Annotated in this window: 52 protein-coding genes, 17 tRNA genes, 1 rRNA gene and 2 pseudogenes; 59 read left to right on the forward strand and 13 right to left on the reverse strand. The window is 41.6% G+C overall.

The genetic code is table 11. The annotated features are described in order from the left end of the window. The first annotated feature begins 187 nt into the window (after positions 1-187). The 19 genes and pseudogenes from rrf to C6W21_RS00095 all read left to right on the forward strand — a co-directional run bounded on the left by rrf (position 188) and on the right by C6W21_RS00095 (position 2,804). Positions 188-303, forward strand: a 5S ribosomal RNA gene (gene rrf / locus C6W21_RS00010). A gap of 9 nt (positions 304-312) precedes the next feature. Beyond that, positions 313-387 (forward strand) — tRNA-Asn (locus C6W21_RS00015). 4 nt (positions 388-391) lie between these two features. Beyond that, positions 392-482 (forward strand) — tRNA-Ser (locus C6W21_RS00020). Positions 483-499: 17 nt separating this feature from the next. Next, positions 500-574: transfer RNA gene (locus tag C6W21_RS00025), tRNA-Glu, on the forward strand. Positions 575-606: 32 nt separating this feature from the next. After that, positions 607-682, forward strand: a tRNA-Val gene (locus tag C6W21_RS00030). A 17-nt stretch (positions 683-699) separates the two neighbouring features. Beyond that, positions 700-776, forward strand: a tRNA-Met gene (locus C6W21_RS00035). A gap of 4 nt (positions 777-780) precedes the next feature. Then, positions 781-857, forward strand: a tRNA-Asp gene (locus tag C6W21_RS00040). 18 nt (positions 858-875) lie between these two features. Then, positions 876-951 (forward strand) — tRNA-Phe (locus C6W21_RS00045). Between the two features lie 6 nt (positions 952-957). Continuing rightward, positions 958-1,030: transfer RNA gene (locus C6W21_RS00050), tRNA-Thr, on the forward strand. 15 nt (positions 1,031-1,045) lie between these two features. Further along, a tRNA-Tyr gene (locus C6W21_RS00055) sits at positions 1,046-1,130 on the forward strand. Positions 1,131-1,143: 13 nt separating this feature from the next. Continuing rightward, a tRNA-Trp gene (locus C6W21_RS00060) sits at positions 1,144-1,217 on the forward strand. A 30-nt stretch (positions 1,218-1,247) separates the two neighbouring features. Then, positions 1,248-1,323, forward strand: a tRNA-His gene (locus C6W21_RS00065). Positions 1,324-1,332: 9 nt separating this feature from the next. After that, positions 1,333-1,404 (forward strand) — tRNA-Gln (locus C6W21_RS00070). 7 nt (positions 1,405-1,411) lie between these two features. Further along, positions 1,412-1,486, forward strand: a tRNA-Gly gene (locus tag C6W21_RS00075). Positions 1,487-1,491: 5 nt separating this feature from the next. Further along, positions 1,492-1,562: transfer RNA gene (locus tag C6W21_RS00080), tRNA-Cys, on the forward strand. 14 nt (positions 1,563-1,576) lie between these two features. Continuing rightward, positions 1,577-1,665: transfer RNA gene (locus C6W21_RS00085), tRNA-Leu, on the forward strand. A 36-nt stretch (positions 1,666-1,701) separates the two neighbouring features. After that, positions 1,702-1,783: transfer RNA gene (locus C6W21_RS00090), tRNA-Leu, on the forward strand. 204 nt (positions 1,784-1,987) lie between these two features. Then, positions 1,988-2,065: pseudogene (locus tag C6W21_RS19550) on the forward strand (DUF7832 domain-containing protein); the annotation flags it as partial. A 33-nt stretch (positions 2,066-2,098) separates the two neighbouring features. Further along, positions 2,099-2,804 (forward strand): annotated as a pseudogene (locus C6W21_RS00095) (hypothetical protein). Between the two features lie 39 nt (positions 2,805-2,843). Here C6W21_RS00095 and C6W21_RS00100 read toward each other — a convergent pair. The 5 genes from C6W21_RS00100 to C6W21_RS00120 form a co-directional block, all read right to left on the reverse strand. Next, positions 2,844-3,389, reverse strand: coding sequence for a histidine phosphatase family protein (locus tag C6W21_RS00100; RefSeq protein WP_106048833.1), 546 nt, complete (start codon positions 3,387-3,389; stop codon positions 2,844-2,846). A gap of 68 nt (positions 3,390-3,457) precedes the next feature. Beyond that, a complete protein-coding gene (locus C6W21_RS00105; protein ID WP_106048834.1) occupies positions 3,458-3,649 on the reverse strand; it encodes a hypothetical protein in 192 nt (63 codons plus the stop codon). A gap of 128 nt (positions 3,650-3,777) precedes the next feature. Next, positions 3,778-4,047: a hypothetical protein gene (locus C6W21_RS00110; RefSeq protein ID WP_106048835.1), complete on the reverse strand. Its 270-nt coding sequence runs from the start codon at positions 4,045-4,047 to the stop codon at positions 3,778-3,780. Positions 4,048-4,112: 65 nt separating this feature from the next. Further along, entirely contained in the window at positions 4,113-4,316 is a 204-nt protein-coding gene (locus C6W21_RS00115; RefSeq protein WP_106048836.1) for a hypothetical protein, read from the reverse strand. A gap of 18 nt (positions 4,317-4,334) precedes the next feature. After that, positions 4,335-5,138 (reverse strand): DUF2262 domain-containing protein, encoded by an 804-nt coding sequence (locus tag C6W21_RS00120; RefSeq protein WP_106048837.1) that lies wholly within the window; start codon positions 5,136-5,138, stop codon positions 4,335-4,337. 532 nt (positions 5,139-5,670) lie between these two features. On the opposite strand from C6W21_RS00120, the gene ltaS reads away from it, so the two are divergent. Together ltaS and lepB are read left to right on the forward strand one after the other, a co-directional pair. Next, on the forward strand, positions 5,671-7,611 hold the full coding sequence (gene ltaS, locus C6W21_RS00125) for a lipoteichoic acid synthase (protein WP_106048838.1): 1,941 nt from the start codon (positions 5,671-5,673) through the stop codon (positions 7,609-7,611). A 155-nt stretch (positions 7,612-7,766) separates the two neighbouring features. After that, positions 7,767-8,333, forward strand: coding sequence for a signal peptidase I (gene lepB / locus C6W21_RS00130; protein WP_106048839.1), 567 nt, complete (start codon positions 7,767-7,769; stop codon positions 8,331-8,333). Positions 8,334-8,380: 47 nt separating this feature from the next. Here lepB and C6W21_RS00135 read toward each other — a convergent pair whose 3' ends face one another. Further along, entirely contained in the window at positions 8,381-9,676 is a 1,296-nt protein-coding gene (locus tag C6W21_RS00135; protein WP_106048840.1) for a homocysteine synthase, read from the reverse strand. A gap of 668 nt (positions 9,677-10,344) precedes the next feature. Here C6W21_RS00135 and C6W21_RS00140 point away from each other — a divergent pair. From C6W21_RS00140 to C6W21_RS00170, 7 genes are all read left to right on the forward strand, one after another. Beyond that, positions 10,345-10,557 (forward strand): hypothetical protein, encoded by a 213-nt coding sequence (locus C6W21_RS00140; RefSeq protein ID WP_003211695.1) that lies wholly within the window; start codon positions 10,345-10,347, stop codon positions 10,555-10,557. Positions 10,558-10,672: 115 nt separating this feature from the next. Then, positions 10,673-11,419: an ABC transporter ATP-binding protein gene (locus C6W21_RS00145; RefSeq protein ID WP_106048841.1), complete on the forward strand. Its 747-nt coding sequence runs from the start codon at positions 10,673-10,675 to the stop codon at positions 11,417-11,419. Beyond that, positions 11,397-12,863 carry a hypothetical protein gene (locus C6W21_RS00150; protein WP_106048842.1) on the forward strand — a complete coding sequence of 489 codons (1,467 nt, stop codon included), beginning with the start codon at positions 11,397-11,399 and terminating at the stop codon, positions 12,861-12,863. Before C6W21_RS00145 ends, C6W21_RS00150 begins: the two co-directional genes overlap by 23 nt. Continuing rightward, a complete protein-coding gene (locus C6W21_RS00155) occupies positions 12,847-13,752 on the forward strand; it encodes a PqqD family protein (RefSeq protein WP_106048843.1) in 906 nt (301 codons plus the stop codon). The genes C6W21_RS00150 and C6W21_RS00155 overlap by 17 nt, the downstream gene beginning before the upstream one ends. After that, complete coding sequence (locus C6W21_RS00160) at positions 13,749-14,030, forward strand: hypothetical protein (RefSeq protein ID WP_106048844.1); 282 nt, start codon at positions 13,749-13,751, stop codon at positions 14,028-14,030. Before C6W21_RS00155 ends, C6W21_RS00160 begins: the two co-directional genes overlap by 4 nt. 80 nt (positions 14,031-14,110) lie before the next feature. Continuing rightward, positions 14,111-14,767, forward strand: a complete 657-nt coding sequence (locus C6W21_RS00165) for a hypothetical protein (RefSeq protein WP_106048845.1) — start codon at positions 14,111-14,113, stop codon at positions 14,765-14,767. A 127-nt stretch (positions 14,768-14,894) separates the two neighbouring features. Beyond that, positions 14,895-14,968, forward strand: a tRNA-Gly gene (locus tag C6W21_RS00170). A 98-nt stretch (positions 14,969-15,066) separates the two neighbouring features. Here C6W21_RS00170 and C6W21_RS00175 read toward each other — a convergent pair. After that, positions 15,067-15,663 carry a hypothetical protein gene (locus tag C6W21_RS00175; RefSeq protein WP_223249499.1) on the reverse strand — a complete coding sequence of 199 codons (597 nt, stop codon included), beginning with the start codon at positions 15,661-15,663 and terminating at the stop codon, positions 15,067-15,069. An 83-nt stretch (positions 15,664-15,746) separates the two neighbouring features. On the opposite strand from C6W21_RS00175, the gene queG reads away from it, so the two are divergent. The 9 genes from queG (at position 15,747) to C6W21_RS00220 (ending at position 25,660) form a co-directional block, all read left to right on the forward strand. Further along, positions 15,747-16,895, forward strand: a complete 1,149-nt coding sequence (queG, locus tag C6W21_RS00180) for a tRNA epoxyqueuosine(34) reductase QueG (RefSeq protein ID WP_106050177.1) — start codon at positions 15,747-15,749, stop codon at positions 16,893-16,895. A 61-nt stretch (positions 16,896-16,956) separates the two neighbouring features. Then, positions 16,957-17,859: an amidase domain-containing protein gene (locus tag C6W21_RS00185; protein WP_106048846.1), complete on the forward strand. Its 903-nt coding sequence runs from the start codon at positions 16,957-16,959 to the stop codon at positions 17,857-17,859. 43 nt (positions 17,860-17,902) lie between these two features. Beyond that, positions 17,903-18,376, forward strand: a complete 474-nt coding sequence (gene trmL, locus C6W21_RS00190) for a tRNA (uridine(34)/cytosine(34)/5-carboxymethylaminomethyluridine(34)-2'-O)-methyltransferase TrmL (RefSeq protein ID WP_106048847.1) — start codon at positions 17,903-17,905, stop codon at positions 18,374-18,376. A 516-nt stretch (positions 18,377-18,892) separates the two neighbouring features. After that, positions 18,893-20,788, forward strand: a complete 1,896-nt coding sequence (locus C6W21_RS00195; RefSeq protein WP_106048848.1) for a PrkA family serine protein kinase — start codon at positions 18,893-18,895, stop codon at positions 20,786-20,788. Positions 20,789-20,927: 139 nt separating this feature from the next. Further along, positions 20,928-22,091, forward strand: a complete 1,164-nt coding sequence (gene yhbH / locus C6W21_RS00200) for a sporulation protein YhbH (RefSeq protein WP_024426618.1) — start codon at positions 20,928-20,930, stop codon at positions 22,089-22,091. A 362-nt stretch (positions 22,092-22,453) separates the two neighbouring features. Beyond that, the gene (locus C6W21_RS00205; RefSeq protein ID WP_034663794.1) at positions 22,454-23,086 is read left to right on the forward strand and encodes a biotin/lipoyl-containing protein; all 633 of its coding nucleotides are present in this window, start codon (positions 22,454-22,456) and stop codon (positions 23,084-23,086) included. A 39-nt stretch (positions 23,087-23,125) separates the two neighbouring features. Beyond that, the gene (locus C6W21_RS00210; RefSeq protein ID WP_106048849.1) at positions 23,126-24,745 is read left to right on the forward strand and encodes a DHA2 family efflux MFS transporter permease subunit; all 1,620 of its coding nucleotides are present in this window, start codon (positions 23,126-23,128) and stop codon (positions 24,743-24,745) included. Positions 24,746-24,762: 17 nt separating this feature from the next. Continuing rightward, positions 24,763-25,287 (forward strand): flavodoxin family protein, encoded by a 525-nt coding sequence (locus C6W21_RS00215; RefSeq protein ID WP_044141622.1) that lies wholly within the window; start codon positions 24,763-24,765, stop codon positions 25,285-25,287. Between the two features lie 13 nt (positions 25,288-25,300). Next, entirely contained in the window at positions 25,301-25,660 is a 360-nt protein-coding gene (locus C6W21_RS00220) for a hypothetical protein (RefSeq protein ID WP_106048850.1), read from the forward strand. A 110-nt stretch (positions 25,661-25,770) separates the two neighbouring features. Here C6W21_RS00220 and cspB read toward each other — a convergent pair whose 3' ends face one another. Then, complete coding sequence (cspB, locus tag C6W21_RS00225) at positions 25,771-25,971, reverse strand: cold shock-like protein CspB (RefSeq protein ID WP_003212277.1); 201 nt, start codon at positions 25,969-25,971, stop codon at positions 25,771-25,773. Positions 25,972-26,188: 217 nt separating this feature from the next. Beyond that, positions 26,189-27,274, reverse strand: a complete 1,086-nt coding sequence (locus C6W21_RS00235) for a diguanylate cyclase (RefSeq protein WP_106048851.1) — start codon at positions 27,272-27,274, stop codon at positions 26,189-26,191. A gap of 97 nt (positions 27,275-27,371) precedes the next feature. On the opposite strand from C6W21_RS00235, the gene C6W21_RS00240 reads away from it, so the two are divergent. Further along, positions 27,372-27,752 (forward strand): hypothetical protein, encoded by a 381-nt coding sequence (locus tag C6W21_RS00240; protein ID WP_106048852.1) that lies wholly within the window; start codon positions 27,372-27,374, stop codon positions 27,750-27,752. 34 nt (positions 27,753-27,786) lie between these two features. Here the strand turns inward: C6W21_RS00240 and C6W21_RS00245 are convergent, their stop codons facing one another. Then, positions 27,787-28,185, reverse strand: a complete 399-nt coding sequence (locus tag C6W21_RS00245; protein ID WP_106048853.1) for a spore coat protein — start codon at positions 28,183-28,185, stop codon at positions 27,787-27,789. A 152-nt stretch (positions 28,186-28,337) separates the two neighbouring features. Between C6W21_RS00245 and C6W21_RS00250 the strand changes: the two genes are divergently transcribed. Together C6W21_RS00250 and C6W21_RS00255 are read left to right on the forward strand one after the other, a co-directional pair. Beyond that, complete coding sequence (locus C6W21_RS00250) at positions 28,338-28,844, forward strand: YhcN/YlaJ family sporulation lipoprotein (RefSeq protein ID WP_106048854.1); 507 nt, start codon at positions 28,338-28,340, stop codon at positions 28,842-28,844. Between the two features lie 156 nt (positions 28,845-29,000). Next, entirely contained in the window at positions 29,001-29,876 is an 876-nt protein-coding gene (locus tag C6W21_RS00255; protein WP_106050178.1) for a hypothetical protein, read from the forward strand. A gap of 25 nt (positions 29,877-29,901) precedes the next feature. Here the strand turns inward: C6W21_RS00255 and C6W21_RS00260 are convergent, their stop codons facing one another. Continuing rightward, positions 29,902-30,546: a spore coat protein gene (locus tag C6W21_RS00260; RefSeq protein WP_106048855.1), complete on the reverse strand. Its 645-nt coding sequence runs from the start codon at positions 30,544-30,546 to the stop codon at positions 29,902-29,904. 144 nt (positions 30,547-30,690) lie between these two features. On the opposite strand from C6W21_RS00260, the gene C6W21_RS00265 reads away from it, so the two are divergent. The 3 genes from C6W21_RS00265 to C6W21_RS00275 all read left to right on the forward strand — a co-directional run bounded on the left by C6W21_RS00265 (position 30,691) and on the right by C6W21_RS00275 (position 37,673). After that, positions 30,691-34,071, forward strand: coding sequence for a CheR family methyltransferase (locus tag C6W21_RS00265; RefSeq protein WP_106048856.1), 3,381 nt, complete (start codon positions 30,691-30,693; stop codon positions 34,069-34,071). Positions 34,072-34,156: 85 nt separating this feature from the next. Next, complete coding sequence (locus C6W21_RS00270; protein WP_106048857.1) at positions 34,157-37,060, forward strand: 5'-nucleotidase C-terminal domain-containing protein; 2,904 nt, start codon at positions 34,157-34,159, stop codon at positions 37,058-37,060. A gap of 46 nt (positions 37,061-37,106) precedes the next feature. Further along, entirely contained in the window at positions 37,107-37,673 is a 567-nt protein-coding gene (locus tag C6W21_RS00275; protein ID WP_106048858.1) for a class D sortase, read from the forward strand. 38 nt (positions 37,674-37,711) lie between these two features. Here C6W21_RS00275 and C6W21_RS00280 read toward each other — a convergent pair whose 3' ends face one another. Beyond that, entirely contained in the window at positions 37,712-38,620 is a 909-nt protein-coding gene (locus tag C6W21_RS00280) for an RluA family pseudouridine synthase (protein WP_106048859.1), read from the reverse strand. A gap of 109 nt (positions 38,621-38,729) precedes the next feature. On the opposite strand from C6W21_RS00280, the gene C6W21_RS00285 reads away from it, so the two are divergent. The 15 genes from C6W21_RS00285 (at position 38,730) to C6W21_RS00360 (ending at position 56,482) form a co-directional block, all read left to right on the forward strand. Continuing rightward, positions 38,730-39,080 carry a DUF5365 family protein gene (locus tag C6W21_RS00285; protein WP_106048860.1) on the forward strand — a complete coding sequence of 117 codons (351 nt, stop codon included), beginning with the start codon at positions 38,730-38,732 and terminating at the stop codon, positions 39,078-39,080. A 307-nt stretch (positions 39,081-39,387) separates the two neighbouring features. Further along, complete coding sequence (locus tag C6W21_RS00290) at positions 39,388-40,053, forward strand: HAD family hydrolase (protein WP_106036598.1); 666 nt, start codon at positions 39,388-39,390, stop codon at positions 40,051-40,053. A 15-nt stretch (positions 40,054-40,068) separates the two neighbouring features. Beyond that, positions 40,069-41,607 (forward strand): bifunctional GNAT family N-acetyltransferase/carbon-nitrogen hydrolase family protein, encoded by a 1,539-nt coding sequence (locus tag C6W21_RS00295; RefSeq protein ID WP_106048861.1) that lies wholly within the window; start codon positions 40,069-40,071, stop codon positions 41,605-41,607. A gap of 185 nt (positions 41,608-41,792) precedes the next feature. Continuing rightward, entirely contained in the window at positions 41,793-42,209 is a 417-nt protein-coding gene (locus C6W21_RS00300; protein ID WP_106048862.1) for a VOC family protein, read from the forward strand. Positions 42,210-42,297: 88 nt separating this feature from the next. Next, positions 42,298-43,215: an AEC family transporter gene (locus tag C6W21_RS00305; RefSeq protein WP_106050179.1), complete on the forward strand. Its 918-nt coding sequence runs from the start codon at positions 42,298-42,300 to the stop codon at positions 43,213-43,215. Positions 43,216-43,247: 32 nt separating this feature from the next. Next, the gene (locus C6W21_RS00310; RefSeq protein WP_106048863.1) at positions 43,248-44,840 is read left to right on the forward strand and encodes a PucR family transcriptional regulator; all 1,593 of its coding nucleotides are present in this window, start codon (positions 43,248-43,250) and stop codon (positions 44,838-44,840) included. 255 nt (positions 44,841-45,095) lie between these two features. Then, positions 45,096-46,436 carry an aspartate aminotransferase family protein gene (locus C6W21_RS00315; RefSeq protein WP_106048864.1) on the forward strand — a complete coding sequence of 447 codons (1,341 nt, stop codon included), beginning with the start codon at positions 45,096-45,098 and terminating at the stop codon, positions 46,434-46,436. Between the two features lie 183 nt (positions 46,437-46,619). Further along, on the forward strand, positions 46,620-47,177 hold the full coding sequence (locus C6W21_RS00320; protein ID WP_034663739.1) for a glycerol-3-phosphate responsive antiterminator: 558 nt from the start codon (positions 46,620-46,622) through the stop codon (positions 47,175-47,177). Positions 47,178-47,391: 214 nt separating this feature from the next. Then, positions 47,392-48,207 (forward strand): MIP/aquaporin family protein, encoded by an 816-nt coding sequence (locus tag C6W21_RS00325; RefSeq protein ID WP_106048865.1) that lies wholly within the window; start codon positions 47,392-47,394, stop codon positions 48,205-48,207. A gap of 15 nt (positions 48,208-48,222) precedes the next feature. Further along, positions 48,223-49,719, forward strand: coding sequence for a glycerol kinase GlpK (glpK, locus tag C6W21_RS00330; protein ID WP_106048866.1), 1,497 nt, complete (start codon positions 48,223-48,225; stop codon positions 49,717-49,719). 139 nt (positions 49,720-49,858) lie between these two features. Beyond that, positions 49,859-51,520 (forward strand): glycerol-3-phosphate dehydrogenase, encoded by a 1,662-nt coding sequence (gene glpD / locus C6W21_RS00335; protein ID WP_106048867.1) that lies wholly within the window; start codon positions 49,859-49,861, stop codon positions 51,518-51,520. Between the two features lie 142 nt (positions 51,521-51,662). Continuing rightward, complete coding sequence (locus C6W21_RS00340; RefSeq protein ID WP_106048868.1) at positions 51,663-53,408, forward strand: phospho-sugar mutase; 1,746 nt, start codon at positions 51,663-51,665, stop codon at positions 53,406-53,408. Between the two features lie 151 nt (positions 53,409-53,559). Then, a complete protein-coding gene (locus C6W21_RS00345) occupies positions 53,560-54,705 on the forward strand; it encodes a GAF domain-containing sensor histidine kinase (RefSeq protein WP_106048869.1) in 1,146 nt (381 codons plus the stop codon). Further along, entirely contained in the window at positions 54,702-55,352 is a 651-nt protein-coding gene (locus C6W21_RS00350; protein WP_106048870.1) for a response regulator, read from the forward strand. Before C6W21_RS00345 ends, C6W21_RS00350 begins: the two co-directional genes overlap by 4 nt. Before the next feature lie 245 nt (positions 55,353-55,597). Then, positions 55,598-56,482, forward strand: a complete 885-nt coding sequence (locus tag C6W21_RS00360; RefSeq protein ID WP_106048871.1) for a GNAT family N-acetyltransferase — start codon at positions 55,598-55,600, stop codon at positions 56,480-56,482. A gap of 179 nt (positions 56,483-56,661) precedes the next feature. Here C6W21_RS00360 and C6W21_RS00365 read toward each other — a convergent pair whose 3' ends face one another. Continuing rightward, positions 56,662-56,910, reverse strand: coding sequence for a YhdB family protein (locus C6W21_RS00365; protein WP_024426598.1), 249 nt, complete (start codon positions 56,908-56,910; stop codon positions 56,662-56,664). Between the two features lie 128 nt (positions 56,911-57,038). Between C6W21_RS00365 and C6W21_RS00370 the strand changes: the two genes are divergently transcribed. Next, positions 57,039-57,422: a YqzG/YhdC family protein gene (locus C6W21_RS00370; RefSeq protein WP_106048872.1), complete on the forward strand. Its 384-nt coding sequence runs from the start codon at positions 57,039-57,041 to the stop codon at positions 57,420-57,422. Positions 57,423-57,437: the final 15 nt, after the last annotated feature.

Here is a 57,437-nt window from a genome sequence, read left to right on the forward strand (position 1 = left end):
ATCAGGTTGATAGGTCTGAGGTGGAAGCGTGGTGACACGTGGAGCTGACAGATACTAATAGATCGAGGACTTAACCTATATTCTAATGTGAAGCTTGAACATTGTTATCTAGTTTTGAGAGAACATTTTTTAAATATCTCTTGATTTATTTTCAATACATAGTATAATATCTTTTGTCACTAAATTGTCTGGTGATGATGGCGAAGAGGTCACACCCGTTCCCATACCGAACACGGAAGTTAAGCTCTTCAGCGCCGATGGTAGTTGGGGGTCTCCCCCTGTGAGAGTAGGACATCGCCAGGCTTTCTTCATTCCGCAGTAGCTCAGTGGTAGAGCTATCGGCTGTTAACCGATCGGTCGTAGGTTCGAATCCTACCTGCGGAGCCAATTTGGAGAGCTGTCCGAGTGGCCGAAGGAGCACGATTGGAAATCGTGTAGGCGGTAACCCCGTCTCAAGGGTTCGAATCCCTTGCTCTCCGCCACAATTTACATAATAAAGGGCCCGTTGGTCAAGCGGTTAAGACACCGCCCTTTCACGGCGGTAACACGGGTTCGAATCCCGTACGGGTCACCATTTTATAGAATATACACCAGTATTTTTTATTCGGAGGATTAGCTCAGCTGGGAGAGCATCTGCCTTACAAGCAGAGGGTCGGCGGTTCGAGCCCGTCATCCTCCACCATATCTTTTATATATCGTCGCGGGGTGGAGCAGTTCGGTAGCTCGTCGGGCTCATAACCCGAAGGTCGCAGGTTCAAATCCTGCCCCCGCAACCAAAATGGTCCGGTAGTTCAGTTGGTTAGAATGCCTGCCTGTCACGCAGGAGGTCGCGGGTTCGAGTCCCGTCCGGACCGCCATTTTTAAAAAGAATACTTGGCTCGGTAGCTCAGTTGGTAGAGCAACGGACTGAAAATCCGTGTGTCGGCGGTTCGATTCCGTCCCGAGCCACCACTATTTGCCGGTGTAGCTCAATTGGTAGAGCAACTGACTTGTAATCAGTAGGTTGGGGGTTCAAGTCCTCTTGCCGGCACTGTTTTTCAAATGTGGAGGGGTAGCGAAGTGGCTAAACGCGGCGGACTGTAAATCCGCTCCCTCCGGGTTCGGCGGTTCGAATCCGCCCCCCTCCACCATTTTTGTTTTCATAGGGGCATAGTTTAAAGGTAGAACAGAGGTCTCCAAAACCTCCGGTGTGGGTTCGATTCCTACTGCCCCTGCCAATTTTCTTAATATGATTCATAACATCTATGGCGGTTGTGGCGAAGTGGTTAACGCACCAGATTGTGGCTCTGGCACTCGTGGGTTCGATTCCCATCAATCGCCCCATTTTATTATTGGGCTATAGCCAAGCGGTAAGGCAACGGACTTTGACTCCGTCATGCGTTGGTTCGAATCCAGCTAGCCCAGTTGATTTGCGGAAGTAGTTCAGTGGTAGAACACCACCTTGCCAAGGTGGGGGTCGCGGGTTCGAATCCCGTCTTCCGCTCCAATAATGGCGGCATAGCCAAGTGGTAAGGCAGAGGTCTGCAAAACCTTTATCCCCGGTTCAAATCCGGGTGTCGCCTTTTTTGAAAAGACTGCCGGGGTGGTGGAATTGGCAGACACACAGGACTTAAAATCCTGCGGTAGGTGACTACCGTGCCGGTTCAAGTCCGGCCCTCGGCACCATGCTTTTTATCATAAGTTGCGCTCTTTAATGATCATGCCGGTGTGGCGGAATTGGCAGACGCGCACGACTCAAAATCGTGTTCCTCACGGAGTGCCGGTTCGACCCCGGCCACCGGTATCTATTAAAAGTTTCATGATCGGTTTTTACCGTCAACCTAACGTTTCACCATTGTGGTGAAACGTTTTTTTGTGGTTAAAACGAGTTATTTAGATGAAAATATAAACTTATTAGAAAATTTTGCAACAGCAGTTAGGCGTTATACCACTCTTATCAAGCAGATCGTGTAGCTGCCTCCCGTGAAATAAGAAGGACCAATAGAATATGCTAAATGCTGAAGGAAATGAATTCGCCCAGGATTATTTCGATTTTGAACATGGCTTGTATTTAGATGACTACGAGAAGACATTCCCAGAAGCTAAAGGCGTTGTTATCTTGCATACGAAGACGATAATTACAGACCATCATTGAAGACGAGGGATCACGAGATTATCCGCTTTTTAGACAGTACTGTGAGAGAAAAGAGCAGGGTCTGCGTAAAGATGCGCTTAAAGTTCTTCAGTCCTTTATTGCGGAGATGAAGGAGAACGAGGTTGAAGCAAAGCGTGTATTTGTTGCTTGGCTGTTTGAGTGGATTGAACGGTTTGAGGATGGTCATCATTTGCTTGTGTATCGATTGGTAAATGGGGTGATCCAGCCTGTTCTTAAAGAGTGGGAGAAGGTTGATCCAATGGATGAGAGACCGTTTCGCTGGCAGGGATTGTTTGTGCATCAGGGAGAAGGGCTGCCCTACTTATTGAAGGCACTAGAGCTTGGAGGCAGCAAGGAGGAGCGTGTGGTTGTTCAAATTTGCGAAACCTATTTATCGGCTCTATGGTATTCGTTTCATCATATACATGAAGATCTTTATTTAAGCACCTATGAGAAGGATCAAGAGCGAATTCATGGCATTGAAGATGTCATGATGCTGATTGAAGATATAAGGATTCGTACCAATGTCGAAAAACAAGTAGTCTACTATAACCAGCTTTTATCGGATTGGAAGGAATTTCAGCAGACGGAGACAAGAGGCTTTATGAAATGGTGTGCGGAGCGTAAGAAGCCCTATGAGTGGGTAGAGGCATTTTATTATCACCAATAGTTGTTTGTATAAGAAAAGGCAGAAATCAATTCTGCCTTTTTATTTAGGCCATATTCGCTCTATTTCTACATGATCTGGTCTAAAATATTTCAGAACAAAGACATCTGGATTGCTTAGCTTCTCCCACTCTTTGAATCCAATCGTGGGATCGGCGTGTTTAAGAAGCAGGCTCATAATATTACCATGTGTGACGAATAGAGTGTGATCTTTTCCTAATTTTATTTGTTCATAGAGTGCCTCTACAATACGATTCATCGCTTCTTGGCTCGATTCTCCGCCTTCACAGGTCATATGCAAGTTCGAAAAACTGAGCTTTAGTTTCTCATACCAGTCGTCCATTGGTTTGCTGCTTAGCACTCGTTCAGAGAGACGCTGATCAATTTGTACCTCGAGCTGTTTTGCATGAGCAAGAGGCTCAGTGGTTTGGATCGCTCGTCTATAAGGACTTGAGATGATCTGTTTGAGGTGAATGCCAGAAAAGAACTGTGCTAGTGCGTGAGATTGTGCGATGCCTTTTGGTGTTAAAGACGCATCCTTGGATTGTCCATTTGCTTGGCAGTGTCTGACGATATAATATGTTTTCATGGGCCACCTCTTTCATCGAGTATAAAAAAATCATCCAGGATTGGATGAGGATTCATGAAGGTCTAGGTTCATTTGTTTGGATCTGTTTCTTTATAGGGATCTGTTAGCTTCGAGGTTAGGTCTAAGTTGAATAAAAAATCGTCTACGGTGTCTGTGCCAAAGGGAAGTGTGGAGAAGTTGATTGAGATGCTGTCTTCTTGCTTTTCTGAGGTAATCTGCTGTTTAGGCTGCTTTTTTCTCCAGTATTTAAACAAGCGCATGTAAAGCCCCCTTTTCTATGAAAAAGATGGATTTATACATAATATACGGGGAGAGTTGTCCAGGCGTCAAATGTTTTCTTAGAGAACGATGAAAAGAGCCACAGGAAAGTGCGGCTCTTTTTGTCCATTTACTTATCACGACGTAATGCTTTCAGCACTTTACGTTCGTATTTTAAGTTGTATCGCTTCTTATGTAGTTTATCTGTGTTACATCTGCCAATGACTTGGCGGACATTTGGATGATAAATGATGAGATGCCTGTAAGCTCGATCATTTAATAACTCTTGAAACCAGCTATATTTTTTGAGATGGGCTGCGTTTCTAGAGATATCCTCTTCATCTACCTGTAGAAAAGGGAGATATACAGCAAGTGAAAAGATATCGAAAATGAATCCCATGTTGGTTCCTCCTTCCATATTATTTCCTACGCTTAGAAGGAGGCAAGGTTTCATTCAATAAAACTTTAAAAACAATCCCAGTGCATAAACCATTCTTTTGTGTCTTTCATGACACCATCTTGATCTGCTGGCCAGCCTTGATCGGGGTGGATAAAGAAATGACCAGCAAACCAGCTGTGTGCTGCTGGATCAGGACGAAAGCCGCCAATCTTAGCCACGACAGGTGTTTTTCCTAGTTGCTTTAATTCGTAAAAAGCCATTATCTCCATTACATATCCCTCCAATCTTTAGCCTGCAATGTGGGCATCTTGAAACGTGCCATTGATATTGCCTGAGACAATGATGACATGTCCCCAAAATAAATCACCGTCATGACAGTAGATTTCAAACTCTCCATCTGGGTAAGCATGCAGACTTTCGAGTGAGATGCGGCTCATAAATTGATCCAGTGTGAGCTTTTCTTGTTTTTCAGCGGAGTTATCTTGTGCCTGCCAGTCTTTAGCTAGTTCAATCAGTTGATTTGCTGCAAATGATTTAATAGAAGAGTCCCATGCAGTCTGCTCTTCCATGAGTTGTCTAGCGGTTCGAAGAGAGTCGTTTATTTTTTCATCTTCTTCGAGGTTGAAGTAGAGCAGGCACTCTTGATTGCTCCATTGGATCGTTGTTTCAAATAAGTCTAGTCCTTTCACTAATACAAAGGTGCCCAGCATGTCATCATGGTAAAAGACAGGTTTTTGAGCTTCTTCTAGTATCTCTTGAAGCTCTTGATCCTGTGTATCTGTATCGATGAGTGATACAAGCATGAATTCACCTTCACCTTTTCGGACCTGAAGTGTCACGATTGATTCTTTATGTAATTGTGCCTGCTTTTCCCGCAAGCCCTCTTCATCTGTTAACCAGCAGAGCCTTATGTTTTCGGTTGTGATGAGGTCTTTTTCCTTCCATGCAATCAGTGGAATAGAAGCGGTCCAAAGAGCTTCCTTTCCAGTTTTTCCTGCACCTACTCCTGAAGGTCCTATGACAGCAATGATGTGATCTATTTCTTCTGTAAATCTTTCTTCAAATGCGTTTATTTGCTTGTTATCCTTCATGTGATGTCCTCCAGCCTGCTTTTTTGAAAATCTATATCTTTATCACACCGCACATCAGGAAGAGAAATCAAGCTTTTTTTGCTTAAAACTTTATTAGATTGACAGAGGGATTGAAAATACATGGATTGCTGGAGGTTGAGTCACATTAAAAAACAAATAGGGGATGTATCGAATTTTGTATAAGTTTAGGTGAAAGAGTCGAAAGACCTAGGTGATTCTTCCTTTTCTTTATAATTACTTTGACACGAATAGATGAAAAAAGTAAAGTAATACTAAGTGATTTACAAAACCTTCTTCATCCACTAAAACATGAAGTGTGTGTAAATGAAGTGTAAATGGATATTTTTCCTTTTATTTACTCGTATTTTTTTGAAACCTATGATGCTTCTCATACGTTATATTAAAGGAGCACATATATCCGGCGCAATAGAGCATCGGAATGTTTGGTGAAGAAGATTTACATTTGCAAAATCAATGTAAATTTTTTATGATTTCATGTATATCAGAACGATAATAAGAAAGAAGAGGTTTTATGAAAAAAATATTTGCGAACAAATACAGCTTTTTTGTTTTGGCTGTCCTTTTATTTTGGGCGAAATCTTACGCAGCCTACAAAATGGACTTTAATTTAGGAGTGAAAGGTTCTTTTCAAGAGGGTCTTCTCTTATTAAATCCATTTAGTTCAGCCATTGTGTTTTTGGGACTGGCTCTCTTTTTGAAGGGTCGTAAATCTGCCATTGTTTTAATTGTTATTGACTTTATTATGACCGCACTTTTATATGCGAATGTAGCGTACTACCGTTTCTTTGATGACTTTTTGACTTTCTCCACAATGAAGCAAGCAGGCAATCTTGGAGGAGGCATGACTGGCGGTGTGTTATCTAGTATTAAGCCGCATGACCTTTTGTATTTCCTTGATATCATTATCTTGATTGCGATTGTGATTTGGAGACCAGAAGTGAAGAAATTCCAAATGAAAAAGACATTTGCACTGCTGATTGTGGCTGCAGGTGTAGGACTGTTCTTTGTAAACCTTCAGTTAGCTGAAAAAGACCGTCCAGAATTATTAACAAGAACATTTGATCACAAGTATGTTGTCAAATACTTAGGTGTTTATAATTATACGATTTATGACGGGGTACAATCAGCACAAAATGCAACACAGGTAGCAAATGCGAGCAGTGAAGATTTAACGGATGTTGTGAACTATACGGCTTCTCACTATGCGAAGCCAAACGCAGAGTATTTTGGTAAAGCTAAAGGGAAAAACATCATTAAAATCCATTTAGAAAGCTTCCAGTCTTTCTTAATTGACTACAAACTAAATGGAGAAGAAGTGACGCCGTTTTTAAACAAACTGGCTCACGGTAAAGAGGACTTTACGTATTTCGATAACTTCTTCCATCAGACAGGTCAAGGAAAGACAGCTGATGCTGAGCTGATGATGGATAATAGTATGTTCGGCTTGCCAGAGGGAGCAGCGTTTGTGACAAAAGGTGAAAATACTTACCAATCACTCCCTGCCATCCTAGATCAAAAAGCAGGCTATACGAGCGCAGTGCTTCACGGGGACTATAAATCTTTCTGGAACCGTGACACGATTTATAAGCATATGGGATATGATCAATTCTTTGATGCTTCATATTACAACATGGATGAAGAAAATCTTGTGAATATGGGTCTGAAGGATAAACCATTCTTCAAAGAATCAATCCCGATGCTAGAATCAATGAAAAAGCCATTTTATGCACATTTAATGACACTGACTAATCACTATCCATTTAACTTAGATGAAAAAGATGCGACGATTGCTAAGGCAACAACTGGTGACAAAACAGTAGATAACTACTTCCAAACAGCAAGATATCTAGATGAATCATTAGAGCAATTCTTTAAAGACTTGAAAAAATCAGGTATGTATAAAGACTCTGTTATTTTATTATATGGTGATCACAACGGTATTTCTGAAAACCATAACCGTGCAATGAGTGAAATTCAAGGGAAAGAAATTACACCTTATCAAAATGCACAAAACCAGCGTGTACCGCTCATGATTCGTATTCCTGGCAAACAGGGCGGTGTGAACCATACGTATGGTGGTGAAATAGACGTAATGCCTACGCTTCTTCACTTACAAGGTATTGATTCAAATGAGTACGTGAATTTTGGAACAGATCTATTCTCTAAGAAGCATGATCAAACTGTTGCATTCCGTAACGGAAACTATGTGACACCAAAATATACACTTGTAGATAACACTGTCTACGACACAAAAACAGGTAAAGTTGTGAAACAAAATAAAAAGACAGAGGCGATTAAAGCCCGTGTCGATAATCAGTTAAGCCTTTCAGATAAAGTGCTTTACAGGGATCTTCTTCGATTCCATAAGCTGTCTGATTTTAAACCAGTGAATCCATCTGATTATTTCTATGGTAAATCAAAAGAAAAAGAAGCGGATTCTTCTGCTAAGTAACTGAGTTTTGGGCAAGCACAGAAGGGTGCTTGCCTTTTTCTCTCTCATCGCTTGATTTGTTGGCAAAATATGTTTATATTTAGGATGATACAAGCGTGATGCTGGCGTGCAGCTGGCGGAACTCATTTCGTCCTAGGGGATTTCAGGAGGAGCTTATGACAACAAATACAAAAACACAAAAAAAGAAATCAGAATTATGGGGCTGGATCAAAGCCATCTTAATCGCATTCATTGCTGTTTTTATCATTCGTAACTTTTTATTCGCGCCGTATATTGTAAAAGGGACCTCTATGGATCCAACACTGCATAATACAGAGCGGGTTTTTGTGAATAAAACGGTTGATTACTTCGGTGATTACAAACGGGGACAGATTATTGTTCTTGATGGGGAAGATCGCAGCACTCATTATGTAAAACGATTAATTGGTTTACCCGGTGATAAAATTGAAATGAAAAATGACCAGCTATATGTCAATGGTCAAAAAGTGGCGGAGCCTTACTTAGCGTCAAACAAAAAGAAAGCAGCCGCAGATGGGACCTTGCTGACACCTGATTTTGGTCCTCTTACCGTTCCAAAAGGAAAGTATTTTGTCATGGGTGACAATCGTCAAAACTCAATGGACAGCCGCAATGGCTTAGGTCTTTTTACAAAGAGTGATATTCAAGGAACCACTTCATTTGTGTTTTTTCCGATCCAAGATATTCGAATGCTCAATCAATAATTAATAATAAAAAAGCAAGCATACAGTTGTGTGCTTGCTTTTTTATTTCATTCAGACTGACTGTTTGCAATCGCCTGTTCAAGATCTGCAAGGATGTCTTCAATCGCTTCTGTTCCAACAGATAAACGAATGAGTTCTGGTGTGACGCCTGTCGCTTTTTGTTCTGCTTCACTTAATTGCTGATGCGTTGTGCTGGCAGGATGAATGATCAGTGATTTAGAATCGCCCACATTTGCGAGGTGTGAGAAAAGTTTAACGGAATCAATGAGCTTTTTACCAGCAGCTCGTCCACCTTTAATACCGAATGTGAGAATGGCGCCTTGTCCTTTTGGCAAATAGGTTTGAGCAAGCTCATAAGATTCATGGCTTTCAAGACCTGGGTAGCTTACCCAATCTACAAGAGGGTGATCTTGTAAGAATTGCGCTGTTTTTAACGCATTTTCACTATGACGCTCGAGACGCAGATGCAAAGTTTCTAGGCCTTGCAGAAGTAAGAATGAGTTGAAAGGTGATAGGGCTGCTCCTAAATCCCTTAAGAGCTGTACACGTGCTTTTGTGATATAAGCTGCTTCTCCAATTGCTTCTGTATATGTCAGGCCGTGATAACTTGGATCTGGTTCAGTCAGCCCTTTGAACTTATCACTGTCAGCCCAAGGAAACTGGCCGCTATCGACAATGACACCGCCAATTGATGTACCATGACCACCAATGAATTTCGTAGCGGAATGGACGACAATGTCTGCACCAAACTCGATTGGTCTTAATAAATAGGGGCTTGCGAGCGTATTGTCCACAATAAGCGGAATATGGTGCTTGTGTGCAATGGCTGAGACGGCTTCAATATGTAGAATGTCGCCTTTTGGATTCCCTATACTCTCTGCATACACTGCCTTCGTTTTATCTGTAATCGCTGCTTCGAGTTCTTCCAGGTTGGATGAATCAACAAATTTCACTGTAATGCCGAGCTTTTTGAGTGTATGGGCAAATAAATTGTATGTGCCTCCATAAAGGCTGCTGGAGGATACAATTTCGTCACCAGCTCCTGCAATGTTTAAAATAGAATAAGTTGTCGCTGCTTGTCCAGAAGAGACGGCAAGTGCACCAATGCCACCCTCAAGCTCAGCGATCCGTTTTTCAAAGACGTCATTTGTAGGGTTCATAATGCGAGAATAAATATTTCCGGGCTCCTGCAGTCCGAATAAATTCGCCGCATGCTCACTATCTCTAAAACCAAAAGAGCTTGTTTGATATATAGGCACGGCTCTTGAATAGGTTGCTGAATCAAGCTCCTGACCTGCGTGAATGGCTTTTGTTTCTAAATGGAATGGACGTTCTTCTGACATGTGTGTATCCTCCTTTTGTTAGTTAAAACCGACTACTTTGATAAGAAATATTTAATAAGACTATAAATCTTGTTTCATGCTTGGTCAATCATTTTTTAGATAAATCTGAAAAAATAATAAATAAAGTTCACAGCTCTTAATAATGTGTATTGACTTCAGCATACTGAAAATAGAAAAGAATGACTGCTATAAAGCTCTATCACTCAAGCATGGGTGAAGGGGCTTTTTTCCCAATCGGTATGCTTGTATATACATATTTTGAGTGACAAGAGAAGAAGGAAAATATACTCACTCTTTTATCGGAATTATCAGTAAATATTTCATAAATGGAGTGATACCGACATATAATTAGGACTTTTATATCTGGTATATCGGGGGAATTCTTTCTATTTCACAAAAAAGAAAGAAGATATAAAGGAGTTGATAAATATGGCCTATTTCAAAAAAAGAATGAAAAAGATGGTTTTAATTCCATTATATGGGTTTAGTGGTTCTTATGGAGTGGGAAAACCTAGTTAATAAGAGAGGGGTACTGCACTTAAAAGTGAATAATTGAATAAAAAGCCACATTTTACCCAAAAGTATGTTCGGTCAAAAATGGGATCTTCTGTTGATGTTTGGAGAGTGAAGCCTATGATACGATCATCATAAGCTGGGAGGTGAAAAGTATGACTTATGCAGCGCCGCAAGTTGACTATTCCACTATGGAACCTGCTATTATGGACCAAGCTTGGTTCTTAGTATTTGTTGCTGTCCTTCTTGGATTGGGAGCAACAGTTGTTCTAGGAGCAGCAGTTTGGTGTTTAGCAAACGGCAAGGGTAGCTTTACAGGAGCCGTTCAGTGGGAAAGTGGCTTAAAAGTCCAAATTGAATGTAAGTAGCTATACTTAGGATTCATCTTTTTACTTCTATGAAATGACACCAGGGCTAAACCGTCTGTGGCGGGCGGTTTAGCCTGATCTGTTTTTAAAGAATATGCAGACACTTGGAGGTTATATGTTTACGATCGAGAATTTAACCAAGACGTATAAAAATAACGTGACTGCTGTCAATGATTTTCATTTACAGATCGCCCCTCATCAAATCGTTGCTGTTGCTGGACCGAATGGTTCGGGTAAAACAACGATGATTAACTGTATACTTGGCATCATTAAGCATACGGAAGGAACGATTCTCTTGCGGGACGTCACAAATGACGAACCATCCTTTAAAAAACAAGTAGCCTATGTTCCAGATGATCTGCTGCTCCCTGAAGCATTGACTGGTGCTGAATATTTAGATTTTGTTTCTTCTATGTATGAATGTAAAACAATTCATAGAAGAAATCAACTAATTGAACTGTTTGATATGGACTCGGCTTTAACAAGACCGATCGAAACCTATTCACATGGTATGAAAAAAAAGACACAGCTGATTGCCGCCTTTATGCTTGATAGTCAATTGGTGATCATGGATGAGCCCTTTAGAGGACTTGATATTGAAGCGGTTATAAACACAAAGAAACTGATGAAGCGTTATGCCGAGCACCATGGTGCGATCTTGCTTTCAACGCATGATATGCTTTCAGCGGAAGAGCTGTGCCACAAAATCGCCATTATTTCTAAGGGAAATAAAATGGATGAAGGAACGGTCTCAGCCTTAAAGGAGAAGTATCAATCAAGCACATTGGAACAGGTGTTTCTGAAAGCTTCAATGTTAAGTGATAGGGGTGCACATTTTGATGAAATCATTAATCATTTCTAGAATGATGCTTAAAATGTGGCAGCAGGAGATGTATAAGCTCTTTGATACTCAGATGAAGCGGATCATTGTGATCTTATTCTTTTTATTTGCCGTCACAATGGGGGCCATCATTGGATACAGTTTTACGGGTGTCTTTATGAAGGCTTTCTTAAATGGAGACGAACGTTCACTTGGATTACTCGTTGTGTCAATGGCGATCAACGCATCCATATTTACAAGCCTGTTATTCATTTTGATCAAGGTCAGAACGCCTGAACAAGACCGGTTTTCTATGCAGCTCAGCTGGTTTCCGCTTTCTACCTTTCAGAAAAGCCTTGGATACTTTATTCCGATGGTGACAGTGGTGGCAGGACTTGTTTTATTTTTTATCGGTATCCTGCTTTTACCTAACTTTATTGCCCAGGGAATAGGTATTTTCTTTATCTTTACTTTCTTTTTGATGGTGCTTTTGCAATCGCTTTTTGTCTTAATGCTGCTCCAGCTCATTTATAACATTACCTATTTGATCGTTCTGAAATTAAAATTACCGTTGCAAAAATTTGCAGCGATCTTTGTTTTATTGGCACTGGTTGTGGCGTATGGAATGACGCATTTTGATATCAGTCAAATTCAGCAATCATATTTACAGTTTGATTATCATTTGATGTATTTTACAGCACCGTTTTTCTTAGCGGCTCAAGGAATGTCTCCTGAAGGGGTAAACTATGCAATCTTGATCCTGTTCATCCTTTTATCGGCAGGCGGCGCATTTCTTTCTCTTGCGATGATGCCAATTATGGCAGAGAAAAAAGCGTTAACCTTTTTAAACAAACTGCCATTCTCTTCTTCAAAAAAATGGTCACTTATTGTAAAGGAAATGAAATCACAGGTGCGAAATGAAGAAAACATTTTAAACTTTCTTATTCTACTCATTGTGATCTTATTCGTCCGTTATCAGTTTGGATTCCGCTTTGAAGAAGAAGCGTTTTTTGTTCTCTGCGCTCTTGCTGGATTAACCGCCTTCAATTCATTTGGCAATGATAAACGAATGCTGGGGATGTACAAAACATTTGGCCTAAGATCGTGGGAAGTGGCTCTGTATAAGTTTATCGGGCTTTTGCTTGTTGGTATACTGCAAATTGCATTATTCATGCTGACAACGCTGACGCTTCCTGATCAGATTTGGAACGTATTGATTGGAGCCGCTGTATTATGCAATGCCACTGCACTCTTTTATGTGGTAGGTATTTTACTTCCGCTTGATCGGAACAATCCATACACAGGCATTTTTTCATTTGGAGCACTTATTTTACTCATGATTCCGATTGTTTTTATTGGAAACTATGTTGTAGGGGAGTCGAGTCAAACGCTTCAATGGCTGCTTGTGGCTGCATTTGAAGGTCTGCTCATCTTTGCCATATACAAAGGTTTTTCATGGAGGTATTCACATGATTCAACTTCTTAACAATAAGCTAAAGATTGAGCGGGTACCGGCACTCGCGCCGTATGTGACTTTACAAAAGAGGCATCTCACTGATACGCAGTATGGAAGCACACTCCCGATTAATGAAAGTGCCTATCAATTGTTAACGAAAGTAGATGGCAAAAGAACAGAAGCGAGTATTACCGCAGAGCTCGCCGATTTGTTTCAGGTCGATGAGTCTGTGATTTCTCGTGACTTTTATCAACTGATGGTGGGGTTAAATCAGCATCACTTGCTGTCTATTCATTATCAATCGCCATATCGGATTGTGACAGCCTGCTGTCAATTTTTCAAACAGTATCAAGTGAAAATGAAAGAACGATTTGATTGCACTGGTCACTCGTTCCTTCACATTTTGGGGACGGCTTTGCTCATGGTGACACGTAAAATCATTTTTTTCTGGATGCTTTTTATGGTCATGGCAGGGATCGCTTTCTTATTCATTCCTGACCGGTCGATTGCAGCCATTGCGATTTATTTTACTATTATTTATTTTGGATTAATTACCGGGACCGCCTTACATGAGGCAGCACACGGCTATGCGCATCGGAAATTTGCGGGACGGGATGGTCCTCAAGGCTTTTTTGCGAGTGATATGATGTCTGTGAAATTTGTGAGACCCGTATTAGATCCGTTTCAGAAAAAGCAGGTATGGATTACTCTGCTTGGGCCGCTTGTCCCGGGTGTGATCGGGGCAGCTGGGATCATTGTGACCGTATTATTTCTGAAAGAAAATCCAATTTCGACAGGATTCTTTATTTTTTCAATCACGTATTTTATTCAATTACTCTATCTTCTTCCGTTTATGGGGGATGGTAAATCCATTATGAAGCAGTTATTGCTTGGGGGAATGGGAGGACAACGATCATGAACATACAGGCGATGAAACAAGGCGCTATTGTTGGTGGTTTTCTAGGATTTTTAGGTTTTCCGATGCTGACAATCGGTGTATTGTTCTATCATTTATTTCAATCAAAAACGAATGATGCCTTATTATTTAACAGTCTCGCTTTTGAGATGGAAGGTTCATCCGCATTTACTTTTCAGATCAAACCAAACTTTTTTATTTATATGATTGTGATTTTTGCCGCGAGTTTTCTCATTGTGGCTTTCTTATCAGCAATGAAGCAGCAAAAAGCGAAAGATTAGGAGAATCCTCCTAATCTTTTTTTGTATAATTAACCAAATTTTAGTATAATGGAAAATAAAAAACATCAAAGGGGATCTCAATGTTAAAAAAATGGAGTGTTCTTATATTCACTGTTTTTCTATTAGCAGGATGCGGCGAGAAGGCCGAAGAAACCACGACAACCGAGAAGACGGTTTCTACAATAAAAACGGAGTCTACAACTAAGAAGCAAGTAACCATCGAACAAATGAAACTGACAAAAAAAGAAAAGAACTTACTAGAAGCATCAACCACTAATGAAATGGTGGCTTTGACAATAAAAGGATTAACGAAGAAGGATAAAAGTATTACGTTTATCGGAAGTCATTATAAAAATGGTCAATTAGCTAATAAGGAAGCATCATCTGCAACCTTTACTTTACATCAAGATGGAACCGACCAAACGATGAATGTGCTCTTGCATTTAAAGCATGAGAAAGATACATATGAATCACAATTTAGTATGTGGTCAGATAAAAAGAATGATGGGATGACGAAAGCGACATCAAGCTTCCCGTTCAAAGTAAGTGACTATGTTTTTTCTGCACAATCTGAAACTGTCAAAGTCTCTTCTGGAGGAAAGGCATTGATTGCGTATACAGCGGCAATGGGGAAAGACGGGAATTCACCTATGCTTGAAGTGATTGAGAAGAATCCAAAGCAAGCGCTGAAGAATAAGTCACATGCATACTTATTTTATATCCAGCTAGATAAATAACTATCGTAATATATACGGAGAATATGAAGTTTTTTGACGAAAAATCTTCATATTCTCTTGACGAATTGTTAAGAAAGTTGTAACATAATAAAAGTCAACGCGATGACGTTGCTTTTGAAAAATTGATGCGGGTGTAGTTTAGTGGTAAAACCTCAGCCTTCCAAGCTGATGTCGTGAGTTCGATTCTCATCACCCGCTCCAATACATAATCTTGTTTATAACGCAGTATTTCGTTTCATAGATAAACGAAGTGTTGCGTTTTTTATTATGTCAGTATAATGTGAAAAAGCACTGTCAAACTACAGTGCTTTTTCAATAAGTTCATATTTACTTTCTCCACCATGTATTTGTACAAACATCTTCGTCAAGGATTGGATTAGAGTTTCACTCTTTTCCCGGGAAATAGATGGTGGAAAGAGGATGATTTGCAGAATGTTTTTTGTGTCTTGAGAAATGTGTGCTTTACTTGCTTGAGAAAATAATCCCTTAAGTCCCGCTTTGTCCTGCCATTCAATGTGGCCAGTCTCATGTTTTGCTAGTGAAAGCGGATCTTCTATGCGATCAGCATCTAATGTCAGGATGGGCAAGAAATATTTTAAAGAGAAAAATATCGACAAATCCTGTACGGAATTGGTCGAGTCAATAAATTGTTCCTTTTGGATATCAGCAAGAATTGGCAGGAAAGGAACGTCTGTTAAAAGATCCGTCCATTCTTTGATTGTTGGTACTTCTTCTAAGACTTTATCTTCGTATTCAAAGAATAAAGATTCTTGAAACAGGCGTAGTCGGCCTTTTAACATTTGAGGGGATGTACCAACTTCAATATGCGAATATTCAATCTGTCCAACATGGATAGACGGTTTTTCAGGATGAGAAATTTCCATATGTATCTTCACAGTGACTCACTCCAATCGGTCATGATACACTCGTATTATACTGAAAACAACAGAAGAAACAAAGAAAGGAGGTTTGCAAGGTGATTCATGTTGGAGAATTAAAAGAAGAATTGATTCAATATGCGAAAGAAATTGGTGTCGATAAAATCCGGTTTGCAAGTGCTGATACATTTGATTCATTAAAGGACCGCCTCATCTTACATGAATCGTTAGGGTATTTGTCAGGCTTTGAAGAGCCTGACATCGAAAAACGAACAAACCCTTCTTTGCTGCTTCCGAAGGCCAAATCAATTGTTGCGATAGCGCTCGCGTATCCTTCCAAAATGAAAGATGCTCCTCGAAGTACAAAGGATGCAAGAAGAGGGATCTTTTGCCGGGCTTCTTGGGGAACGGACTATCATGTTGTGCTGAAAAAAAAGCTCGATATGCTTGAGGAATTCTTGCGAAGCAAACATGTCGATATACGGACAAAATCAATGGTGGATACAGGGGAGCTGTCTGATCGTGCGGTTGCGGAACGTGCTGGCATAGGTTTTAGTGCAAAGAACTGTATGATTATCACGCCAGAGTTTGGGTCTTATGTGTATTTGGCTGAAATGATCACAAATGTCCCTTTTGAACCGGATGAAAAAATTGAAGACCAGTGCGGAACGTGTAATAAATGTGTAGATTCTTGCCCAACGGGTGCACTTGTGAATCCAGGACAGCTGAATTCTCAACGGTGTATTTCCTTTTTAACGCAAACAAAAGGGTTTTTGCCTGACGAATTTCGTTCAAAAATAGGAAATCGATTGTATGGGTGTGATACATGCCAAATCGTCTGCCCGATCAATAAAGGAAAGGACTTTCACCTGCATCCTGAAATGGAGCCGGACCCTGAAATTGCGAAGCCGCTCTTACAGCCGCTCCTTACGATCAGTAATCGTGAGTTTAAGGGAAAATACGGTCATGTTTCAGGTTCATGGCGGGGGAAAAAGCCGATTCAGCGAAATGCGATTTTGGCACTTGCTCACTTTAAAGATACATCTGCCTTACCAGTGTTGATTGATTTGATGCACAAGGATCCACGGCCTGTTATTCGAGGAACGGCTGCTTGGGCAATTGGGAAAATTGGCGACGAGCAGCTACTCCCAGAGTTGGAAAAAGCCCTTAAGCGGGAAAGTGATGAGGAAGCGAAACAAGAAATTGTCAAAGGGATTGAGTTTTTACAGACACCTTTAAATACTAAATAACATCCCTGTGAACATAGAATGAACCAAACAGAGATTTTAAAAAAAGTTTGGTGGTGTCTGTGTGAAACAATTATTAGAGCAAACATTAGAAGACAGGCTGGGTTATTTATTAAATGGGAGTGCCATAAAACAGCCGCAGCTCATGTCTGATGTGGAAGCAGTCGAACGGAAAAAAGAGCTTTTTGCTAGAAGACAGGTGGAGATTGTCAAGGCGAAAGCCAAAGCAAAGCTCCTTGATTCATCGATTCAGGATGATGGGGCTCAGCATGTGCAGTATCTCGCTCATCTCACTTATGTATGCAAGGATGCAGAAGATTCTTTTTATTTAGAGGAACAAGTAGAAAAAAGAGAAGCGTTCCTTTACAACGACATGCTTGTGAAAGATCGGATGATGCTAGAAAAGCGGCAAATGGAAGAGCAGGTGGATGAGCGCTTTCAAACTGAGGAACAGTTCGGGAGAGCCTTTCATTATGACCGGCGGGCAGCTGTGCAATATGCGGAAACGTACTGGAATAAACGAAATCCAGCTTATAAAAATTTTGAAGATAACTGCACAAATTTTATCTCACAATGCTTGAAAGCAGGGAATGCGCCAACGAGAGGGTATCCGAACCGTGGGTCTGGCTGGTGGGTGCGTCCTCATACGTGGAGCTATAGCTGGACGGTGGCTCATTCGATGAAAAATTATTTAGCGAATTCGAAAGCAGGTTTAAGAGCAAAGAAACTGAAAGAAGCGCAGGAGCTTCAAATTGGTGATGTCATTTGCTACGATTTTGAGGGTGACGGCAGGTATAATCATACAACCATTGTCGTCGATCATGATAAAGGCGGAATGCCTCTTGTGAATGCACAGACATATGACAGCCGCATGCGCTATTGGTCATATGAGGATTCGACTGCCTATACACCTGCTATTCGTTATACGTTTTTTCACATTTTGGACGATGCCGCGAAGGATAGTTAATGGTATAATGTTGAGCGGAAAAGAAAATTAGAGGTGAACTTTTTTGGGACTTCATGTCGTTTTATATCAACCAGAGATTCCAGCTAATACTGGAAATATTGCGCGTACATGTGCAGCAACAAATACAACACTTCATCTGATTCGTCCGCTCGGTTTTTCGACAGATGACAAAATGCTGAAGCGTGCAGGACTTGATTATTGGAAATATGCCAATGTCGTCTATCATGATTCACTTGATGAATTGTTTGAGGCACATCCGAAGGGACAATTCTTCTATATCACAAAATTTGGCCAGAAGCCGCATACATCATTTGATTACTCTCAGTTAGATGAAGACTACTTCTTCGTTTTTGGCAGAGAGACAAGTGGACTGCCAAAAGATTTGATCGAACGAAATATGGACCGCTGTCTTCGTTTACCGATGACAGAGCATGTTCGTTCCCTGAATCTATCGAATACGGCAGCGATTCTTGTGTATGAGGCACTTCGACAGCAGCAATATCGAGATCTGATATAAGGTCATGATGAAAGCCGGGATGCCTATCTCGGCTTTTTTATATGAGATAAGGAACAAAATATGACTTGTTTAGTCTATTTTTTGACATATTGAAAAAATCAAAGGACAGAATATGCAGGTGCTAAAAACAACGAATTAAATGAAGAAAAGGATGTTCCGCTCATGGAACATCCTTTTCTTCATTTACCAGGCTTGCCTTCGTAGCCAGCTGTGAAAATGGATACTAAAAACGTAATGATGACGCCCATCATAATGACCGTTCTCATCTAAGCTCCCCCTTATCCCTTTGTTTCTATCGCTGCCTGTTTCATATGATGTGAAGTTCGCCTTGAAAAGCAGGAGAAGAAGATCATTTTTCTCCTGTTTTTCCTTTATTATGAAGGGTCTTGCGGATGGTTGTCAATTCAGTTTGCCAATTCGTCATTTTGAAGAACGAAAGCATGTAATAGGACGCCTCCGCATAGATTGTAAAACAGTATCTGATTACTTGCTTCAATCTTGAAAGAGGAGGTTCATATGGATATTTTAAAGAAAATCGAACAGCACAGAGAAGAAGAGCAGCGTCTCAAATGGGAAGGCACATTCAGCGATTATTTAGACATTATAAAGGAAAATCCACTTGTCGCTCAATCTGCTCATTCTCGCGTTTATCATATGATTAAAGACAGCGGGATTGAAGAGGAGAATGGGGTCAGAACGTACAAATTTTTTGATCAGGAGCTTTTTGGGTTAGAGGAATCATTGGAAAGATTAGTGGAGGAATATTTTCACCCTGCTGCCAAGCGGCTCGATGTGAGGAAGCGTATTTTGTTATTGATGGGACCAGTAAGCGGGGGGAAATCTACGCTTGTTACTAGGCTGAAAAGAGGACTAGAAGAATATTCACTGACAGATCATGGCGCAGTCTATGCGATCAAAGGCTGCCCGATGCATGAAGACCCGCTTCATCTTATTCCGCAAAATCTGCGGGAGGATTTCTATAGAGAATATGGCATTCGTGTGCAGGGGAATTTGTCTCCTCTGAATATGATGAGACTCGAAGAGGAATATGGCGGCCGAATTGAGGATGTAAGGGTTGAGCGGATCTTTTTCTCAGAGGATAAACGGACCGGTATTGGTACCTTTAGTCCATCTGATCCGAAATCTCAGGACATTGCTGATTTAACAGGAAGCATCGATTTTTCAACCATTGCTGAATTTGGATCAGAGTCAGATCCCCGTGCCTACCGCTTTGATGGAGAACTCAATAAAGCAAACCGAGGGATGATGGAGTTTCAGGAGATGTTAAAGTGTGATGAGAAGTTTCTATGGCACCTTCTGTCATTAACGCAGGAAGGAAATTTTAAAGCAGGTCGTTTTGCCTTGATTAGTGCAGATGAATTGATCGTCGCTCATACGAATGAAACCGAGTACCGGTCGTTTATTTCAAATAAAAAGAACGAGGCCTTGCATTCAAGAATTATTGTGATGCCGATTCCTTATAACTTGAAGGTGACAGAGGAAGAACGCATTTATCATAAAATGATTTCAGAAAGTGATGTCGCAGGTGTGCATATTGCCCCGCATACGCTGAAGGTGGCAGCGATGTTCTCCATTTTGACAAGACTCAAAGAGCCGAAGCGTTCTGATATTGATTTGGTGAAAAAAATGCGTCTGTATGACGGAGAGAGTGTCGAAGGCTTCCAATCTGCTGATATTGATGAGATGAAAAAGGAATTTCATGATGAAGGGATGAGCGGGATTGACCCGCGGTATGTGATTAACCGAATTTCCTCCACTATTATTCGAAAGAATATGGAATCGATCAATGCACTGGATGTCCTTCGTTCCTTAAAAGAAGGACTCGATCAGCATCCGTCTATCTCAAGCGAGGACCGGGAGCGTTATTTGAATTTTATTTCTGTTGCGCGAAAAGAGTACGACGATATTGCGAAGAAGGAAGTTCAAAAGGCATTTGTGTATTCCTATGAGGAGTCTGCGAAAACGCTGATGGATAATTACTTAGATAATGTCGAGGCGTACTGTAATAAAAACAAGCTGCGTGATCCGTTAACAGGTGAAGAAATGAATCCTGATGAAAAGCTCATGCGTTCCATTGAGGAACAGATCGGTATTTCTGAAAACGCCAAAAAGGCATTCAGAGAAGAAATATTGATTCGTATTTCGGCTTATGCGAGAAAGGGCAAACGCTTTGATTATAATTCTCATGAGAGATTGCGAGAGGCGATTCAGAAGAAGCTGTTTGCTGATCTAAAAGATGTGGTGAAAATCACGACGTCAACGAAGACACCGGATGAACAGCAGCTGAAGAAGGTCAATGAAGTAGTGGCTAGATTGATTGATGAACATGGCTATAATTCAACAAGTGCAAATGAACTTTTAAAATATGTAGGCAGTCTTCTGAATCGTTAATAAATGAAGGAGGCATTATTGGCGCACCTGCACCGGTAATGTCTTTTTTAGAAATGATCGTCAACTTGGGTGACGAGCAGCATAGGATAAAGGAATCGGTGGTTAGAAGAATTGTGCAAACAGGTGAGGAGGGGGATGGATGTCCCGGCAAGAAAAAAGTCAGTTTATTGTATCTCAGGAAGACTGGTCCCTCCATCGAAAAGGCTATGACGACCAGCAGCGTCATCAGAAAAAAGTCAAAGAAGCGATTAAAAACAATTTGCCGGATCTTGTCACAGAAGAAAGCATCATCATGTCTAATGGAAAAGATGTTGTCAAAATTCCGATTCGTTCGTTAGATGAATATAAAATTCGGTATAACTACGACAAAAATAAGCATGTGGGTCAAGGCGATGGAGACAGCGAGGTAGGCGATGTTGTTGCGCGCGATGGATCAGACAGTAAGCAAGGGCAAGGAAAGGGGCAGGGTGCTGGAGATCAGGCTGGTGAGGATTATTACGAAGCTGAGGTCTCATTAATGGATCTTGAGGAAGCGCTATTTCGGGAATTAGAGCTGCCAAACCTTAAACAAAAGGAGCTTGACGACATCATTGTCGAGCAAATTGAGTTTAACGATATTCGCAAAACCGGGTTAACAGGCAATATCCATAAAAAACGAACGATGCTGTCGGCATTTAAACGAAATGCGATGACAGGCAGTCCTTCCTTTTATCCAATCTACCCAGAGGATATCAAATATAAGACGTGGAATGAAGTGACCAAACCAGAGTCGAAAGCCGTCGTTTTGGCGATGATGGATACGAGCGGAAGTATGGGGCTTTGGGAAAAATATATGGCGAGAAGTTTTTTCTTTTGGATGACACGTTTCTTACGGACAAAGTATGAGACGGTCGATATTGAATTTATTGCCCATCATACGGAGGCGAAGGTTGTAGACGAAGAGCATTTCTTCTCGCGGGGCGAGAGCGGGGGGACGATTTGCTCTTCTGTCTATCGAAAGGCACTAGAGCTCATAGACGAACGTTATCCGCCGTCGCGATATAATATTTATCCTTTTCATTTTTCTGATGGAGACAATTTGACCTCAGACAATGCACGGTGCGTGAAGCTTGTTTCTGAAATTATGAAAAAAGCCAACTTATTCTGCTATGGTGAAGTGAATCAATACAATCGGCATTCTACATTAATGTCAGCATATAAGCATATACAGGATGAGAAATTTAAGCATTATATTTTGAAACAAAAATCAGACGTGTTTCTCGCACTAAAAAAATTTTTTCAGCAGGAAGAAGTTCTTTCGTAAATAGCACATTTGAAAAAACCTTTCAGCATAAGGGCTGAAGGGTTTTTTGTAATGAGAAGGAAGGGATCACCAGAAAAAAAGTAAAACTTTCTCTTTGACATTTCAATTTTCATTTATTAATATTTAATCTTGTTAAATATAAGTTTTTCAAAAAAGATGCCGATCGTCTTTTCTTCTTTTTATACTTCTTGCTCATGAGTGAACAATAAGTATAAATGGGCTGCACACCATTTTTCAGGCGAGAAGATGAAGGAGAAATGACAGTTCTATGAGCTTGTTTCATATTCTGTCAGATGATGGGCATTCTAAGTTTGCTAAAGCAGATGACACTATATTTTTATACATGAAAGGAGAAACAAAACATGAACAGAGGGCGTTTATTGCTAACGAACATTATTGGACTTATTGTGATTCTTGCCATTATTGCCGGAGGTGCTTATTACTACTACGAAAGCACAAACTTTGTCAAAACTGACGAGGCGAAAGTGACAGGTGACATGTATCAAATTACAGCACCAGCAGCTGGACAAATCAAAGGCTGGGATATCAATGAAGGTGACGAAGTGCAAAAAGACAGCACAGTTGCAAAAGTTGAAGGAGAAACAAAAACAAACATTAAATCAGTGGCTGATGGCACATTAGTCAAAAAAGAAGTACAAAACAATCAACAAGTGCAGCCTGGTACAGTTCTTGGTGAAACCATTGATTTAAGCAAGCTTTACATCACAGCGAATATCAAAGAAACAGATATTAAAAGCATTGAAAAAGGCGACAAAGTTGACATCGTCGTAGATGGTGATCCTGATACAACATTTGAAGGAACAGTTGAACAAATTGGTTATGCGACAAACTCAACATTCAATATGCTACCAGCAACAAATTCAAGTGGTAACTATACAAAAGTCACACAAAAAGTAGCAGTGAAAATCTCAATTAAAAATCCATCAGACAAAGTACTTCCTGGTATGAATGCTTCTGTCAAAATTTCATCTTAATGATGATTGATATCAAAAAATGAAAGGAGGTTGTCTGAGATGGCAAATCAACCTGCAGCAACAAAACAGGGAGCAGGCTCCTTGTCTTTACTGATCATTTTAATGGCCGGCTTGTTCGTAGCGATTTTGAACCAAACGCTTCTGAACGTAGCCATGCCCCATTTAATGACTGAATTTAATGTGAGTGCAACGACGATTCAGTGGCTTACAACAGGTTATATGCTTGTCAACGGTGTGCTGATTCCGTTGTCTGCGTTTTTAATCACACGCTTTGGACAGCGCAGCTTATTCCTAGTCGCCATGATCTCATTTACACTAGGGACCTTTATTTGCGGGATTGCGCCGAACTTTTCGACGATGCTCATCGGCCGTTTGATTCAGGCAGTCGGCGGCGGTATCCTGCAGCCGCTCGTGATGACAACAATCCTTTTTATTTTCCCTCCAGAAAACAGAGGGAAAGGAATGGGGATTTTCGGTCTTGCGATGATGTTTGCTCCTGCGGTAGGACCAACGTTATCTGGTTACATTATTGAACATTATTCTTGGCGTATTATGTTTTATGGACTTGTTCCAATTGGAGCGATTGTCATTATCGCGGCTTTCTTTATGTTTAGAAATATTGTAGAGCCTAAAAAAATCAAGCTGGACGGCCTTGGTGCGATTCTTTCCATCGTTGGTTTTGCTTCGCTTCTATACGGAGTGAGTGAAGCGGGAAGTGATGGCTGGACAGATCCGATCGTCTTATCGACGATTATTGTTGGTGCGATTGCGATCATTCTCTTTATTTTCCAACAGCTGAAAGCTGATAATCCGATGCTTGATTTCCGTGTGTTTAAATACAGCATTTTCTCATTATCAAGTGTCATTAATATTATTATTACAGTTGCCTTATACACTGGGATGTTCTTACTTCCGATTTATCTGCAGAACCTCGTTGGGTTTACGGCATTGCAATCCGGGCTATTAATGCTTCCAGGGGCACTTGCGATGCTGATTATGTCCCCGATTTCAGGGATTTTGTTTGATAAATTTGGACCTCGTCCGCTTGCGATTGTGGGGATGCTCATTACCGTTGTCACCACATTCGAGTTTACAAGGCTGACCATTGATACATCATATAGTCACATTGTGCTCATGTATGCAGTTCGTGCATTCGGTATGTCACTCTTGATGATGCCGGTGATGACAGCTGGGATGAACCAATTACCACAGCACTTAAACAGCCATGGTACAGCGATGTCTAATACATTAAGACAAATAAGCGGTTCGATCGGTACGAGTTTGATCACAACGATTTATACGAATCGGACAACATTCCATTATTCCAATATGGCGGATCAAACAAATACAGCGGATCCATTCTTTATGAATTCATTCCAGGCGGCTGTGTCGAATGTGATGCATCATATGGGCATGACAGCTGAAGCTGCTCAAAAATATGTATCCACTCAGCTCTTTACGAAAGCACAGGTCGATTCAAACGTGATGGGCATCAATGATGCTTACATGTGGGTGACGTTATTCTGTGCCGCTGGTGTCATTCTCAGCTTGTTCCTGCGTGATGTACGTAAGGATAAAAAGCGAAAAGATCAGCAGCATAAAAAACAAGAAATGACACTGCTTCCAGCACCTAAGGAAGCAAACCAAGATGCAAGATAAGTGTGGAGGGACCGTACATGAAAATTTATGTCGTATACGATAGTGAAGGTGACCATACAAAAGCACTGGCAGAAGCAATTGCAGCAGGCGCAGGTGAAACAGAGCACGCTGAAGTATTCGTCGATCATGTGAAAGATGCGGATATTCGCAAGCTGGATCAAATGGATGCGATCATTTGGGGCTGCCCTGGTCACTTTGGTACCATTAGTTCTGGGTTAAAGACATGGATTGACCGTCTTGGCTATCTATGGGCAGAGGGAAAACTGATCGATAAAGTCGGTGCCGTTTTCTGTACAACTGCTACAACGCACGGCGGTTTAGAAATGACGATGCATAATTTAATTACACCAATGTTCCATCAAGGGATGCTTGTCGTTGGCCTTCCTGGAAATGTGCCAGAGAATGCTTTATACGGCTCTTACTATGGAGCAGGTGTGACATGTCCGATTGATTCTGATGAAGTGATTTCTACAGAAGGCATTGAACTCGGAAAAGCATTAGGAAGACGTGTAGCATCAGTCACTGCGTCATTTAAGCGATAAGGAGAGGGTTCTTTTGGCGACGATTATTGTAGCGTTAATAGCTGCTGTTCTAGTCATTATCGGATTAGTAGCGTTCAATGTCAGACACGCTTCGGTCGAGAAGAAAGAGATCAACGAAGATGTGCCCAATCAGCCTGACGTGCCGCGCAGCGAGTCAGAAGTTGCGGCGAGACCTGTAGAGCCTGAAGAAGAAGAGGAAGCGTCAAAGCCTTCTCAAACGGATGAACGAGTGTCTGGCGATGATTTCTATAGACAGGCGCTTCAAAAGTTTAAGCAGCCAGAACCACCTGTCAAAGAAGAAGAACCAGAGACAAAAATGAATGATGATATGTATCGTTCTGCTTTACAGAAGCTAAAGCAGAAGGACAAATAAAAAAGAGAACCTCTCGTCAGGTTCTCTTTTTTTGGCACAAAAAAACCGCCGGCAGAAGCCGTGCGGTTTTCCTTCACTCTATAAAGTGCTAAAGAGCAGATGCTCTTAAATTACGCTTTGTTAACGTTAGCAGCTTGTGGTCCACGGTTACCTTCAACGATTTCGAAAGAAACTGCTTGACCTTCTTCTAAAGTTTTGAAGCCTTCGCCTTGGATAGCAGAGAAGTGAACGAATACATCGTCTTGACCTTCTACTTCGATGAATCCGAAACCTTTTTCAGAGTTGAACCATTTTACTTTACCTTCTAACATGAAATTTCCTCCTAAAGCGATCTTAACGCTTAAATTCACTATTCTTGCTCTTACACAAACTTCAAAGACGAAAACTCTTTCAAAACTTTCTTCTTAAAGATGATACGAACAAAAATAATTACCTTTACTTTACCAGTGTTTGCGGGAAAAAACAACTGTTATACGAAAACTTTTTTAAAAATAATTAACGCTAACAAATTGAGGAAATAGCCTATGTTCATTGGCCTCTTTTTCTCTCTGAGAAGCTCACTTGATTTCGGCCAGACTGCTTTGCTTTATAGAGCTCCTGATCAGCCATAATCGGTAATTGTTTGATGTCTGCACTTGTTCTGGGGTAATACGCACACCCAAGTGATACAGTGATATGAATGGACATGCCATTTTGTAAATAAATCGGCTGATCTGCTATTTTTCTCCGTAAGCGTTCTGCAATCTGCCATGTTTTTTCAATTGTACAATTTGGTAGAAGGACAGCAAATTCCTCACCGCCGATCCGGCCAATATAATCAGAGCTTCTTGTGTTTTTTATCAGCCTTTTTCCGATTTCTTTTAAGACGATATCTCCCTCATGATGTCCATATTGGTCATTGATGGATTTGAAGTAATCGATGTCTAAGTAAATAAGGGACATTTGATGGATAGGCTGCTTCAATTTCATAGTAAAAGCATCACTTAATACTTCATCGAACTTCCGTTTGTTTAAAACACCTGTTAAAAAGTCATAATGAGCTTGGAATTTATACAGGTTTAAAAGCTGATATGCTTTTGTTTGATGCTCAATGACATAAAAGTTAAACAACCCAGCAATATATGAGAAAATCCAATAGGCGGAATGGAATTCAATGGAGGTCTCATGTGCAATGATAATAAATAAAGTAGTTGCAATCACATTGCTGATCGTAATGGACAGAAGCATTTTGACAACATGATTCATATGGCGTTCAGTAATTAAAAAAGAGGCTGTAGCGATAATCATCATGGAAAAAATATTGGTGAAGGAAGCGACGTTGGCTTCGATTAATAATCGACCAATGATGACAACACAGGCTGCAATCATTGTTTGGGCGATGCCTCCATAAAAGGCCGTTAAAATAAGGGGAATATGTCTTAAATCAATGATAGCTGGTCCTGCTTTAATAGAGAAGAACATTAAGAGGACACCGAGTAATCCAGAAAGAATGCCTTTGCATAGCTGTCTGAGCAAGGTATCTTCTTTCTTCAGAAAATTCTCTTTAAACACAAGCATAAATAAATAATGGAAAGTGACAAGAATTGTTAAATTAATAAATAGGTCTTTTAGCAAATAGAATCACCTTTTTAAAATTACTAAAATTTGTTGCAAAAGAAAAGGGGAAAATGGATAATTAATAAAAATTCCACTTATGAGGGGATCGAAACACATGCGAGGAAAACGCTTCCCAGATGAAACGGACTGGCTTTCTTTTTTTGAAACGGAGCCTGATGAAAGGTTCGAGAGAGGTATGCCTATTGAATATCAAAACCTGACATTTCGATTTGAGAATCAAGACGAGCGCTTCGTCGTCACGATGTACCTTGGAAGTCAAGAATTTACGTTAAAGGCTGTTCGTAAAAAAGATTCATCCGTTTTAGGAATATATGATTTTAAAACCGTGCAGCATATAGAGATAAAAAAAGACCAGAAATATGAGAAAGAGCTCTTAATCATAGTAAAAGCTTATGGCGATTTTATCACAACAGTTGAAATCACCTTTTTACCTTTCTTCTCTGTGATGGTTAAAGAACATTTTTCAGGAGAATAAACAGGAGCCTCTATTCATAAAGGCTCCTGTTTTCTTATTTGTGCTCGATGTCATTGATCACTTGCTGGATTGATTCATCATCCATCACATTCATGACACTTTCATCAATATGGAGAGACTGTGCATAAGACTCTCTTGGCTGATGGTTTCTTGATGTCGATTGGTGCTGATTCGTATGATTTGGCTGTACAGCAGTGAATGCCTGCTTCATCATTTGTCCGATTTCCGCAGTTCCTTTTGATTCTTTCTGTGCATGTGACTCGTGACGAGACGAGTCATGGTGCTGATGACTTTTTCCTTTCATCATTGAAGACATATTCATTTGCGTCATGCTTTTCAGTCTTCTTCGTAAAACCGGGGAAAATAATGCAATGATGGCTGTAGATGCTGCGATCATTGCGCCAGTGCTCATGCCTTTTCTTTTTTTAAACAAACGAATCCCTCCATTTGATCGTGATGATACTTCTTCATCATGTTTAGGATGACCAAACAAAGCTGAATTATGAATTCATTTCTGAAAGAGAGGATGTATGCATAAAAAGTCGGCTGGATGAAAAACCTAAGATCAAAAGGAGGGATTAATTGATGAATAAGAAATGGATGCTATCTTTACTACTCGTTCCAGCATTGATCACCACTGGATGTGGCATGAATAACCAAGGCGATGAGCGAAGAGGAACAATGAAACGACAGTATGAAAATGTCACACATAAGAATGACAACATGAGGCAGGATCAGCCAGATGTTCAAACACCTCAGAAGGTCAAAGTGGCAGATAAGGCGTCAGAGCTTGTAGCCAACATGTCTGAAGTGAAAACAGCGAACGTACTTGTCACAGGGAAAAATGCATTTGTAGCCGTTATGCTTGAAGGCGATAAAAGCGGAAATGTGACGGACGATCTGAAAAAGAAAATTTCAGACAAAGTCAAATCAACGGATCAACAAATCGACAATGTGTATGTATCTGCTAATCCAGACTTTGTCGATCGTATGGAAGGATACGGAAAACGTATTAGAAGCGGAGAGCCAATTTCAGGATTTTTCGATGAATTTACTGAATCGGTTCGGCGTGTCTTCCCTGAATCAAAATAGCTACGACAAAAGCCGTATGTCATATGCGGCTTTTTTGTTTGGAACCGCACCTTGCGCACCTGACTGCATAAAGTAAAAAATATATCACCTCTTGTTAATCTTTGTTTCTTCATAGAAAAAGAAAGAGGCTGCAGGATGAATTCAGGTGGGGAGCAAATGAAAGCCAAGCCGTCATTGATTCATAAAAAGCTTGTAGGCGGAATGATAGCAGCAGGTCTGATTTTTTATGCTTTCACCGCGTACTTGATTTATGTTGCGTTTCAGCTGACAGGACAATATTTAGAGCAGCAGTCTTCTCCTAAAACCATTTTAACGGAGGGACTCAATAAGCAAGTCTATGAACATATTAGAATATACTATGCAGAGGAAGAGGACGCTTTTGTTGATCTGACAATCGAGGCCATGGATCAGGCAAAGAAGAGGACAGCGTCAGTCTTTCAATTTGAAACTGACAAACCTTTAGACATTATTTATTTTGATGATAAAGAGACAATCGAGCAATTTGCCGGAATCAAGCATATTACGGGTTTTTACTCCGATCATGATCAAATGATAGGGTTATATCCAGATAAACGGGAAGCATTATTGAAGAAAGAGACACTGCCTTTATACTTTTTCAACACGTTATTTATTCATGAGTATGCTCACTATGTTTTCTATGAAAAAGCTCATTCTTACGAAGTGTCTCCAGTGATCTTTCCCCTTTGGTTCCATGAAGGAACAGCAGAATGGACGGCCTATGACGTGTTAAATGCCACGTCTGAACGGTTCGACGTCATTCCCTTTCAATCTCTTCATTCCGATCAAGACTGGCAGGACGCCCGGATGACGTATGAGACAGATGTCTATTTGCAAAGCTACTATATGATCTATGAGCTGGTGCAGCTTTGCGGACGAGATATCATACATGAGATCATGCAGGAAACGGCGAAAACAGGTCACTTTGCTAAAGGCTTTGAACAGGCGACAGGGCAGCGGCTCACAGATTTTGAAGATCAGTTTAACAAGATGTATCAAAGAAAAAACGGCTGACCAAAGAAAAAGGTCAGCCGTTTTTTTAATGAAGCGGCTTTTGCTGATTGGCTTTGCTTGGCGGCATTTGAACGTGCCCCTGAAGCGGCGCGAAAGCTGACGTCATGGCTGTCATGTCTTGTCTTGAAAGCTGCGGGACTTGATAGTAGCCATGTTTGTTTTGATACAAGAAAATTTCATACGCCATTTCGATAAAGTTTGGAATTTGCGCAGCAAGCACACGTCTAACAACAGGATTTGTTACTTCTAATGCTGACATTGAAAGTAACCCAGCGTGTGATTTGACTAGGCTGAGCATATGTCCAGTGATGCCCAAATCTTTTACATCCTGTAATGACTGATTCGGCTTCTTCGGCTGAGAAGGCTTGATCCCGTACGTCACTTGTGTGTGTTCTTTCATCATATAAGTAGCGGTTTCTTCACTAGGCTTTTGTCCAGTAGAAAAACAATCTACAGTGACATTGTACTGAGATAAAACGAATTGGTATTGTCGATCCAAGATGTCGGATAATGCAGGATCCTGAATAAACTGCCGCAGGATCATATACTGATCCAAAATATTAATCGTGCCGGCTAAAATTTCATGTAAATCGAATAACTCATGTCCGCCATGATTGAGCTCAGGCTGGGGAGCGCTTCCTTGAAACATTGGTTGCTGATCGTTTTGCATTGAGATTCCTCCTTCTGTTTATACATTCTGTTTTAATGTGAGGATGTTTTCCTTCTTTCATGCAAAAAACATTATTTACAATTAGAGGGTTTTCTTCCTTTTTGTCGAAAAAAAGTATCAGACGAATGAACATGGGGGTACCAGATGCAGGACAAAATCATTAATCGTTTGATAGAAGACGAACATGTGCAGGCACCAGTGATTGGCATCGGTGTTTCGCCGTTTGAACAGCATCATCTTGAGGCTTTTTTTCAATCATTTCCTCATGAATTAAATGCCTCTTTTATTGTTGTGCAAAATCATGTGACGGGCGATTGTATAACTGATTTGGAAGCACTTGTTTTACCGATTGGCTACCGGGCAAAAACGATTAAACATGGTGAGAAAGTCATGAAGAAGACGATTTATTTTTGTCCACAGCATGCGGTTGTGACGTTAACAGAAGATCAGCGGCTGCACCTATCAGAGCAGCTGCCTCCGTGCATGGCTTGCTCTGTGGACTTGCTTTTTCAGTCTCTTGCCAGCGTTCAAAAGGAAGAGGCTTTTGCGATTTTCTTTCAAAAAGGTCATTGTGTGGGAAGTGGCTTGCTTCAGTTGGTTGAGCAAGGCGGTACAGCTTTATCGTGCAGTGAGGTAGAAAGTGGTTTTGACACCTTGTATCAACAAACATTTAAAGACCCTTCAACCCTTGCGGCATATATCGCCAATATCATCAACGTCCCGCATCTCGATGAGGCAGATCCTGTTTTACTGAGAATTATTGAACGTCTTGAAATGTATAAAGGCATTGCTTTTTCAACCTATCAAAAGAAAAGGCTGCTATCTGTCATTCAAAAACGAATGAGGATTGCAAAAAAACGGATTTCATTATTAGCAGAGTACGACTGCTTATTAGAAAGAGAACCAGATGAGCTTGATCGCCTGCACGAACAGCTTCTAAGCGGCATGACGTCTTTTTTTAGAGATATGGAGGCTTTTCGTGTATGTGAACATCAGGTCATTCCGTCGATCATTGAAAATGCGGTGAAAAACGGGAAATCCCGATGCCGTATTTGGATTGCGGGGTGTTCGACAGGAGAGGAAGCCTATTCTTTTACGATCTTATTTTTAGAAGAAATGAAGCGGAGACAAGTGACCATCGAACTTCAAGTATTTGCAACAGATATCAACCGGAAAGCCATTCAAGCAGCTAGTAAAGGTCTTTACTCAGTAGAGTCTATGGCAAGAATGCCAGAAAAATGGCGGGCGCGATATTTCGAAAGAAAAGGTGACGCTTTTATTGTGAAGCAGTCGCTTAGAAAACATATTGTCTTTGCACCTCACAATTTATTGATCGATTCACCTTTTATCCACCTCGATTTTATCAGTTGCCGAAATGTTCTGATGTACTTCCAGCCTGAAGTGCAAAAACGAGTATTGTCCCGATTCCAATATGCTTTAAAAGATCAAGGGATGTTGATATTAGGGCCAAATGAAACTGTACCCAATATCCCTCGTTTGTTTCATTTGTTCAATGAAAAATGGAACATTTACACCCATTCAAACGTTTCTAAACCACATGTCCCTTGGGCACCAGACGCTCGTGAGATCGAGTTGAAAGCGCGAGCCGCACAATATATGCAAGAAGTAAGCAAGGATTATGATGCATGTATGGTCATCAACGATTGTGACAAAATCCTGGCAGTATCAAATGGTGCGTATTCTTTTTTAGACCATACAGAAGTGTCAGATCAATCATGTGAATATGTGATACCTGATTATATGAAAGAGATGTTGAGTCAAACCTTTCAAAAGGTGTGGACAGACGAGACAGAGGTTGTGTTTCAACATGTTCTCATTTCGGAAAAAGGCAGCAAGCAGTATGCAGATTTTACCGTGAAAAGTTTTGACCGCCGTTTTAAGGGAGTTTACGTCATTCTCATTCGAATGAATGAGAGAGGAAAAAATCAAAAGAACGGCAGGGACATAGGGATGTCAGATCAGAATTCAGTCTATCAGCAGCGTATTGTCGATTTAGAAAATGAACTCAATGAAGTCAAACAAAAGGAGCAGGAGGCAAGGGCTCAATTAAAAGCGAAACACACGCAATTAGAGGAGTTTGAGAAAAAACACGAGCATTTTATTAATATCATAAACAACTTAAGGGTGACAAGAGAAGAACTGTATAGACCCTCTGTCAAGCCGGAGCTTGCGACGTTGTTTGTGGACAGGGACATGAATATTCGCTATTACACTCCTACAGCTGCCTCTTTATTTACTTCTGCGAAAATCAGACATCAGCAATCCTTTCAGTCGATGGCTAAAAAACTTACGCAGGAAACGCTCTATCATGATATCCAATCCGTCATATCGGATAGGCGCGCGATCGAACGTGAAATTGAAACGAACGAAGGAGAGCAATTCACCGTTCACATCACACCTATCTTCGATCAAGAGCATGAAGGAGCGGTGATGACTTGGATTAAAATGACCGAAGTAACAAAAATCAAGCAGTCGCTTCATCTAGCGGTGACGGCGCTTGATAACAGCCATATTCATATTGTTGTTGCAACGGAGGAAGGGGTTATCCAGTGCGTGAATCAGCGTTTCTGTCAGTTTGTCCAGCAGCATGAATATGATCTGATCGGCAAAGATATTTTTTCTGTCTACGATTCGCTATGTCAATGTGATGATTTAGAGAAGCAATGGAAGGTTTGTTTAAGAGAGGGCAGCTGGACAGGTGAGCTGTACTTTCAAGATTTATCTGGACGTGAACGGTGGGAGAGAGTCTCCTTACACCGAATCGATGATCCTGACAAAATGCAGTCAACCGTGATGCGGATTTCAGAGGATATCACCAATCAAAAGCAGTCAGAGAAAATGCTGATGAAATCAGAGATGCTGTCGGCAGTAGGGCAGCTTGCAGCAGGCATCGCTCATGAGATACGGAACCCGCTGACATCATTAAAAGGATTTTTACAGCTGATGATTCAAAGTAAGAAGTATCAGAAAGATTATGCAGATGTGATGATGTCAGAGTTTAATCGACTCGAGTCGATTATTAATGAATTCCTCGTTCTTTCTAGAAGCAAATCGGTGAAATTTGAACCGGTACACGTCAATCTTCTGCTCGAAGAAGTGATCATGGTCGTTGAATCCCAGGCGGTCTTAAAAGGCGTGTCCATTCAGAAAAATCTGTCTCCGTCGCTTCCTAACATTCAAGGCATTCCCAATGAACTGAAACAAGTCTTCCTGAACATCCTTAAAAACGGAATTGAAGCAATGGATGGTGTGACAGGTGTCATCAAGGTGACCTCTCTCATGAAAGATCATCAAATGATGTTGATATTTGAAGACCAAGGAAAGGGAATACCAGAGGACGAAATAGGGAAACTCGGTGAACCTTTTTATACAACAAAAGAAAAGGGGACAGGCCTTGGTTTAATGATGACCATTAAAATCATTGAAAGCCATGGCGGCACTATTCGTTTTGAAAGTAAAAGCTTTGAGGGGACACGAGTAATTATTACCTTTCCGATGAGTTAAAAAGACAAGTTTTACATGAAATCCATTCAACATCAATATTTACTTTGTACACTATGAGTAATGAAGCACAAAGGGGAGAGGTCTAATGAAACGAATGCTATCTATTCGAATGATTTGTTGTTTGGTTTTGGTGATCTTTAGTCTGCAATCCTTACTGCCTGGCATGATCACAGGAGGCGAGGTCAGTGCATCTGAAAAGAAGGAAATGGTATGGAAACAAAAAAAGATCGTGCAGATCAAAAAAGCCCGTCAGCTAATAGGAGAGACCGTCACGGTGAGCGGAATTGTGACAGCAGATCAATCCGCTGTAGGCAATGGGAAACTGTCCACATACATTCAAGACAAATCAGCTGGAATCAATATTTATTCAGCCCAGCCCAATAACTTCCCGGAACTAAAAGCAGGCATGAAAGTGACAGTGACTGGTAAGATCACGTCTTATAAAGGACTGATTGAAATAGTGCCAGATCAAGACCGCCTGAAGATAGATGCTGTGAATCAAACTTTGCCAAAGCCGAAGCGGGTATCTGTGAAGCAACTAGAAACGGATCAAGCAGGAAAACATGAAGGAAAGCTTGTGAAAGTCAAAGGCTATGTTGAGGCAAAACCAGATCAGCCGGCTGGCGGTGGATACAATGTAGTGATCATTGATAAAAAATATCACAGCACCATCCTGAGAGTGATGGTCGATACAAATGCTATTGATAAAATAAAAACAGGAAAATGGTACGAGTTTACAGGGGTGTTAAGCAGGTACGATACGCTGCAGGTGCTTCCAAGACATAAGAAGGATATCAAACTGCTCAAACGCCAGCCAAAGCCGCCAAAGATCAAGAAAGAATACAAAGCAACAGTTGACCGTGTGGTGGATGGAGATACAATTCATTTAAAGAAGCCTGTTCTAGGTACAACAAAGGTGCGTTTTGTGAATATGGACACGCCGGAAACGTATCATCAGCCCAAAAATGAATTAGACCAAAACCAATTGCGTTTTGGACAGCAAGCGACTGACTATTTAAAAACACTTCTTTCGAGCGGTGACCAAGTCACATTAAAGATTGGTCCTGAAGCGAAGGACAGCTATGGACGTCTTTTAGCTCAAGTGAAAACCATAAAAGGGCTAAATACAAATTTAGAGCTTGTGAAAAAAGGATATGCCCCTACTTATTTCATCTGGCCAGTTGGAGATGAAAAGGACTATCATACGTTTCAAAAAGCAGTAAAAGAAGCAAAAGAAAAAGGACTGGGCATATGGAACGAAGCGGACCCTCTACTGGAACAGCCGTTTGAATTTAGAGCACGTGAACAGAAAAAAGGACTGACGCGCTATGTTGGCGACTCAGCTGTGAAAACCTACGTGTCCCCTGACAAATGGAAAGAAATCGATGTGGATAAACGGATCTTTTTTGCTTCCAAAGAAGAAGCAGAGCAGGCTGGTTATCAGCCGGCAAAGGATACGAGTGAAATACCATTAACGATTTTAAGTATGAATGATTTACACGGTAAAATTGATCAAGAATACGAGCTGGATCTAAAAGGTGATGGCAGTAAAGGCATGTACGGACGAATGGATTATGTCGCTGCCTATATGAAGCAAAAACAAGCAGCACACAAAAATACGATTACGGTCCATGCTGGAGATATGATTGGCGGGAGCTCTCCTATATCTTCTCTTCTGCAAGATGAACCAACCGTTGAGCTCATGGAGAACATTGGCTTTGATGTGGGCACGGTCGGCAACCATGAATTCGATGAAGGGGTCGACGAGCTATTGCGTATCTTAAATGGCGGAGATCATCCTAAAGGAACAAAGGAGTATGACGGACAGAACTTTCCGCTCGTTTGTGCAAACTGTGAATACAAGGATACAGGCAAACCGCTTTTACCGGCTTATGAAATCATCAATGTCGAAGGAATCCCTGTCGCATTTATCGGTGTTGTGACCAAGTCAGCCGCAGGAATGGTCATGCCAGAAGGGATTAAAGACATTCAGTTTACAGATGAAGTCAAAGCCGTGAATGAAGCTGCGAAGGAACTAAAACAAAAAGGGATTAAAGCCATTGCGGTCTTAGCTCATATGACAGCCTCTCAAAATGGCGATACGATCACTGGAGAGAGTGCGGAGCTTGCCAAAGAAGGTGATGATGAAATTGACGTCATCTTTGCAGGGCATAATCACGAAGTGGTCAATGGAGAGGTCAATGGGAAATTAATTGTTCAAGCCTTTGAATATGGGAAGGCGATTGGCGAAGTCAATGTGACACTTGACCGCAAAACGAAGGATATCGTCAAAAAGAGTGCAAATATCCAGTATGTAGACCAATCTGGTATAGAAAAAGACAAGGAAGCAGCCGGCATTTTGGCTCATTACGGGAAAGAAGTGGAGCCGATTATTAGTGAGGTTGTTGGAGAAGCTGGGGTCAAAATGGAAGGTGGCTATTCAAATGATGGGGATACGCCGCTCGGTAATTTGATTGCGGATGGTATGAGATATTCAATGAAAAGTGACTTTGCCATGATGAATGGAGGCGGCATTAGGCAAAACCTTGAAAAAGGACCGATTACGTGGGGAGACCTCTTTAATATTCAGCCATTCGGCAACGTTTTAGTCAAACTGGAGATCAAGGGGAAAGACTTGGTTGAGATCATAGAAGCTCAAATCTCTCCACAATTTGGACCAGATTATAGTATTTCAGGCTTTTCATATTCCTATGATCCGGTAACATATAAAATAGTCGACTTGAAGCTGCCGGATGGTTCAGCCGTAGCTTTCGATCAAACGTATACGCTCACTGTGAATAACTTCATGGCAACTGCAACTGGCAGTAAATATGCACCAATAGGCAGGCTTGGGAAAAACCCTGAAACAGGCCCAGAAGACTTAGAAGCCACTGTCGATTTTGTCAAAAGCTTTGAGGGATCTTCCATTGTGTACCAAAAAGAGGAGCGAATTCAAAAAGCAAAACAAGAAGAAAAAGCAGCAAGCTAAAGAGCGTATCATCTAAGAGAAATGTAACAGGCAAAGGAGTTTAGGCATGAAAAAGTGGCTTGCACTGACTGTGATGACAGCCGGGATTGTTCTGCTCGGCTGGGGAATTTGGCAAATCGCCTCTACTCATCTTCAAACAGCCCAATCATTAGACGAAGCGAAGAAGGCCGTGGCGGACGATCAAAGAATGTCCAAGAAGCAGTTTGCTCCAGAGGTGGGGAAAGCCTCTGGCATCCTGACGATTCCAAAATTGAAAGCAGACCTTCCCATTGTTGAAGGGACGGATGCGGATGACCTTGCAAAGGGAGTAGGACACTACAAAGGCAGCTATTATCCTGATCAGAATGGACAAATCGTCCTATCTGGACACCGTGATACGGTGTTTCGCCGGACAGGTGAACTGGATATTGGAGATCAGCTGAAAATCACTGTGCCTTATGGTGAGTTTGTGTATGAAATCACGCATACGAAAATTGTCGATCAGCATGATACATCCATCATTACTTTGCAGAATGAAAAGGAAGAGCTTGTCCTAACCACATGCTATCCTTTTCATTTCGTCGGCAATGCGCCAGAGCGGTACATTATTTATGCAAAAAGAGCGTCTGAATAAAGAAAAAGAGCCTGCTGATCTTATGCAGGCTCTTTATTTTAATGGATGATTTTCTTCATGAGCTGGGCCATATCAGGTGGAAGTGGTGCTTCTATGATCAGATGCTCACCTGTAAAAGGGTGTTTCATATCTACTTGCTTGGCGTGAAGAGCACACCTGTTGATGTAATCACGAACTCCGTCATATAAAGTATCCCCCGCTAGTGGATGCCCGAGACTGCTAAGGTGGACACGAATTTGATGTGTTCTACCTGTCTCTAATTGCAGTTTAACGGCTGTCATTTGCAGACGTTTATTCATGTCCATGACCTGAAAATGAGTCACGGCTTTTTGTCCAGCAGGGGAGATTCTTCGTCTGACTGCATGGTGTTTGTCGCGACCGATCGCTGCATCGATGGTGCCTTTCTTTTTTTTGAAAAGCCCCTCTGCGATGGCGATGTATGTGCGGCTGATTGTTTTTTTAGAAAGCATTTGATCAAGAGCCGCATGGGCTAATCTATGCTTTGCAAAAATGACGGTGCCGCTTGTGTCTTGATCAAGCCTGTGGATATGTCTCACCCTCTTTTCTTCTCCATTTGCTTGAAAATGGAAGGCCACAAGGTTAGCCAGTGTGCCTGTTTGTCCTTTTTCATTCGGATGAGTTGGCCGTCCGGCAGGTTTTTGCACAATTAATAAATGCTCGTCCTCAAAGAGAACCTCTAATTCACCGTATTCAGGTGTCACATCACTTTCTTCTGTTTCAAATAAATCAATCATGATCTGGTCGCCTTTACTGACTTTAGCCGCGTGATGGGCAGGCTTTTGATTTAAACGAACTTTTTGATACTCCATCCAAAAATGGATAATCGGTTTTGATGCAGATACGGCTGTTTTTAAAAAATGACTGAGTGAAGTGTTATGGTGCTGCTCGTCTACTTTAAGTGAGAGCGTGTGTCCTTTTATGATCATGATATCCGTTCCTCTCTTTGGGTATATATAGGAAACACTTACCTTGGCGAACGCCTTTTTTTCTGTGCTATTCTGAATGGAGAAATAACGACAGAGAGGTAGATGTCACATGAGATTAATGAAAGCTGCTACAGACCTGCAAGAGCAGGCAATTGAAGAAATATCAAAGGATGTTGAAGATCTTCTTTCTCATGCTGTCAATGGAAAGCAGCAGGATATGCGTCAAAAAGACCGACCCCTTACCTTTATTGATGGAGTATATAACGGGACGATGGATGATGCTTTTCGTATTTTATCGGGTCTTCAGCTATTACATACCATAATTGTAAAACCGAAACGTCATATCACCAAACGGGATCGTGAGCTATTCGAGCGAAACCGTGAGCAGGTCAATGCCTGCGGCTTTTCTTTTCCGTTTGATCTAGACGATTTTGTCAGCCGTCACCTTCAAAATGCGTAAAAGATGGTGTGAACTTCCTTGTTAACTTACAAGGTCCTCGCACATACTATTTTTAAGGGAACGGAGAAACCTTTAAGATCTGTAATACCAAACCCGCTCTTTTTCAACATTGCCTATTTCTCCACGAATCGGAGCGCTTGGATCTCTTACAGAATGAACCGAACAAGGTAGGAGCCTGACAAAACGGTGCAGGCTCCTTTTATACATAATCATTTTAGCAGACATTCATCTTTGAAAGTCAATTTTATTCACGATATGATAGCAAGGAGTATATCTTTAAGACTTTCGTAAAAAAGGAGTGGCCTCGTTGGTAAAGGCGATTATATTTGATTTTGACGGATTAATTTTAGATACAGAAACACATGAGTATGAGGTTTTACAAGAAATGTTTGCAGAGCATGAGTCAGAGCTGCCTCTTTCCGTATGGGGCAATGTCATTGGGACGCAGGCAGGCTTTAAGCCATTTGAATATTTGGAAAAGCAGCTAGGGAAGACGCTGGATCATGAGACACTCACAGCAGATCGGCGTTCTCGTTTTCAAAAAAGAATGAAGGACGAATCAGCAAGACCTGGCGTAGAAGCTTATTTAGAAGCAGCAAAGGAGCTCGGGATCAAGATTGGACTTGCTTCCAGCTCAGACTATAAATGGGTGTCTGATCACCTGAAGCAGATTGGTCTTTTCGACTATTTTGAATGTATCCGCACGTCAGATGATGTGGAAGAAGTCAAACCAAATCCAGAGCTCTATTTGCAAACCGCACGCTGCTTAGGGGTAGAGCCAAAAGATTGCGTGGCATTTGAGGATTCTGTAAATGGATCAGTAGCTGCCAAACGGGCAGGTATGAAATGCGTCATCGTCCCAAACAAAGTGACGAGCACGCTGCAATTTGAAGAATATGATGTCAGATTAGAATCCATGGCTGAAATCGAATTGCTCCAGCTATTCCATCAGCTTGAAAAAGAGGATCAGTAAGGGGGCAAACACATCATGGCAGAAAAACTAGACTTAACGCGGTTTGAAAAAAGAATGGTGATCCGTAATATCCAGGAAGAGGATATTGACCGAATCATTGCCTTGCAAGAGGTATGCTTTCCAGGCATGGACCCTTGGAAACGAGAGCATCTTGAAAGCCACCTTGAGCATTTCCCAGAAGGACAGTTTTGCGCTGAATTCGAGGGAGAAATCATTGGCTCTTGTTCAAGTTTATTAATTAACTTTGATGAATACGATGATCGCCACACTTGGCAGGACATTACAGATGATGGGTACATCACAAACCATAATCCTGATGGGATGAATATGTACGGAATCGAAGTCATGGTGAGTCCTCAGTACCGCCGCATGAAAATTGGACATCGTTTGTATGAAGCAAGAAAAGACTTAGCAAGAAGATTAAATTTAAAAAGTATCATCATTGGCGGACGTATTCCGAATTATCATAAATACCAAGAGGAAATGACGCCTCGCCAGTATGTGGAGCAGGTGACGCTTCACCAAATCTATGATCCCGTTTTATCTTTTCAGCTGTTAAATGAATTTAGTCTCATGCGGATCAATCCGAATTACTTGCCGGACGATAAAGCATCCAGCACATATGCCACGTTAATGGAATGGAACAATGTCGATTATCGCCCGCAATCGAAAAGATATTATAAATCGGCGTTCCCCGTTCGAATTTGTGTGATTCAATATGCGATGAAACAAATTCATTCCTTTGAGGAATTTATGAATCAGGTGGAGTATTATGTGGATGTCGCATCAGATGCATCGGCTGACTTTGCCGTATTCCCAGAAATTTTCACGACACAGCTCATGTCTTATTTAGAAGAGCGTTCACCAAGTCTTGCCGTGCAGCGGATCACGGAATATACCGAGGACTACATTAATTTGTTCACAGACCTTTCTGTGAAATATAACATTAATATCATCGGCGGGTCCCACTTTGTAGAAGAGGAAGGAAAAATCTATAATATCGCCTATTTATTTAGACGTGATGGAACGATTGAAAAGCAATATAAGCTTCACATCACGCCGAATGAAAGAAAATGGTGGGGGATTTCAGCTGGTGACCAGGTCCGGGTATTTGATACGGACTGCGGCAAAATTGCGATCCAAATTTGCTACGATATTGAATTTCCTGAGCTTGCACGGATCGCAGCTGACAAAGGAGCGAAAATTATTTTCACTCCGTTCTGTACGGAAGACCGCCAAGGCTATTTAAGAGTACGTTACTGTGCACAGGCGAGAGCGGTTGAAAATCAGATTTATACCGTCATCTCGGGAACAGTTGGCAACCTTCCGCAAACCGAAAATATGGATGTTCAATATGCACAATCGGCTATATTTGCCCCATCAGACTTTGAATTTGCAAGAGATGGGATTGTAGGAGAATGTAATCCAAACATTGAGATGGTTGTCGTTGGTGATGTCGATTTAGAAATTTTAAGAAGACAAAGGCAAGATGGGACCGTACGTCAGCTGAAAGACCGAAGAAGAGACGTGTACCATATTGAATATAAGAAATAATGAGAGGAAGCGCCTATTGTTGAGGCGCTTCTTTTTGATGACATTTTACTAAGAGACAATGTGACGCCATGAGTGGTCGCTTTCGCTGCTAAAAAAGAGATAAGATTTTTTCGATTGATAAAGGGATGCTGGAGCAAAAGCAGAATATACTGAAAGGAGATTATGTGTTCAAAAAGGAGAGGAACATGGGGCGACAATCTAAACATCTGTATATTAATTTGCCGGTAAAGCATGTGAAGGAATCTATCGCTTTTTTTGAGCAGCTGGGTTTTGATTTTGAGCAGCAGTTCACGAATGATCAGGCGGCCTGTTTGGTCATTGATGACACGATCACCGTCATGCTGTTATCTCTTAGGCATTTTCAATCCATCTCTGAGAAACAATTAGTAGATGCAAAAAAGGCATCAGAGGTGATTATCTCTATGCGTGTCAATTCACGAGAAGAGGTCGATGAGCTTGTCGAGCAGGCAATGGCAGCAGGCGGTTCACCGTTTAAGGAAAAGCAGGATCATGAGTTCATGTATGGATGGAGCTTTCAGGATCTTGATGGTCATTTGTGGGAAGTGTTTTATATGGATGAGGAAAGAAGCGGCCTTTCATAAGGGTGCTTCTTTTTTATTGTTTATCAGTGGTATGATAATGAGGAAGCAGAAGGAAATTGGAATTCAACTAGAGAAAAGTAGGTGCAGCATGGAGTTTTTACTTGTCTTACTGCCAGTGTTCGGCATATTTCTGATTGGGTATATCGGGCAGAAGGCTATTGGTTTTGACATACATACGCTCTCATCAATGTCTTTATATTTAATGTCACCATTTCTTGCGTTTGAAACCTTTTATCAAAACAAAGTGTCGATGGACTATGTGTATTTATCCATTTTTGTTGTCGGGCTTTGTCTTGCACTTATTTTATGTGTCTTTATTTTATCTCGAATTTATGGGTATTCGAAGGAAACGTATTGTGCCATGATTCTGTCGTCAGCCTTTATGAACAATGGAAACTATGGCACGCCCGTTGTGCTGCTTGTCTTCGGAGCAGCAGGTTTGGATATTGCGATCGTGTTGATGGTGCTGCAGCAGCTTGTCATGAGTACAATCGGCATGTATTATGCAGCAAAAGGTGGAGAGGATGCGGGAGATGGAAAGGTCGTGCTGAAAAAAGTGCTGCGTATGCCGGTTGCTTATGGGGCGCTCATCGGTCTATTATTTCAGCTGATTGACCTTTCATTACCTAAAGAGCTGATGACGGGTGTTCAGCTTGTGGGGAATGCTGCCATACCGACGATTATGCTTATTTTAGGCATGCAGCTTGCCGTCATTTCTTTTAAGCAAGTGGATTATCGCCATATTTCTTATGCTGTATTGCTGAAGCTGTTTATCTCCCCACTCATCGCATTTGGCTTTACGCTCATTTTACCGGTAGATGATTTGGTGAAACAAATTATGATTCTAGTTGCAGCCATGCCGACAGCGGCAAATACCACGCTGATGGCTGTACAATTTCGAACGAAGCCTGAGTTTGTCTCAAGTACGACGTTTCTCAGTACAATTTTAAGTATCGTGACGTTACCAGTTTTATTATGGATTTTATCCATGCACCCTCTGGGATAGGGGATAGGCGGCAAACAAAGGGGGACATATGAATGAATGTAGATGTTCATTTCCAAGTGAGTGACGTGTTGAAAACGAAGCATTTTGCGCATGCAAAAGTGTTAGCAGGGGAAAAAGGATTGTTTCGGCAGGTCAAATGGATCCATGTGTTAGAAGTGCCTGATGTAGAGGATTTGTTAAATGGAGGCGAGCTTATATTAACGACAGCCGCAGGCTTCCATGATCAACTGGATGTGTTTCAAGCGTTTTTACGACAGCTGATTGATTCAGGGGCAGCCGGCTTGTGTATTGAATTTGTGCCGCTAAGATTCGATGTGCCGGAAGAATTGCTGACCTATGCAGAAGAAAGAGATTTTCCGCTTATTCTGTTTACAAAAGAAGTGAAGTTCGTCAACATCACTCAGCATCTTCATACGATGATGATCGAGCGTCAGTATCAAATGATGGCTGATTTAGAAGTACTATCATCAAAGCTGAATGAGCTTTTACTGACCCCGCATCCGCAGATGGATATTTTGGATCAAGTGTATCAGCACGTAAGGGGGGTTCTTTTACTCCTCCCTGTTCAGGGCGAGCCGATTATTTTATGTGATGCTTCCAAACAAACCGAAGAACTGGTCATGAATTATTTGCAGTTTGCTTCCGTGCCAAAAGGATACGAAGTGACGCAAAAACAAGTGCTTGCACTCAAACAAACATTTGCAGATCTTGTGCTCATTCATCAAGCGGACACGCTCTCTGAATTTGAACTGCTCGTGATGGATAAAGGAGCGAATGCTCTTGCCCAGCAAACATTAAGAGAGCTTTATACAGAAGAGCTGAAGAAGACAAAAGAGAATGAATGGCTGCAAAAATGGTTCCAAGAAAAGCATACAGAACGAGAGATCATAGAGCACCTTGAAGAAGCAGAAGGGTTGAAAAAGCCAACTGGCTGTGTAGTTTTGCTCTTTCAAAAGCATCATCAAATCGAAGAAATTGCAGGAAATCTTTACTTTCTCGTATCTTGCCGCTCCATCTTTCAGCGTGCGGGCTTCCATCTGATTGCTTATGAGCATCAAGGACAAACCTTGTTTATTTTATTAAACACGAGAAAAAAAGAGGACTGGAAAGAGCGTGCAGAAAAGGCTGCAAACGACATCAAACAATTGTTTGACCGGGAGCAGCCCCGAGGGGCCGAGATCAATTTTGGTATCGGTCAATATTGTGAACAGTTTCAGCACATGAGAAAAAGCTTTCAAGCAGCCAAAGAAGTGCTTCATTTAAAAAAAGTGATGCCTCAGCGGGTGGAAAGTTCATTTTACAAGGATTTACATATGCTCCGTCTCATGCCTGTGATGAAGGAAAGCGGTCTGCTTGAATGCATGGTGGAAGAGTATTTAGAGCCCGTGATTGTATACGATAATCAAAATAGCGGGAGACTCTATCAAACGCTGAATATCTTTTTACAGACAAACGGTTCTAAAAAAGAAACCGCAAGCCAGCTCTATATTGTCAGGCAAACCCTTTATCATAGACTGGATAAACTGCATGCTTTGCTTGGTGAGGATATGATGCAAGCGCCGAAACGCCAGGCACTTGAATTTGCGATTCTTGCTTATGAATTCCTGCAAGGAAATCGACGTTAGCGGAGGGTGTTCAATTTGCCAAGGCATCAAGAAAAGTGTCTTATGATGGTGTTCAATCAGTTGACGATCTGTCTAATGTAATCGGCCTGCCCCTTTTTTTATAATGAAAGGAACGATTGTTTCTCTTTTACGGACGGCCTATTTCCAGTTTCATATGCCTCACGTTTTATCCATATAATGAATGGAGAGGCAATGTGCTGCTGAACTGGTCTAAGCTTCTTTAATGATGAAAACGGATACATGGGGGGCGGGAAGATGAAAATACATGAGCAGGCTCAAAATCTTCAGGCGAAAGATGATCAGTTGATCTGGCATCATATGAAAGGGACAAACAAGGAAAATGAAAGTATGGTCATTCACGAGGCAGAAGGCGCATGGGTGACAGACATTCATGGAAATCGCTATTTAGACGGAATGTCAGGCCTTTGGTGTGTAAATGCCGGATATGGCCGAAAAGAGCTTGCAGAAGCGGCATATAAGCAATTAAAGACAATGCCTTACTATCCGCTTACACAAAGCCACGTGCCGGCGATTCAGCTGGCTGAAAAGCTAAATGAGTGGCTTGGCGGGGACTATGTCATCTTCTTTTCTAACAGCGGTTCTGAAGCTAATGAAGCCGCATTTAAGATTGCCAAACAATATCATGTGCAAAAAGGAGAGAGTACTAGGACAAAGTTCATCTCCCGGTATCGGTCGTATCACGGCAATACAGCAGCTGCTCTTGCCGCGACGGGTCAAGCGCAGCGTAAATATAAATATGAACCATTAGGTCAGGGCTTTATCCACGTCGCACCGCCTGATATGTATCGTCATCCTGAGGACCAAGAGAATTTGGCGAGTGCTGAGGCGATTGATCAGGCTATGACGTGGGAACTAAGTGAGACCATTGCTGGGGTCATTATGGAGCCGATTATTACGGGCGGCGGTATCCTAATGCCGCCAAAAGGGTACTTGAAGAAGGTCAAAGACATCTGTGAAGCCCATGGAGCGCTTCTCATTGTAGATGAAGTCATCTGCGGCTTTGGCCGGACAGGGAAGCGGTTTGGTTTTATGCATGAGGAAGTAAAGCCGGATATTATCACAATGGCAAAAGGGATTACAAGCGGCTATTTACCACTTTCTGCAACGTGCGTGAAACGAGAAATTTATGAAGCCTATGCAGGAGAAGATACGTATGACAGGCTGCGCCATGTGAATACATTTGGCGGTCACCCTGCTTCCTGTGCGGTGGCAATTGCCAACCTAGAGATTATGGAAAACGAGCAATTAGTGGAACGGTCAGATGCACTGGGGCGAGATATGCTTGAACGTTTGCAAGAGTTAAAAGAGCACCCATTTGTCGGAGATGTCAGAGGAAAAGGCTTGCTGTTTGGCATTGAGCTTGTTCAGGATCAACAGTCCAAAAAACCAGCTGAGCCACATGTTGTCGGTCAACTGATCGCAGAATGTAAAAAACGCGGGCTGATCATCGGGAAAAATGGTGATACGGTGGCCGGCTATAATAATGTTGCCCAACTTGCACCGCCACTTAATATCACAGATGATGACGCCTCATTTATCATCAACACATTAAAAGAAAGCATGGCACAGCTATAGCAGAGAGACTTCTCTGCTTTTTTCTATGGAATAAAAGCATGCTTTCCAGCATTTTGAGCTAGATCTATGAAGATGATGTGAAGTGAAATCGGTATTGGGCACACTAGGTGTATTGAAAAATAGAAGAGTTTCTATTACTGTTAGGAGAAGACTGATCCAATACACTTTTGAAGGAGACGGCATATGAGTTTTCATGATCAACCTATTCTACCTGCTGTTCGCAATATGAAGCAATTTGAGGAATTTTTAAAAAGTCCATTTACATATGGTGTCTTACTTGATGTTCACTTAGGCCGGCTAAAGGGCATCATGAATGAGGCAAATGCTCATCACAAAAAAATGTTTGTCCATGTCGATCTCATTCACGGGATTAAACATGATGAGTATGGAACGGAATTTATTTGTCAGGAAATGAAGCCAGCAGGAATTATTTCTACTAGGTCTTCTGTCATAGTAAAAGCCAAGCAAAAAAAGGTATATGCCATTCAGCGAATGTTTTTACTTGATACGAGTGCCATGGAAAAAAGCATGGAATTCGTCGGGAAACATCGTCCAGATTTTATTGAAGTGTTGCCGGGAGTCGTACCAGATTTAATTACAGAAGTACGCGAGCGAGCTGGGATCCCAATATTTGCAGGCGGATTTATCCGTACAAAAGAAGATGTAGAAAGAGCGCTTGAAGCAGGGGCTACAGCTGTGACAACCTCGAATACCACCCTTTGGAAAGCGTTCCAAAAATGAAGAAGAGAAAATGTGAATATTTATTGACAACGTTTTCATCCTCTGATACTATTGCACTAAGTTAATATCATGTGATGGAGAAACGGAGATCCACAACAGCGCTTTACTGGGTGACAAATGACCCTGATGTAAAGTATGTTTGTTGTGGATCTTTTTCTTTATCTTTTCTACACATTCATAGGGGATGGCAACTGAACCAGAGGAGGAATTTTTCATGACACCATTTTGGGGAGAAGTCGTAGGTACAATGCTGCTCATCATTTTTGGAGGCGGTGTGTGTGCGGCAGTTAATTTAAAGAAATCGCTCGCATATCAATCCGGCTGGATTGTAATCGCTTTCGGATGGGGATTTGCAGTAGCCATTGCAGCATATGCAACGGGTGGAATCAGTGGAGCGCATTTAAATCCCGCACTAACAATTGGGCTTGCGCTAGAAGGAAGTTTTCCTTGGGCTGATGTTCCAATGTATATTGTTGGTCAAATGCTCGGCGCATTAATAGGGGCTATTATTGTCTTTTTACATTACTTACCGCACTGGAAAGCAACAGATGATCCAGGTGCAAAGCTAGGTGTATTCTCAACTGGTCCTGCGATTCCGCATACTTTTGCAAACGTACTTAGTGAAGCCATTGGTACATTTGTATTGGTTCTAGGAATCTTAGCGATTGGTGCAAATAAATTTGCAGACGGAGTCAATCCGCTGATTGTTGGTTTTTTAATTGTTGCAATTGGTCTTTCTTTAGGTGGAACAACTGGTTATGCAATTAACCCTGCACGTGATTTAGGTCCGAGAATTGCACATGCGATCCTGCCGATTCCAGGGAAAGGCCCATCGAATTGGAAGTATGCATGGGTGCCAGTCATTGGTCCAATTTTAGGCGGTGCATTTGGCGGTGTTTTCTACAATGCAGCTTTTAAAGCGAACGTCACTCCAGCCTTTTGGATTGTAAGCGTTATTTTAATTGTGGTATTGTTAGGACTCTATGTCTCTACGAAAAACCAAACAAATGCTGTAAATGAAAGTATGTAAGGGGAGGAAAACATCATGACAAAAGAAAAATATATTCTTGCACTAGATCAAGGGACAACAAGCTCAAGAGCGATCTTATTTGATCAAGAAGGCAAAATTGCACATACAGCTCAGAAGGAATTTAATCAATATTTTCCGAACCCAGGCTGGGTAGAACACAATGCAAATGAAATTTGGAGCTCTGTTCTATCGGTCATCTCAACTGCTTTAATTGAATCAGGAATTGAAGCAGACCAAATCGCTGGTATTGGAATTACGAATCAGCGTGAGACAGCTGTTGTTTGGGATAAACATACAGGCGCACCTATTTACAATGCAATTGTTTGGCAGTCAAGACAAACGTCTGGCATTTGTGAAGAGTTAAAAGCGCAAGGACACAATGAAACGTTTAGAAATAAAACAGGACTTCTCATCGATGCTTATTTCTCAGGTACAAAAGTAAAATGGATCTTAGACAATGTAGAAGGTGCCCGTGAGAAAGCAGAAAATGGCGACTTACTGTTTGGCACAATCGATACTTGGCTTATTTGGAAGATGACAGGTGGTAAATCACACGTCACAGATTATTCAAATGCGTCAAGAACGTTAATGTTCAACATTTACGATCTAAAATGGGATGAAGAATTACTTGATATCCTTGGCGTACCTGCTTCAATGCTTCCAGAGGTGAAACCATCTTCGCACATTTATGGTGAAACAACAGACTATCACTTCTTCGGCAGAAATATTCCGATTGCAGGAGCGGCGGGAGATCAGCAGGCTGCTTTATTCGGTCAAGCTTGCTTTGAAGAAGGAATGGCGAAGAACACATATGGTACAGGATGTTTCATGTTGATGAATACAGGGGAAAAAGCCATTAAGTCGGATCATGGTTTATTAACGACGATTGCATGGGGCATTGACGGCAAAGTTGAATATGCTTTAGAAGGAAGTATTTTCGTTGCTGGCTCAGCGATTCAGTGGCTGCGTGATGGACTGAGAATGTTTAAAGACTCGAAAGACAGCGAAGCTTATGCAGAGCGTGTTGAGTCAACAGATGGCGTATATGTCGTTCCGGCATTCGTTGGTCTAGGCACACCATACTGGGATAGTGATGTCAGAGGCGCTGTATTCGGGTTAACACGCGGTACTTCTAAAGAGCACTTTATCCGTGCAACGTTAGAATCACTTGCTTATCAAACGAAGGATGTTTTAGATGCGATGGAAAAGGATTCTAACATTTCATTAAAAACATTGCGTGTTGATGGCGGAGCTGTGAAGAATGATTTCTTAATGGGCTTCCAAAGTGATTTACTGGATGTGCCTGTAGAGCGTCCAGAAATTAATGAAACAACGGCACTCGGTGCGGCCTATCTTGCGGGAATAGCAGTTGGCTTCTGGAACGACCGTTCAGACATTGCAAAACAATGGAACCTTGACAAGCGCTTTGACCCTAAGATGGAAGAGGACAGCCGAGACTCGTTATACAGCGGGTGGAAAAAGGCTGTAAAAGCAGCTCAAGCTTTCAAATAAACAAAAAGTATGGTATACTTCAAGTAAGTTAATAGAACGGTTGGAGAACTGGAGAGACCGCAGGCACCGAAGTGTAGAAATACGCTTTGGGTGTTTGCGGTCTCTTTTTCTTTACCGTACAACATGGGAGGAACAAGAGATGACTTTTTCTAGCTTAGAAAGGGAACAAATGTTGCAGGAAATGACAAAAAAACCATATGATGTGTTTATTATTGGTGGGGGTATTACAGGCGCTGGTACAGCACTTGATGCTGCTTCACGCGGAATGCGCGTCGGTCTTGCAGAAATGCAGGATTTCGCAGCAGGTACGTCTAGCCGCTCAACGAAACTAGTGCACGGTGGACTTCGTTATTTAAAACAATTTGAAGTAAAGATGGTCGCAGAGGTCGGTAAAGAGCGTGCCATTGTATACGAAAACGGTCCTCATGTGACAACACCAGAATGGATGCTGCTTCCGATGCATAAAGGCGGGACATTCGGTAAGTTTTCAACATCCATTGGGCTTAGAGTGTATGACTTTTTAGCTGGTGTAAAGCATAGCGAACGCAGAAGCATGCTGAGTGCGAAGGAAACACTTGCAAAAGAACCGCTTGTGAAAAAGGACGGCTTAAAAGGCGGCGGCTACTATGTTGAATACCGTACAGATGATGCACGCCTGACAATCGAAGTCATGAAAGAAGCTGTGAAATTCGGGGCAGAAGCAGTCAACTATGCGAAAGTAAAAGAATTTATTTATGATAAAGGCAAAGTTGTCGGTGTTGTCATTGAAGATGTCATGACGCAGAAAACCTACGATGTATATGCGAAGAAAATCGTCAATGCGACAGGTCCATGGGTCGATCAGCTAAGAGACAAGGATCACTCAAAAGAAGGGAAGCATTTACAGCATACAAAAGGTATTCACTTAGTATTCGACCAATCAGTCTTCCCATTAAAACAAGCGATCTACTTTGACACACCTGATAAACGTATGGTCTTTGCGATTCCAAGAGAAGGCAAAACGTACGTTGGAACAACAGATACAGTGTACAAAAAGCAGCTGGAACATCCGCGTATGACAAAAGCAGATCGTGATTATGTCATCAAAGCGATTCAATACATGTTCCCTAATCTCAATATTACAGAAAAAGATGTTGAATCTAACTGGGCTGGTCTTCGTCCACTCATTCATGAAGAGGGCAAAGACCCTTCAGAAATTTCTCGTAAGGATGAAGTATGGACATCATCTTCAGGCTTAATCACCATTGCTGGCGGTAAATTAACAGGCTACCGCAAAATGGCTGAGCACATTGTGAATCTTGTACGTGACGGACTAAAAGAAGAAACAGGCAAAGATTTCGGACCATGTAAAACAAAGCATATGCCAATTTCAGGTGGTCATGTAGGCGGATCTAAAAATATGACTTCCTTTGTACAAGCGAAAACAGCAGAAGGAACATCTGTTGGTTTAACAGAACCGATTGCTCAAAAACTCGCCGAAAAATATGGCTCAAACGTCAGCAGTCTCTTCAAGCGTGTAGAGCAGCTTCAAGGTGAAGCAGACAAACGAAACATTCCAGCGTATGTACTGGCAGAGCTTGTCTATGCAATCGAAGAAGAATTAGCCGTTACCCCTGTCGATTTCTTCTTAAGAAGAACAGGAAGCCTATTATTTAATATCAACTGGGCAAAAAAATATGCACAGCCTGTTGTTGATTATATGGCAGAGCGTTTTGGTTGGGATGAAGCAGTAAAACAGAAACATCAAACAGAATTAGATCAACTATTCCATGAAGCAGTTGTACCGCTTGATGCTGAATAAAAGAAAAGCCGATCATGTATCGGCTTTTTTATTTGTTCAGCATTTTCTCCATCTCCCAATGATATAGCATGACATAAAAGATGATTCCATATAGAATAACAGTAGATGTATTTTATTGATGATAAGAGCTGGGAGGACGACCATGAGTTGGAAGACGAATTATGAGCGATGGATCAATGAGAAGCACCTAGATACTGAGCTAAGGGAATGGCTGGAGGCACATCAAGATGATCAACAAGCACTTGAAGACTGTTTCTACAAAAACCTTGAGTTTGGCACTGGAGGAATGCGCGGGGAGATTGGTGCCGGCACGAACCGAATGAATGTGTACACGGTTCGAAAAGCATCTGCAGGTCTTGCTGCGTATATTGCGAAACATGGAGAGGATGCAAAAAGAAGAGGCGTCGCCATTGCATATGATTCACGCCATAAATCGCCTGAATTTGCGATGGAAGCAGCCAAAACACTTGCCTCGCAGGGCATTCAAACGTACGTATTTGACGAACTGCGTCCAACACCAGAGCTCTCCTTTGCTGTTCGAGAGCTGAATGCATTTGCTGGGATTGTTGTGACAGCAAGTCATAATCCACCAGAATATAATGGCTATAAAGTATATGGAGAAGACGGCGGACAGCTGCCTCCACTTCAAGCAGATCAAGTCATTGAAGAAGTAGATGCAATAGAAAATGAACTGTCGATTTCAGTTGATTCAGAAGAAACGTTAAAACAACAAGGGCTGATCAACATGATCGGAGCAGAAATCGATCATGCTTATATTGAAAAATTAAAAACCATCAGTGTGCACCCTGAGCTGGCAGGTGAGGTCGATGTCAAAGTCGTTTTTACCCCGCTTCACGGTACAGCCAACCAGCCGGTCCGAAAAGGGCTTCAGGCTCTAGGCTATCAGCATGTGACTGTTGTGCCTGAACAGGAAAGACCAGATCCGCAATTTTCAACAGTGACTTCGCCAAATCCAGAGGAGCATGCAGCATTTGAGTATGCCATCAGGCTTGGTGAAAAGCAGAATGCCGATCTCCTCATTGCAACAGACCCAGATGCGGATAGGTTAGGTATTGCGGTCAGAGATCATGATGGAGAGTTTACCATCTTAACAGGCAACCAAACAGGAGCCCTGTTGCTCCATTATTTATTGTCTGAAAAACAAAAGCTTGGTCAGCTGCCGCCCCGTCCCGTTGTGATGAAAACCATTGTCACAAGTGAGCTTGGGCGTGCTGTTGCTTCAGCCTTTGGTGCCCATACGATTGACACGCTTACTGGCTTTAAATTTATCGGAGAAAAAATCAAGCAATTCGAAGAGAGCGGAGAATACACGTTTCAATTCGGGTACGAAGAAAGCTATGGCTATTTGATCGGTGACTTTGCCCGAGATAAAGATGCGGTTCAAGCGGCGCTGTTAGCCGTCGAAGTCGCTGCTTTCTATAAAAAACAAGGCAAGTCCTTGTACGACGCGCTTGTCGATATTTTCAAGGAGTTTGGATTTTACCGGGAAGGATTAAAGTCGTTAACCTTAAAAGGAAAAGAAGGAGCAGAGCAAATTTCAGCGATCCTTCATACCTTTAGAACTAATCCGCCAGCCGCTATCGCGGGTCAGCGCATCACTGTCATCGAGGATTACCAATCAAGTCAAAGACACCTCGTTGCCGAAAAGAAAGAAGCAACCATTCACCTGCCAGCATCAAACGTGCTGAAATATTTCCTTGAGGATGGCTCGTGGTTCTGCTTAAGGCCTTCCGGCACTGAGCCTAAAGTGAAATTCTATATTGCAGTCAAAGGTACATCGTTAACAGATAGCGAAGAAAAGCTGAAGCATCTGTCAGAAGAAGTGATGAAAGTTGTTTATGAGATTGTGGAAGAAACAGCTAAATAAACAAACAAGGCCATCGTGTGAATGCATGATGGCTTTTTCTCCGTCAAAAGGATGAGAAAAAATCATCCTTTTAGAGAAAGAACTGGCAAAATGCTCATGGTATAATGAGCGTAATGAAAAGAGAAGGCAGCAAATGCCGGGGGTAAACAGTATGGGAGAATACCAAGAGAAGGTTGAAACATTAAAAACGTTAAAAGAAATTGCTGAAAAGCTAAATGAAGGCATGGAAATGAAAGATACGCTTCATGAAGTGCTCCATATGCTGATGGATGTCACAGGCTTTCATTCAGCATGGATTTATTTTATAGAAAAAGACGGCTCGTATGAACTGATGGCAGAGGTATCCTTACCCGAAGCGCTGGCAAAGCATCAAAAGCAGCTCATGTGTCAAAACGATTGCTATTGCATCAATCGATACACAAAGGGATCACTGCAATCAGCGACCAACATTATTAACTGTAAACGCATCGAAACGGCGATTGAGCAAAAGCTTGGAGATACAGAAGGAATTACACATCATGCGACCGTTCCCCTCAAAGCATGTAAGCGTACGTTTGGGTTATTAAATGTGGCGGCAAAAGGAAAAGTCACATTTACGCAGGAAGAACTGAATTTGCTTGAAAGCATTGCGCTTCAAATTGGCACCGCCATTCAACGGATGAAGCTTGTGCAAACCGAGCATCAGCATGCTCTTTTGGAAGAAAGAAACCGGCTTGCACAGGACTTACATGATTCCGTCAACCAAATGCTATTTTCAGTCAGTCTGACTGCTAAGGCTGCCCGTCAAATGACAAACGATCAAAATCTAGGGGAAATGATTGATTTTATTCAGCATTTGTCACAAGATGCACTGGTTGAAATGCGTTCACTCATTTGGCAGCTAAGGCCAAGAGGACTTGAAAAAGGGTTTACAACAGGCATTGAAGAATATGCAAAGCTTTTAGGATTACGCTGTACATTATCTTTATCGGGCTGTATGGAGATGGATCATTCCCAGCATGAAACGTTGTTTCGGGTATGCCAGGAAGCGCTGAATAATTGTCAAAAACATGCGGGAGTAGATGAAGTCAAGGTCCAGCTTGAACAATCAAAAGACACGTTTGAGATGAAAATCATCGACCGCGGAAAAGGATTTCAATATGACGAGCAAATGAGCCTCCCTTCATTTGGTCTGAAAGGGATGTCTGAGCGCATCAAAAGAGCTGGTGGAACATTTTGTATAGAGTCTGAGCTCGGTAAAGGAACCACTATTCAAGTGAAGGTGCCATTTTCTCAAGAAAGGAAGGGATCGTCATGAGAGTCGTGATTGCAGATGATCATCATATTGTGAGAAAAGGGCTTGTGTTTTTCTTGCAGACACAGCCTGACGTCGAGATCGTTGGTGAGGCTTCTAATGGAGAAGAAGCATTAGAGGTTGTCAGACAAACGCGGCCTGACATCGTCCTAATGGATCTATCAATGCCTGTGATGAATGGCATTGAAGCAACGAAACAAATGACGCTGGAAATGCCTGATACCCGCATTGTGATCCTGACAAGCTATGCGGATAAAGATTATGTTATTCCCGCCATTCAAGCAGGGGCAAAAGCCTATCAGCTCAAGGACGTAGCGCCAGAAAAACTCCTTACGACAATGATTGACGTACAAAAGGGCACCTATCAGTTAGAAGGTCATATCACCAACTTTCTTGTGCAGCATTTGACCGAGCCAAAAGAGCAAAAATGGGCGCTGATGAAAGAGCTAACCAATAGAGAGCGAGATGTCTTATTCGAAATTGCAAAGGGGAAAAGCAATAAAGAAATTGCCTCATCACTGTTTATTTCTGAAAAGACTGTCAAAACACACGTATCTCATGTATTATCAAAACTAGAGCTGGCAGATCGGACCCAAGCGGCTCTATATGCAGTGGATTATCAAAAAAGTCAGCCAAAAGAGCTGCTATAACATAAGGGAATTTAGTCGTTATGCTAAAACTTTTAAGCGCATATTCAGTTCAATGAATTGAATAAAAAAGAGCACGGATACCGGTTTATTTGACGTGCCCTTTTGCGTGAAAAGAGAAGCATGTCCAGTCTAATTTCTAAAACCATAAAAGACTTGATGAGTGTAGCTCATCAAGTCTTTTATGGTTTTGAAGGAGGTGATGAACCGGCTGACTAATAGTGAATTTAAAAAAGGAGGAAATCAACGTGGAGACATATGAATTAGTGAGTGGTTATCGCCATGATGACAAATTGAAAGTAAGCTTTAATAAGTTAGCGATCAATACATTTGATTTGGATTTTAGTGGCTGGTATAAAAGAGGGTATTGGGATGAAAAATATATTCCTTATTCCTTTGTCCATCACGGGAAAGTGATCTCAAACGCTTCCGTCTATCTCATGTCACTGATCATTGATGGCCAAACGTATCGAGCTGTTCAAATTGGCACGGTGATGACGGATCAAGCCTACCGCCATAAAGGATTAGCGACAAAGTTAATACAGCATATTATGGATACGTACGAAAATGATTGTGATTTGATCTTTCTTTTTGCCAATGAAACTGTACTGGATTTTTATCCAAGGTTCGGCCTTACTCGTTACGACGAAAGTGAATTTAGTCTAAATATCGGCAAAAGCGCCATTCAAATGATAAAGGACATGCGCCTCAAGCAGCTGACGTTGGAACATGACCTGCCGTTACTTGAACAGTTCGCAGAAAAACGTCAAACGGTCTCAATGAAATTAGATGCTGAGGATCATGGCAGCTTATTGATGTTTTATTTTACATTCGTTTGGCCGGATGCCATTTTCTATATGGAAACGTTGGATACCATTGTCCTGATGAATGAAGAAAATGAAACCATACATGTCTTTGATATCATTTCTCTCGAGCCGCAAAATATAGAGGAAGTTGTTGCAAGTATTGTGAACGAAACGACGGAAAAAGTGATATTCTATTTTACACCTGATACGTCAATTAATGGATTACATGCGGTCAAGGCGCCAAATGATGAGGAAGCGCTGTTTATTTATACAAAAAAAGATTGGGTAAAAGGCCATTTTATGCTTCCAATCACAGCTCACTGCTAAGTGTATGTAAAAAGGCTGATAATCAGCCTTTCAGTGTGTAGACAACCCCTCGCATTCGGTGTCAAGTCTGCGCTCCGGTGCTCGTCCTTCCTAGACTGCAAAGGTTTTCTATCACGCTGAAAAGAAGACAAAGGGCTAAAATCAAGATCATTTTAGCCCTTTGTCAACAACCTTTTTCTTTATGTGTACATCGGTTGTGAATAAACTTCAGAAGCAGCAGCCTCTGAAGCATGGTCAATGTACTGCAGGAGCCCATATAAACATTTTTCAACATCAGCATCGTTTCGGTTAAATTGATACGCGTGTAAGAAATGCTCAATTCGTTTCGAGAGCAAGTCATCTTGCGTACGTACCATAAGAATAAGTAAATTATCCCATTGCGAGCGATGCGTATAATAAAGTGCTTTATCATAATCTGCCACATTCATCAAACCTTCTCCTTTCCCTTGAGAAGTCCTCATTAGTTTGCTCGGAACATATCGACATTTTCAGGGGAAAAGTTGGTGTCCGCATCAATCGTGTACCGGGAATTATAGGCTGAATAAATGCTTCATGTATGAAAAAGGATCGATCAGCAAAACATAAACAAAATATACATGAAAGTGAGATCAATGATATCATGCAGCCGAAATGGTGGGTGACTTTTGCAGCAGGAATGGTTTTGTTTAGCAGTTTTATGATCCATCCTGCAACAAATGCAGCCGTGCAGCCTGTTGAAAATTGGGAAAGACTTGCGTACACAGCGTTGCAAGAGGAATATGAAGGCGCCGCTTTAAACGATTATCAATATATTGGGCGTACACAAGTAAATGAAGATCAGACAAAGGATGTGTTTCGCGTCACCGTGAAGGAAGGATCAACGCTTTTTGCCGCACATGCAGAAATCTATTTTCACCCGGTGACCGGTCATTTGATTAGTATTAACGTATTCCGGCTATAAAAAAAACACCTCTAA

The organism is Bacillus sp. NMCN1, from assembly GCF_002998085.1.
In the GTDB taxonomy this organism is placed as follows: Bacteria; Bacillota; Bacilli; order Bacillales; family Bacillaceae; genus Bacillus.

Excerpts from the sequence above, each read along its gene's own strand:
- C6W21_RS00100 (WP_106048833.1), bottom strand. The coding sequence starts at position 3,389 with ATGAAAACATATTATATCGTCAGACACTGCCAAGCAAATGGACAATCC.
- C6W21_RS00105 (WP_106048834.1), bottom strand. The coding sequence starts at position 3,649 with ATGCGCTTGTTTAAATACTGGAGAAAAAAGCAGCCTAAACAGCAGATT.
- C6W21_RS00110 (WP_106048835.1), bottom strand. The coding sequence starts at position 4,047 with ATGGGATTCATTTTCGATATCTTTTCACTTGCTGTATATCTCCCTTTT.
- C6W21_RS00115 (WP_106048836.1), bottom strand. The coding sequence starts at position 4,316 with ATGGAGATAATGGCTTTTTACGAATTAAAGCAACTAGGAAAAACACCT.
- C6W21_RS00120 (WP_106048837.1), bottom strand. The coding sequence starts at position 5,138 with ATGAAGGATAACAAGCAAATAAACGCATTTGAAGAAAGATTTACAGAA.
- ltaS (WP_106048838.1), top strand. The coding sequence starts at position 5,671 with ATGAAAAAAATATTTGCGAACAAATACAGCTTTTTTGTTTTGGCTGTC.
- lepB (WP_106048839.1), top strand. The coding sequence starts at position 7,767 with ATGACAACAAATACAAAAACACAAAAAAAGAAATCAGAATTATGGGGC.
- C6W21_RS00135 (WP_106048840.1), bottom strand. The coding sequence starts at position 9,676 with ATGTCAGAAGAACGTCCATTCCATTTAGAAACAAAAGCCATTCACGCA.
- C6W21_RS00140 (WP_003211695.1), top strand. The coding sequence starts at position 10,345 with ATGACTTATGCAGCGCCGCAAGTTGACTATTCCACTATGGAACCTGCT.
- C6W21_RS00145 (WP_106048841.1), top strand. The coding sequence starts at position 10,673 with ATGTTTACGATCGAGAATTTAACCAAGACGTATAAAAATAACGTGACT.
- C6W21_RS00150 (WP_106048842.1), top strand. The coding sequence starts at position 11,397 with ATGAAATCATTAATCATTTCTAGAATGATGCTTAAAATGTGGCAGCAG.
- C6W21_RS00155 (WP_106048843.1), top strand. The coding sequence starts at position 12,847 with ATGATTCAACTTCTTAACAATAAGCTAAAGATTGAGCGGGTACCGGCA.
- C6W21_RS00160 (WP_106048844.1), top strand. The coding sequence starts at position 13,749 with ATGAACATACAGGCGATGAAACAAGGCGCTATTGTTGGTGGTTTTCTA.
- C6W21_RS00165 (WP_106048845.1), top strand. The coding sequence starts at position 14,111 with ATGTTAAAAAAATGGAGTGTTCTTATATTCACTGTTTTTCTATTAGCA.
- C6W21_RS00195 (WP_106048848.1), top strand. The coding sequence starts at position 18,893 with ATGGATATTTTAAAGAAAATCGAACAGCACAGAGAAGAAGAGCAGCGT.
- yhbH (WP_024426618.1), top strand. The coding sequence starts at position 20,928 with ATGTCCCGGCAAGAAAAAAGTCAGTTTATTGTATCTCAGGAAGACTGG.
- C6W21_RS00205 (WP_034663794.1), top strand. The coding sequence starts at position 22,454 with ATGAACAGAGGGCGTTTATTGCTAACGAACATTATTGGACTTATTGTG.
- C6W21_RS00210 (WP_106048849.1), top strand. The coding sequence starts at position 23,126 with ATGGCAAATCAACCTGCAGCAACAAAACAGGGAGCAGGCTCCTTGTCT.
- C6W21_RS00215 (WP_044141622.1), top strand. The coding sequence starts at position 24,763 with ATGAAAATTTATGTCGTATACGATAGTGAAGGTGACCATACAAAAGCA.
- cspB (WP_003212277.1), bottom strand. The coding sequence starts at position 25,971 with ATGTTAGAAGGTAAAGTAAAATGGTTCAACTCTGAAAAAGGTTTCGGA.
- C6W21_RS00240 (WP_106048852.1), top strand. The coding sequence starts at position 27,372 with ATGCGAGGAAAACGCTTCCCAGATGAAACGGACTGGCTTTCTTTTTTT.
- C6W21_RS00250 (WP_106048854.1), top strand. The coding sequence starts at position 28,338 with ATGAATAAGAAATGGATGCTATCTTTACTACTCGTTCCAGCATTGATC.
- C6W21_RS00255 (WP_106050178.1), top strand. The coding sequence starts at position 29,001 with ATGAAAGCCAAGCCGTCATTGATTCATAAAAAGCTTGTAGGCGGAATG.
- C6W21_RS00260 (WP_106048855.1), bottom strand. The coding sequence starts at position 30,546 with ATGCAAAACGATCAGCAACCAATGTTTCAAGGAAGCGCTCCCCAGCCT.
- C6W21_RS00265 (WP_106048856.1), top strand. The coding sequence starts at position 30,691 with ATGCAGGACAAAATCATTAATCGTTTGATAGAAGACGAACATGTGCAG.
- C6W21_RS00270 (WP_106048857.1), top strand. The coding sequence starts at position 34,157 with ATGAAACGAATGCTATCTATTCGAATGATTTGTTGTTTGGTTTTGGTG.
- C6W21_RS00275 (WP_106048858.1), top strand. The coding sequence starts at position 37,107 with ATGAAAAAGTGGCTTGCACTGACTGTGATGACAGCCGGGATTGTTCTG.
- C6W21_RS00280 (WP_106048859.1), bottom strand. The coding sequence starts at position 38,620 with ATGATCATAAAAGGACACACGCTCTCACTTAAAGTAGACGAGCAGCAC.
- C6W21_RS00285 (WP_106048860.1), top strand. The coding sequence starts at position 38,730 with ATGAGATTAATGAAAGCTGCTACAGACCTGCAAGAGCAGGCAATTGAA.
- C6W21_RS00295 (WP_106048861.1), top strand. The coding sequence starts at position 40,069 with ATGGCAGAAAAACTAGACTTAACGCGGTTTGAAAAAAGAATGGTGATC.
- C6W21_RS00300 (WP_106048862.1), top strand. The coding sequence starts at position 41,793 with ATGGGGCGACAATCTAAACATCTGTATATTAATTTGCCGGTAAAGCAT.
- C6W21_RS00305 (WP_106050179.1), top strand. The coding sequence starts at position 42,298 with ATGGAGTTTTTACTTGTCTTACTGCCAGTGTTCGGCATATTTCTGATT.
- C6W21_RS00310 (WP_106048863.1), top strand. The coding sequence starts at position 43,248 with ATGAATGTAGATGTTCATTTCCAAGTGAGTGACGTGTTGAAAACGAAG.
- C6W21_RS00315 (WP_106048864.1), top strand. The coding sequence starts at position 45,096 with ATGAAAATACATGAGCAGGCTCAAAATCTTCAGGCGAAAGATGATCAG.
- C6W21_RS00320 (WP_034663739.1), top strand. The coding sequence starts at position 46,620 with ATGAGTTTTCATGATCAACCTATTCTACCTGCTGTTCGCAATATGAAG.
- C6W21_RS00325 (WP_106048865.1), top strand. The coding sequence starts at position 47,392 with ATGACACCATTTTGGGGAGAAGTCGTAGGTACAATGCTGCTCATCATT.
- glpK (WP_106048866.1), top strand. The coding sequence starts at position 48,223 with ATGACAAAAGAAAAATATATTCTTGCACTAGATCAAGGGACAACAAGC.
- glpD (WP_106048867.1), top strand. The coding sequence starts at position 49,859 with ATGACTTTTTCTAGCTTAGAAAGGGAACAAATGTTGCAGGAAATGACA.
- C6W21_RS00340 (WP_106048868.1), top strand. The coding sequence starts at position 51,663 with ATGAGTTGGAAGACGAATTATGAGCGATGGATCAATGAGAAGCACCTA.
- C6W21_RS00345 (WP_106048869.1), top strand. The coding sequence starts at position 53,560 with ATGGGAGAATACCAAGAGAAGGTTGAAACATTAAAAACGTTAAAAGAA.
- C6W21_RS00350 (WP_106048870.1), top strand. The coding sequence starts at position 54,702 with ATGAGAGTCGTGATTGCAGATGATCATCATATTGTGAGAAAAGGGCTT.
- C6W21_RS00365 (WP_024426598.1), bottom strand. The coding sequence starts at position 56,910 with ATGAATGTGGCAGATTATGATAAAGCACTTTATTATACGCATCGCTCG.
- C6W21_RS00370 (WP_106048872.1), top strand. The coding sequence starts at position 57,039 with ATGAAAAAGGATCGATCAGCAAAACATAAACAAAATATACATGAAAGT.